Source organism: Vibrio sp. Isolate22, assembly GCF_022398115.1.
Lineage (GTDB): Bacteria > Pseudomonadota > Gammaproteobacteria > Enterobacterales > Vibrionaceae > Vibrio.
The window spans coordinates 1-47,904 of sequence record NZ_JAKEUW010000039.1; the positions used below are offsets into that span (position 1 = coordinate 1).

At 43.4% G+C, this 47,904-nt stretch carries 35 protein-coding genes and 3 pseudogenes; 23 read left to right on the plus strand and 15 right to left on the minus strand.

The window, feature by feature from the left end; translation table 11 throughout:
- The 3 genes and pseudogenes from L1D55_RS18765 to L1D55_RS18775 all read left to right on the plus strand — a co-directional run.
- Positions 1–129: pseudogene (locus L1D55_RS18765) on the plus strand (IS5/IS1182 family transposase); the annotation flags it as partial.
- Positions 110–298: pseudogene (locus tag L1D55_RS18770) on the plus strand (IS5/IS1182 family transposase); the annotation flags it as partial. The pseudogenes L1D55_RS18765 and L1D55_RS18770, both read left to right, overlap by 20 nt.
- A 177-nt stretch (positions 299–475) precedes the next feature.
- Positions 476–1,537 carry a sensor domain-containing diguanylate cyclase gene (locus L1D55_RS18775; RefSeq protein ID WP_239918430.1) on the plus strand — a complete coding sequence of 354 codons (1,062 nt, stop codon included), beginning with the start codon at positions 476–478 and terminating at the stop codon, positions 1,535–1,537.
- Between the two features lie 60 nt (positions 1,538–1,597).
- Here the strand turns inward: L1D55_RS18775 and L1D55_RS18780 are convergent, their stop codons facing one another.
- Positions 1,598–2,593 carry a helix-turn-helix domain-containing protein gene (locus L1D55_RS18780; RefSeq protein WP_239918431.1) on the minus strand — a complete coding sequence of 332 codons (996 nt, stop codon included), beginning with the start codon at positions 2,591–2,593 and terminating at the stop codon, positions 1,598–1,600.
- 158 nt (positions 2,594–2,751) lie between these two features.
- Here L1D55_RS18780 and L1D55_RS18785 point away from each other — a divergent pair, with 158 nt between their 5' ends.
- Genes L1D55_RS18785 through L1D55_RS18800 form a run of 4 tightly spaced genes read left to right on the plus strand, consistent with a single transcriptional unit; the run spans position 2,752 to position 6,634 of the window.
- Positions 2,752–3,873, plus strand: coding sequence for an HlyD family secretion protein (locus L1D55_RS18785; RefSeq protein WP_239918432.1), 1,122 nt, complete (start codon positions 2,752–2,754; stop codon positions 3,871–3,873).
- A complete protein-coding gene (locus L1D55_RS18790; protein ID WP_239918433.1) occupies positions 3,863–4,882 on the plus strand; it encodes a DUF2955 domain-containing protein in 1,020 nt (339 codons plus the stop codon). Before L1D55_RS18785 ends, L1D55_RS18790 begins: the two co-directional genes overlap by 11 nt.
- A 24-nt stretch (positions 4,883–4,906) precedes the next feature.
- Positions 4,907–5,974: an AI-2E family transporter gene (locus L1D55_RS18795; protein WP_239918434.1), complete on the plus strand. Its 1,068-nt coding sequence runs from the start codon at positions 4,907–4,909 to the stop codon at positions 5,972–5,974.
- Positions 5,975–6,634 carry a potassium channel family protein gene (locus L1D55_RS18800; RefSeq protein WP_102423266.1) on the plus strand — a complete coding sequence of 220 codons (660 nt, stop codon included), beginning with the start codon at positions 5,975–5,977 and terminating at the stop codon, positions 6,632–6,634.
- A gap of 59 nt (positions 6,635–6,693) precedes the next feature.
- Here the strand turns inward: L1D55_RS18800 and L1D55_RS18805 are convergent, their stop codons facing one another.
- On the minus strand, positions 6,694–7,233 hold the full coding sequence (locus L1D55_RS18805) for a DUF3332 domain-containing protein (protein ID WP_008216319.1): 540 nt from the start codon (positions 7,231–7,233) through the stop codon (positions 6,694–6,696).
- Positions 7,234–7,934: 701 nt separating this feature from the next.
- Here L1D55_RS18805 and L1D55_RS18810 point away from each other — a divergent pair.
- Positions 7,935–8,528, plus strand: a complete 594-nt coding sequence (locus L1D55_RS18810) for a hypothetical protein (protein ID WP_239918435.1) — start codon at positions 7,935–7,937, stop codon at positions 8,526–8,528.
- 304 nt (positions 8,529–8,832) lie between these two features.
- Here the strand turns inward: L1D55_RS18810 and L1D55_RS18815 are convergent, their stop codons facing one another.
- Positions 8,833–9,042, minus strand: a complete 210-nt coding sequence (locus L1D55_RS18815) for a hypothetical protein (protein ID WP_004738883.1) — start codon at positions 9,040–9,042, stop codon at positions 8,833–8,835.
- 926 nt (positions 9,043–9,968) lie between these two features.
- Between L1D55_RS18815 and L1D55_RS18820 the strand changes: the two genes are divergently transcribed.
- The 6 genes from L1D55_RS18820 (at position 9,969) to L1D55_RS18845 (ending at position 19,897) form a co-directional block, all read left to right on the plus strand.
- Positions 9,969–10,901: an ABC transporter substrate-binding protein gene (locus L1D55_RS18820; RefSeq protein ID WP_239918436.1), complete on the plus strand. Its 933-nt coding sequence runs from the start codon at positions 9,969–9,971 to the stop codon at positions 10,899–10,901.
- Positions 10,902–10,998: 97 nt separating this feature from the next.
- Positions 10,999–11,952, plus strand: coding sequence for an iron chelate uptake ABC transporter family permease subunit (locus L1D55_RS18825; RefSeq protein ID WP_239918437.1), 954 nt, complete (start codon positions 10,999–11,001; stop codon positions 11,950–11,952).
- On the plus strand, positions 11,945–12,895 hold the full coding sequence (locus L1D55_RS18830) for an iron chelate uptake ABC transporter family permease subunit (protein WP_004738887.1): 951 nt from the start codon (positions 11,945–11,947) through the stop codon (positions 12,893–12,895). The genes L1D55_RS18825 and L1D55_RS18830 overlap by 8 nt, the downstream gene beginning before the upstream one ends.
- A 12-nt stretch (positions 12,896–12,907) precedes the next feature.
- Positions 12,908–13,672 carry an ATP-binding cassette domain-containing protein gene (locus L1D55_RS18835; protein WP_239918438.1) on the plus strand — a complete coding sequence of 255 codons (765 nt, stop codon included), beginning with the start codon at positions 12,908–12,910 and terminating at the stop codon, positions 13,670–13,672.
- 272 nt (positions 13,673–13,944) lie between these two features.
- Complete coding sequence (locus L1D55_RS18840; RefSeq protein WP_239918439.1) at positions 13,945–14,970, plus strand: two-component system response regulator; 1,026 nt, start codon at positions 13,945–13,947, stop codon at positions 14,968–14,970.
- Between the two features lie 25 nt (positions 14,971–14,995).
- On the plus strand, positions 14,996–19,897 hold the full coding sequence (locus tag L1D55_RS18845) for a transporter substrate-binding domain-containing protein (RefSeq protein ID WP_239918440.1): 4,902 nt from the start codon (positions 14,996–14,998) through the stop codon (positions 19,895–19,897).
- A gap of 71 nt (positions 19,898–19,968) precedes the next feature.
- On the opposite strand, the gene L1D55_RS18850 is transcribed toward L1D55_RS18845, so the two are convergent.
- Positions 19,969–20,859 carry a LysR family transcriptional regulator gene (locus L1D55_RS18850; RefSeq protein WP_239918441.1) on the minus strand — a complete coding sequence of 297 codons (891 nt, stop codon included), beginning with the start codon at positions 20,857–20,859 and terminating at the stop codon, positions 19,969–19,971.
- Between the two features lie 264 nt (positions 20,860–21,123).
- Here L1D55_RS18850 and L1D55_RS18855 point away from each other — a divergent pair, with 264 nt between their 5' ends.
- On the plus strand, positions 21,124–22,299 hold the full coding sequence (locus L1D55_RS18855; protein ID WP_239918442.1) for an MFS transporter: 1,176 nt from the start codon (positions 21,124–21,126) through the stop codon (positions 22,297–22,299).
- A gap of 248 nt (positions 22,300–22,547) precedes the next feature.
- On the opposite strand, the gene L1D55_RS18860 is transcribed toward L1D55_RS18855, so the two are convergent.
- The 3 genes from L1D55_RS18860 to L1D55_RS18870 form a co-directional block, all read right to left on the minus strand.
- A complete protein-coding gene (locus L1D55_RS18860) occupies positions 22,548–25,304 on the minus strand; it encodes an immune inhibitor A domain-containing protein (RefSeq protein WP_239918443.1) in 2,757 nt (918 codons plus the stop codon).
- 37 nt (positions 25,305–25,341) lie between these two features.
- Positions 25,342–25,641 carry a hypothetical protein gene (locus L1D55_RS18865; RefSeq protein ID WP_345772787.1) on the minus strand — a complete coding sequence of 100 codons (300 nt, stop codon included), beginning with the start codon at positions 25,639–25,641 and terminating at the stop codon, positions 25,342–25,344.
- A 505-nt stretch (positions 25,642–26,146) separates the two neighbouring features.
- The gene (locus tag L1D55_RS18870; protein ID WP_239918444.1) at positions 26,147–27,112 is read right to left on the minus strand and encodes a hypothetical protein; all 966 of its coding nucleotides are present in this window, start codon (positions 27,110–27,112) and stop codon (positions 26,147–26,149) included.
- 153 nt (positions 27,113–27,265) lie between these two features.
- On the opposite strand from L1D55_RS18870, the gene L1D55_RS18875 reads away from it, so the two are divergent.
- From L1D55_RS18875 to L1D55_RS18885, 3 genes are all read left to right on the plus strand, one after another.
- Positions 27,266–27,733 (plus strand): Lrp/AsnC family transcriptional regulator, encoded by a 468-nt coding sequence (locus L1D55_RS18875; RefSeq protein ID WP_102479705.1) that lies wholly within the window; start codon positions 27,266–27,268, stop codon positions 27,731–27,733.
- Between the two features lie 165 nt (positions 27,734–27,898).
- Entirely contained in the window at positions 27,899–29,461 is a 1,563-nt protein-coding gene (locus L1D55_RS18880) for a PAS domain-containing methyl-accepting chemotaxis protein (protein ID WP_239918445.1), read from the plus strand.
- Between the two features lie 272 nt (positions 29,462–29,733).
- A complete protein-coding gene (locus L1D55_RS18885; protein WP_345772788.1) occupies positions 29,734–30,282 on the plus strand; it encodes a hypothetical protein in 549 nt (182 codons plus the stop codon).
- Positions 30,283–30,375: 93 nt separating this feature from the next.
- Here L1D55_RS18885 and tkt read toward each other — a convergent pair whose 3' ends face one another.
- Positions 30,376–32,367, minus strand: a complete 1,992-nt coding sequence (gene tkt, locus L1D55_RS18890; protein ID WP_239918447.1) for a transketolase — start codon at positions 32,365–32,367, stop codon at positions 30,376–30,378.
- Positions 32,368–32,445: 78 nt separating this feature from the next.
- A complete protein-coding gene (tal, locus tag L1D55_RS18895; protein ID WP_239918448.1) occupies positions 32,446–33,396 on the minus strand; it encodes a transaldolase in 951 nt (316 codons plus the stop codon).
- A gap of 458 nt (positions 33,397–33,854) precedes the next feature.
- On the opposite strand from tal, the gene L1D55_RS18900 reads away from it, so the two are divergent.
- Complete coding sequence (locus L1D55_RS18900) at positions 33,855–34,859, plus strand: sugar-binding transcriptional regulator (protein WP_239918449.1); 1,005 nt, start codon at positions 33,855–33,857, stop codon at positions 34,857–34,859.
- 80 nt (positions 34,860–34,939) lie between these two features.
- Here the strand turns inward: L1D55_RS18900 and L1D55_RS18905 are convergent, their stop codons facing one another.
- The 5 genes and pseudogenes from L1D55_RS18905 to L1D55_RS18925 form a co-directional block, all read right to left on the minus strand.
- Positions 34,940–37,240, minus strand: coding sequence for an EAL domain-containing protein (locus tag L1D55_RS18905; protein ID WP_239918450.1), 2,301 nt, complete (start codon positions 37,238–37,240; stop codon positions 34,940–34,942).
- Between the two features lie 327 nt (positions 37,241–37,567).
- On the minus strand, positions 37,568–38,416 hold the full coding sequence (locus tag L1D55_RS18910; protein ID WP_239918451.1) for a sulfurtransferase: 849 nt from the start codon (positions 38,414–38,416) through the stop codon (positions 37,568–37,570).
- A 50-nt stretch (positions 38,417–38,466) separates the two neighbouring features.
- The gene (locus L1D55_RS18915) at positions 38,467–38,781 is read right to left on the minus strand and encodes a hypothetical protein (protein ID WP_239918452.1); all 315 of its coding nucleotides are present in this window, start codon (positions 38,779–38,781) and stop codon (positions 38,467–38,469) included.
- A gap of 176 nt (positions 38,782–38,957) precedes the next feature.
- Entirely contained in the window at positions 38,958–39,566 is a 609-nt protein-coding gene (locus L1D55_RS18920; protein WP_239918453.1) for a hypothetical protein, read from the minus strand.
- An 11-nt stretch (positions 39,567–39,577) separates the two neighbouring features.
- Positions 39,578–40,140, minus strand: a pseudogene (locus L1D55_RS18925) (LruC domain-containing protein); the annotation flags it as partial.
- Positions 40,141–41,072: 932 nt separating this feature from the next.
- Here L1D55_RS18925 and L1D55_RS18930 point away from each other — a divergent pair.
- Together L1D55_RS18930 and L1D55_RS18935 are read left to right on the plus strand one after the other, a co-directional pair.
- On the plus strand, positions 41,073–43,961 hold the full coding sequence (locus tag L1D55_RS18930; protein WP_239918454.1) for an Ig-like domain-containing protein: 2,889 nt from the start codon (positions 41,073–41,075) through the stop codon (positions 43,959–43,961).
- Positions 43,962–44,568: 607 nt separating this feature from the next.
- Positions 44,569–45,156, plus strand: coding sequence for a CheR family methyltransferase (locus tag L1D55_RS18935; RefSeq protein ID WP_239918455.1), 588 nt, complete (start codon positions 44,569–44,571; stop codon positions 45,154–45,156).
- Between the two features lie 125 nt (positions 45,157–45,281).
- On the opposite strand, the gene L1D55_RS18940 is transcribed toward L1D55_RS18935, so the two are convergent.
- The gene (locus tag L1D55_RS18940) at positions 45,282–46,919 is read right to left on the minus strand and encodes a methyl-accepting chemotaxis protein (protein ID WP_239918456.1); all 1,638 of its coding nucleotides are present in this window, start codon (positions 46,917–46,919) and stop codon (positions 45,282–45,284) included.
- Between the two features lie 581 nt (positions 46,920–47,500).
- Between L1D55_RS18940 and L1D55_RS18945 the strand changes: the two genes are divergently transcribed.
- Positions 47,501–47,683, plus strand: coding sequence for a hypothetical protein (locus L1D55_RS18945; protein WP_239918457.1), 183 nt, complete (start codon positions 47,501–47,503; stop codon positions 47,681–47,683).
- Positions 47,684–47,750: 67 nt separating this feature from the next.
- Positions 47,751–47,904, plus strand: a 154-nt coding sequence (locus L1D55_RS18950; protein ID WP_345772789.1) for a transposase, incomplete at its 3' end; no start/stop codon positions are given.

The window sequence follows — 47,904 nt, forward strand, 5'->3', positions numbered from 1 at the left end:
TCGCTAACTCAATGGAAAACTGACTCTGGCTACCACGACCGTTCAATCTCTGAGACGGCAATGTCCCGATATAAAGGACTGACTAGCGGCACATTGAGCTTGAGATGCGCTAACTCAATGGAAAACTGACTCTGGCTACCACGACCGTTCAATCTCTGAGACGGCAATGTCCCGATATAAAGGACTGACTAGCGGCACATTGAGCTTGAGATGTTATAACGCTCAAGTTGGTGAGGCGTTAGCAAACGTCAAAGCAATGAACAAAGTTCTAGGACTAGGTATGCCTATTAGAAACTAACAGGTAAGTTCCGTAGGATAGATACGTCCTTTAGCTGATTTGATCAACAACGCCGTTGGCATATGTCGGTGAAAGCACGCTTCAAGATTCAATTTGAATTTGTATGTGTCGTAAAATGGTAAATATCGAGTGTAAAAGTTAGACATGATAGTGCTCTGTCCATCACCCGAGCACATTATGAACAAGTTAAGTTTTGATCGCAGAGCACCGCTTTACGTAGTCTCTGCACTTGTCCTCAATACACTATTCAGTTTGTGGTTGCTGAGCATTGCTTCTACAGCTGCGATGGTTTTCTCTGTGTGTGCGCTCTTTCTTCTTAGCACACTGATAACCGCACGGCTTTATCGACATGAGATGAATCAAAGTCAAAATAGCCTATCTGAAGCGATCATTGATGGTGTTGCTGGCTTTATCGTCCTCGATAGCCAATTGAGGATCATTCAGGTGAATCAGCAATTTTCTAGAATATCCGGTTATGCGTTTGACCAAGTTGAATCTCGCCCTATTTCAGACCTTTGTTTCATGAACAATAACGGCCTGATATCAAGTATTGCAGATTCGCTTAAACAGAATTGTCGTTGGAAAGGGGAGCTGAGTGGAGTCAGTCGCTTGGGTGAGCATTTCACGGTCAATGTGGTGGTAGAGAAACTCAAAGATTTACTGCCGCAAAGTGAAAAGTATGTCGTTACTTTTACCGATATTAGTCGTCGTAAAATCTTAGAACGTCGCCTAAGAATGCTGGTGGAAACAGACTCGCTGACAGGGTGCTGGAACCGACGCCGCTTCGATAAAGATCTCAACCATTATTCAAATCTGGCAGAGCGCTATGGTTACACACATTCTTGCTTAGCGTTAGTCGACTTAGATAACTTTAAAACTATCAATGATACGCATGGTCATGACCAAGGTGACAACGCACTCAAAGAAGTGGCTGAACTACTGCGAAACAACAGTCGTGATACTGATATTGTGGCTCGTATTGGCGGTGAAGAGTTCGCTATTTTGATGCCAGAAACGAACCTCGAAGATGCCTTTGAAGCTATGTATCGATTAAAGGAAGTGATTGCTAAAGGCACAAGCTTGAACTTAACGGTGAGCAGCGGAGTGTGTGAAATACATACGCAGGCCGAAGCAACCTATCGAAGTGCAGACAGGGCGCTTTACCGCGCTAAAGAAAATGGTCGTAATAGGGTATGTAGCTCCAGTTCGGGTTATCTATCACCTATCGTGATTGGGTAGCCTAGATCATAGTGAGAGCCCTCTATACCTTGAGCTGCGGCCCAAGGCACAGAAAAGTTTTTAACCCGATATTGAACGCTGATAAATTTTTGGTGTTAACCCTGAAACACGTTTAAAGGCTCTAGAGAAGTGGGAGATGTTGGTGTAACCCAACTGACTAGAGATGTAAGTCAGAGTGTGCCCTTCTTCCATGAGTTCACAGGCTACAGAGAACATCAGGTTCTCTTTAATTTTTCGGTAGGTTGTGTTTTCATTTTTAAGTTTGCGTTGAAAGGTTCTAACCGAGAAATTAAGCAGCTCCGCCGCCTCTTCAAGCGAAAGGTCTTGCTCTTTCATATAGGGTTGGAGCAGTTCATAAACGCTGTCGGTAAAGCTGGTGTGCCATTCAACGATAGCGGGCTTATTACTTAAGTCTTTAGCTGTGAGGCGAATTGGCAGCTGCAGAATCTCATCTGGGATCATCACGGCGGTTGAACTGTGGTCGATGAACAACTGGCAATTGCTTGGAACCAAGGTTTTGACGATGTCGGTATCATGGCCTTGCAAGCGAATCTTGGTTGGTTGCCAAGGTGACTGAGACAAAATCGTGATTAACTCAATGATGTAGGTGATGGCAAACACTTCCCCCCACTGGAACATGGATGAAGGCTCGTCTCGTGATCTTCGGCAAAACCAGCTCTGTCCATGTTCCACAACGAAGTCGACACTACTACCGGGTGAGTCGTGAGAGAAAATGGTATTGATGTGCTTTAACGCGTCACCAATGGTTTCGAAATCGGTAAATTGATGCAAGACGTATGGGATGATTCTTCGCCTAAAAGCAAGCCCCAGAACATCCGTGAACCGAGATACGCCAAGTTGTGAAGAGGTTAGGTAAATGAGTCGTTTGATAGATTCTGACGGTACAAAATCGCTTTCTGACTCAATAAGGTCCGGCGGTAGACCAGAGTCTTCGAGCAGCCTGTGAAGATCCAATCCATAGTCAGTAAACATCTGCACGAGGATCTTTGCGTAGCTGGTTTGTATTACTGGTACTTGATAGGGGCTATTGGCCATGATCAATCAATCCTTGTGTATTGATACATAATTGGACGTGCATATCGTTTACGACACTTTGTTTAGTAAATCTAACTCTAATTACTTGAGTTTTCCATGGTCGTGTTTATTTTTAAGATATTAATTTTGTTGATTTTAGTTATTGAGAAGGGAGTCCCATGTCAGAAGTCGAAGGGAACAAGCAAGACGTAAAAGAAGAAAGCGCTCAACCGGAACAGGGCAAAGATAAAGTGAGAAAGGTCACCAATTATCTACTCGCTTTCGTCGGATTCACACTGTTGTTCAGCATCATTGCCGATCGAATTATTCCAATTACCGATAACGCTCGTGTTAAAGGTTACATTGTTCCTGTTAAGCCTGAGGTGTCAGGCAAAGTATTGGACATTTTGGTTCAGCCCAATCAACTGGTTAATCAAGGCGACACCTTAGCCATCCTCGATGACTCTGATTACCGAATCGCGGTACAGCAAGCCGAGCAGAATCTCGAAATTGCAGGGCAAAATGTTGGGGCTCAAACCGCAAGTATCGCTTCTGCCCAAGCTAAGCTCACTTCTGCTTTGGTTGAGAAGCAAAATACTCAGCTGCAGGCGAAGCGTATCTTGGAGATGGCAGACAAAGGTGTGGTTTCCAAGTCGGATGCAGACGAAGCTCGAGCGGCTTTGGCAACAGCGCGAGCTAACGTGACGAATGCTGAAGCAGATTTGGAACGTGCTAAGCAACAAATGGGTAAAGAGGGTGAAGAGAATAGCCAAGTGAAAGCAGCATTGCTGGCGTTGGAACAAGCTCAACTTAACCTTGAACGCACTGTTATCAAAGCACCAACACAAGGTGGTGTGTCTAACTTCAGCTTATCGGAAGGCTTTTATGCTTCAGCCGGCCAAGCGATCATGACGTTTGTTTCGACGGAAGATATCTGGATCGAAGCTTACTACCGTGAAAATAGCTTAGGTAACGTCACGGTTGGCGATGAAGTGGAAGTGGCTCTAGATTTTGCTCCGGGTCGAATCGTGAAAGGCCGTGTGAGCAGCATTGATTGGGGTGTCGATTGGGGACAAAACGATCAAGCAGGTAAACTTGCTCAGGCGAGTCAACAAACTGGCTGGTTGCGCCAAACTCAAATGCTGCCAATTACTATCGAATTTGAACGTGATGCGATGCAAGGCATGCTGCGTGTTGGTGGTCAGGCGGATGTGATTGTTTACAGCGGCGATAACTTTGTTTTCAACGCAATAGGCAAACTTTGGATTCGATTTATAAGTGTATTGTCTTATGTCCGATAAGCCCGTACTCGATCAACAAACACAGCAACGGATCCTGCGGTATACCGTCGGGGTCACGTTAGCTGTCTTTTTAGCTGCATGGATTAACTGGCCGCTTGCATTTGTAGCGCCAGTGTTCACGGCTAAGTTTTTAATCGATAAACCAAACCTGCATAAAGAAACTGTCTACGAACTGTTGTTGGCGGTGGTTGCTACTATGGCGTTGGGTTTATTGCTGTCTCGTGGGATAACCCATTATCCAATCCCTCTGTTAATTTTGGTGGGATTAATGATGTTGTGGGGTTACTACCTATTTGTAGACCCTAAATGGAACCTGTTTGCTACCGTGTTATTGATTGCCGTGTTGATGTTGCCTTTTATGGCGATTGATAACCCTGGTGTCTCAGTATTACTGGCATCTGGCCTGGCGACATCAGGTGTGGTTTCAGTGATGATCTTTGCGTTAGTCCACGTGTTTTTCCCTGAGCCCAAATCCGAATTCTCAGGGTTTGCGGCGGCGCCACTTGAAAAGAGACAGCGCTGGTATGCGGCATTTCGGGCTATGATCATCTCTTATCCAGTGGTGTGCTTTTTCTTTATTTTTCAAATCTCTGAAGCGTTACTGACAATGATGTTTATTGCGCTGCTATCGTTAATGATTACGTCAGAGAAATCGATAAAGTTAAGTGCCTTTTTGGTGATCAGTAACGGTATTGGAGGCTTGTTGGCGATTGCGGCATTTTCGATTCTTTCGATTGTTCCTAACATTGTCTTCTATTCTTTGTTTATCGGTCTTGTTGCTATTCTTATGGCGACCAAGATCTATACCGTTCCAGAAAAAGCGCCGATCTTTGCCACTGCATTCAGCACCTTATTGGTACTTGTTGGGAGCACATTGATGAGCTCTGGCGATATTGATAGCAACACTTTTATTCGCATATTCCAGTTAGTGTTAATTGGAATTTATATGATTTTGGCTTCGCTTTTCCTCGAGACTAGGAATTGGAAGTTCTTACAAAATCAGCCTTAATTTTTGCCTCTACAAGGACGTGTCATGAAGTTAACCGATGATTTTTCTAAACAGGCGATTGACGCCGCAATCAAAATTGCCGCCATCGCCATACTGGTTTATTGGTGTTTTTCAATTTTACGCCCATTCATATTGCTGGTGGTGTGGGGTGCGATTATCGCGACTGCGTTGTATCCAGTAGCTGTTGCCATCTCAAACAAAACTGGGCTGTCGAAAGGTAAAGCCAGTGCATTATTGAGCTTCATTGGCGTGTTGTTGCTGCTTATCCCATTAGTGGCATTGTCTTCTGGCATCTACACGAGTGCATCCGACTTAATGACTGGGCTTCAGGACGGAACCTTGTCTCTACCTAAACCAAAAGAGTCGCTACAAGAGATCCCATTCATCGGTGAAAAAGTGTATGCCACTTTAGTTCATGCCTCTTCAAATATCGAAGGCGTGTTCATCAAGTACGCGGAAGAGCTTAAGGCATTTGCTACTAAAGCGGCTTCAATTTTAGGGTCTCTTGGTGGTGGTTTTATTCAATTCATTATCTCGACCATTATTGCTGGTGCGTTTATGAGTAATGCAGACAAATGCCAGACGGGCGTAACGCATTTAATCGCGCGTCTGACTGATGGAAAAGGTGTTGAATTAGTCCAGCTATCGAAATCAACGGTGCGAAGTGTTGTGCAAGGTGTGATTGGTGTTGCTGTCATTCAATCCATTATGTCAGCAATCGGATTGGTGATCGCGGGTGTTCCTGCAGCGGCAATGTGGGCATTGGCCGTGTTACTTATTGCGATTATCCAGTTACCTCCGATTCTTGCGCTATTGCCTGCAATTATCTACATGTTCAGTGTTGAATCGACTCTTGCGGCAAGCTTGTTCTTGGTTTGGTGTATTTTGGTCAGCGGCAGTGACGCTATCTTAAAACCTATGCTGTTAAGCCGTGGTTCTCATATTCCAATGTTGGTGATTCTGCTCGGTGCGTTAGGTGGAATGGCGATGTCCGGCATCGTAGGTTTGTTTGTCGGTGCAGTTATCTTGAGTTTGTCTTACGAGCTAATGGTCTCTTGGTTAGGCTTGGAGCCAAGAGAAGAGGACAAATAGATGAAGGCAGTCTCGAAAGACGACAACTTCTATTTCCTGTTTTACGCACTGTTAGTGTTGTTTTTTGGTTGCGCGGTGATGCAGCAGTTTTATCCGCAAGGCCAAAAAACGATTCTGTTCTTGATCATTATTACCCTGGCGGTTTCGATTGTCGGCATTCATAAAGAGCGGTCTTTGTATCGCTCTTGGTATGGGCTGTTATTGATCACGGCATCGGTGTCGGGTGTCTTCTCCTTCCTAGAAGGTTACAACTTATCTATAGTGACGCTAACGGCATTAACCATGTTCCTGTTTTCGCATATTTACTCTGCTTTAAGGCAAGTGATGCAAGCGAAAACGGTCACACCTAATCACATCATAGGTTCTATCTGTATTTATTTGCTGCTAGGCTTTGCGTGGTCGACTATCTACTTGTTGATTCTCGAGATCTTTCCTAACGCATTTAATGGCTTAGAAGAGCAAATTTGGCTAACCAATTTGTTTAATGCGATGTATTTCAGCTTTATCACTCTGACAACGGTAGGCTATGGAGATATTTCTCCAGCCTTGCCAGTTGCTCAGTTCTTTGTATTTATGGAATCTATCATTGGCAGCTTCTATTTAGCGATTATGGTGGCGAGTTTAGTCAGTATTCGGTTGGCACAGTCTCAGTCCGATTAGCGCATATACAAAAAAGCCCGGCGATTACCGGGCTTTTTATTGTTTAGCAGAGCTGTGTCTTAAGATGCAGTTGCTTGTATTTTTTCTAGTTCCGCAATCGTTGTTTGCGATACGAGTTGGCCATCCATGTAGTAAGTCACGTTTTGGCCTTCTTTGATACCAGTAAGTGTTGCGGTTTCACCACTGTTGTAAACGATGTCCATTTGGATGGTGTTTTCATCGATCTTAATCATTTCACCGGTTTCAATAGTACGGTTGTTCGAAATTGGGCCAACAGGCGCTTCTTTTAGGCTTGGGTCCAGGTCATCGTTCACTTTGAAGTGAGTGTCTGTTTTTGTATCAAATACGTGTGGTGCGCCGCTGATAGGGTTTTTGCCCGTCCAGAATTCAAGTGAGTTGAATACCACGTAGTCGGCAGCGGTTGTAATACCGTATACAGGCGCTAATAGGAAGTTTACACCTGCACGAGCATAGCGGTTATCGACAACTTCAACGTTAAATTTCATCACTTTCCCTGTTACGGCGTTACTGCCGATACAACCAGTTAGCGCAGAAGCCAAAACCGTTAGTCCTACAATTTTAAGTGCAATCTTTTTCATTTTAGTACCTGTATAAGTTAGAAGTCTGTTTCGTTGGAACAGGTGTAGTATGGTTTTTATTTGAACGATAGTTTTACCATTTAACGCCATCGATGATAGAAAGTGCTTATAAACTATGCATATAAAAACGAGTTGAAAAATCTAGGCATAAAAAAACGCGACCTAGGAGGCCGCGCTTTTTATTGGTGAGGGGGCGTAATGAAAGTAATGACTTAACCATTTAGCTTGGTTAGTAATCACGACTGTGCAAAATAGCTATTTCGTTATGTCGCTATCTTATTATGCAGCTACTTCATTACATAGTTATATGCCTTGGTGACTAACCAACGAGCGCCTCGAAACAAAAGGGAAGTAACTTTAAAAATAAATTTGGCTATCGAGACTGTCGCTTCGCCAGCTATGCTCATGCATTTATGCAGGTCGGATTCTTTGAATTCTGAATAGGTCATGTGTTATCTCACTTCTTGCCGTTATGTTTCATATATAAGTAATGACTCCTGTCTGGTTGAATACCCTGTGCGCGTAATGTACGAATATTCATCAACTCATTCTTACCATTTGATGCCATTTGGTTTGAAAAGTAGTCGAATGAGAAAGGATTGGGAGAAATGCGGTGTTAACGTTTGAACTAGCCGAAAAATAGCGACTAATAATGTTATGATCTTGAGCCTGCACCGAAGTTATACAGAAAAGGAAAGAGAATGACCCACCTTACAGAACAGCAAGAAGCTGCAATGGCGACGTTTAAGGAAAACTTACACCTTCCAAATGGTGGTTTTCACAAACTGATCATCGAGCTAAGTAAGGAGTTTCAGCTACCTTTTCAAAAAGTACGCACTGTTTTAAAAAACGCTCAGAAAGACATTGAACGCCAAATCCGAGAAGACTTTTCAAATGTTGATGAGGGCGTGATTAGCCAAGCTAATTGGCTGAATATCATTCGCTTAAAGTTGGTTGAGTTAGCTGAAAACAATCAAAGCGTGATGGACAAGCTGAAGTTAAATCCAAAATATCAAAAGGTATTGGAAGCGACCAATACTTCTATCGCAAGTGAAGATGAGCGGGAAGAGTTGATTGAAGAGTTGATTCAGGCTTATGAGAAAGAGGTATTCAAACCTTTATTGGCTATGCTGCACACCACAAAGCTGTATTGGAAGCTAATGCTAGTAGACGAAACATGTAAGATGACTGAGGAAAATCGCGATAAGTTCAGCGATTACCCTCAACACATGCAAGCTGCAGAACATCTATATACGCTTGATCAAAAGTTAAGGTCTATGCCGTTAACGCAATGATAATGTGTCATTGGTGATTCAAGGTTCAATCTTAATTGATTTCAAGAAGAGCTAGTTGAAATAGAAACTGGCTTTCATCAGAAGCGATAATTCAAGATAACGCATTCAAATTTTCTACGCTTTTCGTACAAGCGTCAATTCAATGAAAACACGATAACCTAGCTAGCGTAAGCCGCGAGTGAAATGCAAAAAGGGCTAGGTTTCTATTCTGTTCCAGTCCTACTCTATTTTATTCTGCTAGAGCGAGTTGAGGGTGACATCTGTGGGACTAATGGTGTTTCTTTCTGTTGCCTTAGGGGAAAAGCTATAGGAGTGTGAAATGTCCTAGGGTGTTTCCGTTGCGCGAAACGATAGTTCCGGTGCTGTCTCTTTCGTTAAATTCAAAGTCTATGAGATAACTATTGTGTTGTAGCTTTGGCAATATGTGGCGGTGAAGTATATCGCTATTGAGCTGTCGAATCTCGGCGACCCATGAAAGTTGTTCTTTGTGTAAGTCTATTTTGATCTTGAGCATTTACTACCTTTTAGTTTGTTGACTGATTTCTCGCGTGAGAGTTGGTACCAATGGATTTGTCGTGTTGTTCTTCGTGACATAACTTTGCCTTGTGTTTATTACATTTGTATTTAAGTGAACGATCTAATCTGAGTTCGCACATAAGAAAGCGAATAACGATAGATCGGTAGTTAGGATCGAATTTAAAAGCTATTGAATGACTATCTAGGTGAAAGCTGACGCAGAGATGGTGTAACGAGGTATCGAGAACTGTCTTTGTGGAACTTGGACTTACTTTAGCATTAACAGCTCTATAGATTAGAGCCAGATGGCGAACTATACGCCTAGTTTTTTAAAATACAACCCCATTTTTTATGAAATCTAAAAATAATTTTGATTGAAATATCATCGTTATTTAGCTGCAAAGGGAAGAGTCATCGGGAAGTTACTCTTTTTAGTGCGGTGGCACTGGGCATGTTTTCTGAACAAAAGTTCTCTTGTTATGCTTTTTAGTGTTTTTATACAATAGATAATAACTAAGTAGTTGTTGTATAGAAGTTTTACATTGTAAATTCTAAGGCGCTCATGCTGCGAGTTCTTGGTATATAGCTTATTTAAATCTCCGTTCCTCCAAATCCTGCTTCATTTTTCTTAATTTAGATCCTTCCTGTTTTCCAATGCTGTTTCGATATGCGTGTTTTGGATAGCGATCTAGCAAAATATGAATAATCACTTTAACGTTTCTGAATAAGAAAGTTGTTGTGCAACTAAATTACTGCAAATATTATTAATAATAATTCTCACTTGCGTTGCAAGTTTGTTGTCAAATCAATGACAAACTTTAAATTATCGTTATTTAGCAGTTGTGTACGACCCATACTCACCTATGAGTATTCTGACTTTCATTGTCATGAGTGGTGGTTTGTCTCAATGGCAAAGGAAGAAAAATGAAGAAAACAATCAAATCAGTTCGCCAGTTAGTGAGCGGGCTTGCTATCGTTCTTGCATCGTCGCTGATGACCGCTCATGCGGAAACCGTCACGATTGAACACGTAAAGGGCACTGCGCAGTTTACTGAAGTACCACAACGAGTTGTTGTTCTTGGTTTTGGTAGCTTGGATGTACTTGATAAAATTGGTGTAAAGCCAGTTGGTGCACCTCACAGCCTAATGCCTGACTACCTTGAGTCATACAAAGAAACAACGAAAAACACAGGCTCGTTAAGCGAACCTGATTTCGAAGCTATCTACATGTTGAAGCCAGACGTAATCATTGCGGAAAACCGCATGCTTAAGGTTTACGACAAGTTAGCTCAAATTGCACCAACGATCATGTTCTCTATTGAAGGTGATAAGTACTGGGCTGATGCACAGCAAAATTGGCGTTCACTGGGTGAGTTATTTGGTAAGCAGGCTGAAGTTGAAGCGATCATCAAAGAGACTCAAGGCTCAATCACTGCGGTAAATGACAAAGTAACCTCGGGTGAAACGACGGCGATGATGCTAATGAACAACGGCAACAATATAGCGATGTTCAACAAAGGCAGCCGCTTCTCAATTATCTTTGATGATTTTGGTTACGTTGAGTCAAAGAGTGCGACAGTCGCACCAATCAAAGGCACGCACGGTAACCTTATCTCTTTTGAATACATTGCAGACGCAAAACCTGAAGTGCTTTACATCCTAGATCGTGAAAAAGCGATTGGCCGCTCTGAAGGTCGTGCACCTCAACTGTTTGACAACTCATTGGTAGCAGCAACTCCAGCAGCACAACAAGGCAACATCGTTTACCTTGATTCAAGTGCATGGTACCTAGCTGGTGGTGGTGTAACTGCAATCCACAGAATGTTGGGTGACATTGAACGTACCATTCAACAGTAATTTTTAACGAGTTTTTCGGGCTTATAAGAAACGTTCTTATAAGCCCTTTTTCACTTTTTATACGGGCTACCCGAGACCTACCTTTAGTATTATTTCTATGTTGAAACCCATTGCAGCTGCTGTATTTCTTGTCGTGTTATGCGTTGCGTCATTGATGATAGGGGTCGCTGAAATCAGTTTTAGTGATTTCTTTAACGGCAATCAACACGCCAACTCTATTTATATCGTGAGTCGAATCCCTCGTTTGCTAGCCATTGTGCTCGCTGGAGCCGGTCTAAGTGTTTCTGGCTTGATCATGCAGCAGATTGTGCAGAACAAGTTCGCAGCACCTTCTACGATGGGTACAATTGACTGTGCCATGTTGGGTTACATCGTTGGTATTCTGGTGTTAGGTAGTGCAGCTCAATGGAGCTACCTCGGCTTCATCTTCGCATTTGCTGTTTTTGGCACCATGTTGTTAGTGCGCTTCTTGCAACATCTTAAGTTCAAGAATGCGGTACTAGTGCCCTTGATTGGCATCATGTATGGCAACGTGGTTTCAGCACTGACCACGTTTATTGCTTACAAGTACGATTTAGTACAAACCATGTCAGCTTGGACCATGGCGAACTTCGCGAGCGTATTACAAGGAAGCTATGAAATTCTATACCTTGCCGTTCCAGCTTGTATGTTGGCTTACTATTTCGCGAGTCAGTTCAGCGCAGCGAGTATTGGTGAGAGCTTTGCAAAGAACATCGGCTTGAACTACCAGAAGATCGTTTTTATTGGTGTTGCACTGGTAGCAACATGCGCGTCTTCAGTAGTAATGATCGTTGGCGTCATTCCATTCCTTGGTCTTATTGTTCCAAACATTGTCTCGCTGATGATGGGTGACAACATGAAGCGCATCCTGCCTTGGACAGCTTACTGGGGTGTGATCTTGGTGCTGGCTTGTGACTTGTTAGCTCGAGTTGTCATTTTCCCTTATGAGATTCCAATCTCGATGGTGATCAGCATCTTCGGTGGCTTGATTTTTATTTACCTAATCATGAGAGACAAGTCGAATGCGTGATTCAGTAAAAATCGCGATTCTGGCTATCGCGTCTTTGTGTATGACGGCCGTTTTTGTAGGGCAGGGGCTAACCTGGGATAACTACGAATTTTTCTTGTCGCTAAGAATGCCTAAGCTGTTATCCATCGTACTGGCGGCTGTGGCGATTTCTGCGTCGTCACTGGTCTTCCAAACCATTACCAACAACCGCATTCTCACCCCTTCAATATTGGGCTTTGATAGTCTGTACATGTTGGTTCAAACGTCGCTGTTATTTGTATTTGGTGGCACGAGCTTTTGGGTGATTGATTCTATTGCAAACTTCGGCTTGTCTGTATCTGTGATGATCTTATTCTCGTTTGCTCTGTTCCATTTTTACTTTAAGAGCAAGCGTAACAACGTATTTACCCTGCTGCTGATTGGTATTGTGTGTGGCAGCGTGTTCTCTAGCTTATCGAATTTCTTAGCGATGTTGATTGACCCGAACGAGTTCGCGGTACTGCAGAACGTTATGTTTGCGAGTTTCAACAATGTGAAAAGCGAGTTGGTTTACCTGAGTATTCTTCCTTTAGGTTTGTGTTTGCTTGGGCTCTGGGTGTTGGCTCCAAAGTTGGATGTTCTATGGCTGGGCGTCGATAACGCGACAAGTTTAGGTGTGAATACCAAGCGATTAACCCAGATGATTCTGGTAATTGTGTCAGTAATGGTTGCGGTATCAACTGCTCTAGTTGGCCCTGTGCTTTTCTTCGGCTTAATCACGGTCAGCTTAGCGCGCCAGATATTCAGCTCGTATCAACACCGAGTACTTATTCTTGCAAGTAGCTTATTAGCGGTGGTTCTGCTCGTGTCTGGCCAATGGTTCATTGAAAAAGTGATGGCTTTTGAAACCACAGTCAGTGTGATCATTAACTTGGTCGGCGGTTTGTATTTTATGTTCTTGTTGTTACGCACCAGAATTCAGTAAAGGTAGTAAGTAGTGATTAAATTAACAGGTTTAAGTAAGAAGTATGGCAAATCACTGGTTGTTGATGATGCCAGCGCTATGTTCCCAAAAGGGGAAGTGACTTCTATTATTGGCCCAAACGGTGCGGGTAAAAGTACACTGCTTTCAATGGCTAGTCGCCTAACAGAAAGTGATGCTGGTGAAGTGCTTATTGGCGACAAACTGCTTGCTGAGTGGGATACCAAAGAGCTAGCAAAGCACCTGGCGGTACTCAGACAATCAAACAACATCAACATGCGATTTACGATTCGTGAATTGGTTTGCTTCGGTCGTTTTCCCCATTCGCAAGGTCGCTTGAAAGACGAGGACAACAAGATTGTTGATACAGCGCTAGAGCATTTAGGTATTACTGATATTCAAAACAAATACCTTGATGAGCTGAGTGGTGGTCAGCGTCAAATGGCGTTCATTGCAATGGTTGTTGCACAAGATACGGACTACGTTTTCTTGGACGAGCCGCTTAATAATCTAGATATCAAGCACTCTGTTGAGATCATGCAGACGCTTCGTCGCTTGGCACATGAGTTCAATAAAGCGATCGTTATTGTGATTCACGACATCAACTTTGCATCTTGCTATTCCAACAACATCGTAGCGATGAAAAAAGGCCAGGTAGTGAAGTCAGGTAAAGTTTCTGAGGTAGTAGAAAAGTCTGTGATGGAGTCGATTTACGAGATTCCATTTGAGATTCGTGAGTTCGATGGCGTCCGAGTTTGTATGTACTACTCAGGTCGTTAGTCAGTCTATAGCAAGTGAAAAGAGCTCCCATATGAGGAGCTCTTTTTTTAGGTAAATAACCTAAGTTGCAAGGTCATATTTATGGTTTCTCTTTGATTTATAACCACTTAATCGACGTAATATTGACGTGTTGTTTTACCTAGAGTGATAGTTTGATGTCACTCGAAGATCTGCTCTTCACTTTTTAAAATCATTTGCCATTTTTTGTGCCTTGCATTCCAAAAACGTTCTACACTAGGGTTATAACTGTTTGATTTTTATACGAGGTATCAATGAGTCGTAAACCAATAGTGTTAGTAGTAGATGACACCCCAAGCAATTTGGATGTGTTAACGGCGATACTCAAAGATACCTATCAAGTTAAGGTCGCGATCAACGGCACTATCGGTATCAAAATAGCTAAGATGGTTCCTCAGCCGGACCTCATTCTCCTCGATATCATGATGCCCGATATTGACGGGTATGAAGTGTGTCGACAACTAAAAGCACAGCCGAATACCGCGCATATTCCCACTATCTTTGTGACCGCCAAAATAGACCCTGAAGCCGAGGTAAAAGGGCTATCTTTGGGGGCTGTTGATTACCTGACCAAGCCGATCACTCCTGAAATCGCACTGCAACGTGTGAAGACTCACATCGCTTTGTATGACCAACAGCGAGCGTTGTTTAGTCAGGTGAAAGAGAAGACCAAAGAGATTAATTTAGGCAAGTTGGAAACTCTTAATATCCTTGGGCGAGCTGCGGAGTTTAAAGATAACGAAACGGGTATGCACGTTATGCGCATGAGCCACTATTGTGAAATATTGGCGAAAGCATTGGGCATGACAGACGAAGATGCCGAGACCCTAAGAGACGCAGCGCCGATGCACGACATTGGTAAGATTGGTATCCCTGACAGCGTGCTGCTCAAGCCAGGTAAGTTGGATGCTGACGAATGGGCAACCATGCAAAAGCACGTCGAATACGGTGTTGAGATACTCGGCAGGCAAAGTGACTCTAAATTGATGCGAATGGCTATTCAAGTCGCGCAGTATCACCATGAAAAGTGGGATGGAAGCGGCTACCCAAATCAAATAGCAGGCGAGGAGATCCCTCTGGTAGGGCGCATCGCAGCGGTAGCGGATGTGTTTGATGCCCTGACAGCAGAGAGACCGTATAAAAAAGCTTGGAGCGTAGATGAAGCGCTGGCCTTGTTTGAAGAGCAAAAAGGCAAACATTTCGATCCTAGAATCGTTGAATTGCTGTTTGAAAATCTACCTAAGATCTTAGCGATTAAAGAAAAATTCAAAGATGAGTAATCGATCTAATAGATGTCGTGTTTTTATGTCGAGGCTGAAAAGTTCAGTGATTTCATTCGCGGTATGGTTGCTGTCCGTGCTTATGTTTGTTGGCCGTGCTTATGCCTCTGAAGTGACTGATGCCGAGCTAGACCTATGGTTAGACAACAAACCAACGGTGACTTTCATTGCTCTTGCTAATCATTATCCATATTCCTTCCTTGATGATGACGGAAAAGTCTCTGGTATTGTTAAAGACTGGACACAGGATCTTGAAGAGCGGTTTGGTGTTCATGTGAGGTTTATAAGCGTCAGCTCTCGAAGTGAAGCCAAAGCTGCACTGCTTGATGGACGAGGTGATGTTTTCCCATTCCAACAGTTTGATCCAAGTGATGGAGGGCGTTTTCTCTCGAGTGACCCGTATATCCCTTATCAGGTTGCTGTGATTGCTCCCATCGACAATAAAATCGACACCAACTTAGACCAAAATCATAAACGACGCATTGCTATGGTTAATGAAAACATAGACTTAAAAAAAGCAGGCGTTCAACTTAGCTCTATTGAACGAGTTGATTTTGACAACGTGATTGATGCGGTGAGAGCTCTAAGGGAAGGTGAGGTAGAAGGCATTGTCGCAGAGCCTATCACGACGATGGACCTTGCCAGAAAAGTCGGTGTTCATGATTTAACGATTAATTATGTATTAGAGCACTGGAAGAGAATTCAGGCGACGATGGTAGTACGAACTGGTGATGTGGAGCTGCTGACGTTAATCAACAAACAGATCAAAACCTTTGATGTTCGCAAAGAGAACCAGATTTTATCTAAATGGCTAGATGCGTCTCCTTATCGAGTTCCACTTAAAGGGGTATTTGGCTTTGGTAACCCGCCTTATATGTATCCGGATAGCACTTCTGTTGGCTTAGAGCATGACATCATACAACGTGCTTTAAATGATATGGGTTATAAGTTGGGTGACGTTGTCACTTTGCCACCAAGTGCTGCGCGAAAGGCTATCGATAATAATAACTCGATCGCTTTTGTTTCCGGTGTTCAGGCTGACGACCCCGATGCTCATTTTCTAAGTGATTCTGTCATTAATGTTGAATTTGTCCCGGTGTCACTAGCGAGGCGCCAACTCAACCTCAAATCACAAAAAGGCTTATCTCTGGGCGCACTGTTGTTTGATGACACCTCACCAATCAAAAACTCCATAGAGATGCTTTCTCAAGAGATTGATATCGAGCGAGTTGAAGACATCGGCAGTTTAGAGGCAGCTTTTGCGCAGCTAAGAGCACAAACCGTCGATATATTGATGGTGGAGAGGCGAGTACTGGAGTGGTTTATTACTAATACTCGCTTTATTGAAATGTCAGAGCTTCGATTGCACGACGAACAGCAAGTTGAGTATCCAATCTATGTCGATTTTAAGAGTGAAGAGCTGAGAGATCGCTTTAACGCGGCAGTAGCCAATCTCAAACAAGTCGATGATGGCTTGAGTCAAATCATTGAGACCCATATCCAGAGCGACTTAAGCCAGGTTCTGAAGAAAGCGAGTATCATTGCTCAAATTTCCGCTTATTTTATCGTAAATGACCGTTTTGATGACTTGTCTGAACTCTTTAAAGTGTTTGACACGGATAGTTCTTTTCAGGTGATCACTGCCCAAGCTGATAACAACAATCGTCCAATTAAGGCTTGGTATATCGGTAATCTTGTCGATGAGCATGGGGAGAAAAGAAACACCTCTCATTTTGCATCAGTAACTAAAGTGGCCAGCTACCGCACTAAAGGCGGCATTATTAACTCCGGCTCAATGACCTTTTACTTTGATACAAAAACGTTAGAGCGAAATCATGTCTACTTCCCAGATATAGAGCAGTTTAATTCGTTTGGTGAACCCGCTAAGCGATACATTGCCGATATATATCAAGCCAATAACTTAACGGGTGAGATCTTAAATTTAAGCGAAGAGGAGAGGGAGTGGCTTAAAAACAACCCAACGGTGCGAATCGGTATCGATCCTAATTCACTTCCGTATGAGGCAGTCTCTAGTACGGGTGAGTACATAGGTATGATTGATGATTACCTGAAACTCATCGAGCAGAAAACCGGCTTAAATATTGAGCATGTTGACGTAGCGAATTGGTCTGAAACTCGAAGCTTGGTTGATCATCAAGAAGTAGAACTTGTCTCTGCGGCGCAAGAAAATCGCTCCTTGGGAGAGAATGTCAAAGCGGCAAATAGCCTATTCTCGAGCCGCTTAGCACTTGCATCAAGACGCGAGGTGAGCAGCTTAGTACTTGAAGAAGCGACTGGGTGGAAAATAGGTATCCTAAAAAATGCGGCGAATACTGAGGCAATAGTAGAGAAGTATCCAAACGTCGAGTGGGTTTTTGTTGACTCAACCGCTGAAGGTTTGAATCTCCTTGATGATCAGAGCCTAGATGGAATGATCGATACGGTTGATGTCTTGAACTATCTCATTGATTCATATGGTCACCGAGACATTGGGATTATCGGGCGGCTGGACTTTTACCTATCACCAACCTTTCATGTGACTAAATCTGAGCCGCTACTTTATTCTATTTTGAATAAAGCGATTGATAAGCTCTCCGCTGAAGAGCATCAAAAGATCTCAGCGAAGTGGGCTGCACCTAAAGCGATAGAAAGGGTCGATTACGAATTGGTTTACACCATCTCTGCCTTTTCATTAGTGATTGTTTTACTGATTGTTTTCTGGAACCGAAAACTCGCTAAGCAGATTAGTATTGCCAACGAAGCGACAGAGGCACTAAAAAAGGCCCAAGACCAACTCTATAGCATGCTCAATAGCTCTCCAATTGCAGCAGCAGTCGTTTTTGAGGAACAGGTTCGTTATGCCAATGACACAGCAAAACGCTTATTTGGTGTTGAAAATAAGGAACTCTCGTCTATCGATGTGATTGCTATTCATGATTCTCTCGAGGTTCGTGATGACATTCATAAAGAGCTCAAGCTGAACGGAAAAGTCGTGAACAAAGAGTTAGTGCTTAGGAAGTCAGATGGCACTCGTTTTGTCGCACTTGTTAGCTACTACTTGTTTGAGCTTGACGGTGAAATTGCAACGCTATTTTGGGCATTCGATATTTCTGAAATGAAACGTCTAAATGAGCAATTGGCAGAGGAGAAAGAGAGAGCAAACCTTGCAAGTCAGGCGAAATCAGAGTTTTTGGCAAACATGAGCCACGAAATTAGAACGCCAATGAACGCGATTATTGGGCTGTCTTATTTAGCGATTGGGGAAATTACTAACCCTACAGCCCGCAACTATATCGAAAAAGTGCACCGCTCTGGGCACTCTCTGTTAAGCATCATCAACGATATTTTAGACTTGTCTAAGATAGAAGCGGGTCAGTTGTTTATCGATAATATTCCATTTAATGCCTTGGTAACTTTTAAAGATGTGATCGAGTTGATGGAGTCAAAAGCGGATGAAAAACAGCTTAACTTATCGATGTCGATTGACCCAGAACTCGATACTCCTTTACTCGGAGATCCACTCAGATTGTTCCAAGTGATACTTAACCTTATTGGCAACGCGATTAAGTTTACGGAAAAAGGCAGTGTTTCTTTGACGGTCGATATTGTTGACTCAAACGAGCGTGAATTGACGATGAAGGTTTGCGTTGCGGATACTGGAATAGGCATTTCTGATGACAACCTTCACAAGCTATTTCAAGCATTTAGCCAAGCAGATACCACAACAACACGTCGATTCGGTGGTACAGGCTTAGGGCTCAATATTAGCCAGAAGCTCGTGAATGCAATGGGCAGCCAAATTACGGTTGAGAGTGAGTTTGGGCAAGGCAGTGAGTTTTCTTTTGTTGTAACCTTTGCTCGAACGACCAATGAAGAGTTAGCTCAATTCAAAGCTCAAGAGTTACAACTGGATTATCAGATAGAGTTCAAAGGCCAGAAGATACTGCTGGTGGAGGATAATGAACTTAACCAAGATCTTGCGTTAGCCTTCTTTAGTCGCTCTAAGTTAGACGCCGACCTTGCTGAAAACGGCAAAGAGGCACTGGCATTAGCCAAGAACAACGACTACGACATGATCTTTATGGATCTACAGATGCCAATCATGGATGGTTTTGAGGCTACAAGGTTGATCCGTGAATTTAATACCACTGTGCCTATCATTGCGATGTCGGCCAACGTGTTTGCGGATGCGAAACAAAGAGCAAGAGACGCAGGCGTAACGGACTTTTTGGACAAGCCGATCATCATTGATAAAGCGACGTCTTTGATCTCTAAATACATCGTGCCAGAGGTGTTGATTGAAGGTAAAGCGCCTGAACCTGATTTGGTTGATGCATCGCATTCTGATAACTCTGACTTACCTATTTTCTCAAAAGCTCGATTTGAGCAGCTCACCAATAACGATACAGCCTTGCAAAATAAGGTCTTAGATAGGTTCTGCCAAGGGGCGCCATCGATGCTATCTGAAGTGTTCGATAACCTAGCGCAAGAAGAGTGGGTAACGTTAGAGCGGAATCTACACACCCTAAAAAGTATGGCGGCTTCAATTGGCGGGCAGAGGCTCGCTGAATTACTCAGTGACTTAGAAAGCAGAGCTCACAATAGGACTTGTGTGGAGCAAGATCTTGAGCAAAGTGAAGTTGGCTTAAGGGAGTTGATTGAAGCGGTCGAGCGTGATTTTGGTATACCATGCGCAGCCACGGCAGATAAAGGTGCAGATGATACATCGGACTCTTCTGAGTTAGATCCCAAGCAAATCTCTAAGCTGTTGTCTCTTCTCGAAGCTTACGATAACGATGCGACGCAATACGTTTCGGAGTTACTCATTGAACACCCTGATTCGAGTGTCCTAAAAGAGGTACTGGGATTACTAGAGAATTACGATTTTGAAGGTGCGAGCGAGGTGTTCAGCGCTTCACAACCATAGAATTAAAACTGTTTCTTGTCGTTAAAGCCTTTAACTATCGTGGTTAAAGGCTTTTTTATCTGAGTACTAACTTAATTGCTGACATTCTGTTTGATTAAATCAATCACGGTATTGTATCGATGAGGGAGCTTGCGGTTTCTCTTTTGGACTAAGTACAGCGTTTCCTCAACTTCTACTTTTGGCGGCACGACGTGCAACTTATCTCTTTCAGCAAAATTTTCAACGGCACCAGCTGGTAGCACGGTAAACCCTAATCCTTTTGATACAGGCAGCAGTATCTGATGAAGTTGGTTGATATAGCCTGATTTCGGTATCTCATTAATGTTGATGTTCGCGAGTTCTTTATCACCACACAGGTCAAAGTATAAAGAGAGGTAATGCGCAGAATCTGGGTGAGCAATCAACCCAATTTCGTGCAACGTTTGCGGCGTTATATCAATATCGGCATGGCTGTGGTGCACGATAAGGCACAAGGCTTCTTTGCCGATAACTTGGCTTTGGTAGTAGCTGTCGTTTGGTGAGTGTCTCACGATGCCGACATCGGTCGTGCCTTGTAGCAAGTCATTCAATATCTTTCTATTCGGAGCAGCCTCTAGATTAATGCTTAGGTCAGGGTGTTGTTGCTGCAGTTCAAGAAGCTTGGGATATAAGCGCAAAGAGAGTGAGCCTGAACAAGATAGGTGACACTGCCCAGAGTAAGGGTTATCAAAACTGAGTGATTCGAAAAGGTCTTCTTGGTCTTTCTCTAGTTTGAGCGCATAGCGATACATAATCCGACCTTGCTCCGTCAGCTCGAAGCTCTTGTTTTCTCGAGAGAGCAGTTCACACTCACATGCTTGCTCAAGCTTTTTTATGTGTTGGCTTACACCTGGTTGAGTCATGTACAACTTTTCAGCCGTTTGGGTGAAATGGCCGACTTCTACCAGAGTTTTAAATGTGTTGAGCCAAAGTGGATTAATCATACTCGCCTCTTAATACCGAAGTGTTTTTGAAACAGTGCTATTGAATAACAGAAAATTATTATTATCTCCGTTAATGATAATTGCAAATCCAGAAGGAATTGAAAATATAGGCAGAGACGTATTCGATATCGTTGAAGATCCAAAAGGAGATGGTTTTAAAGCAAAACATTGGTAGCAGGTGAGTTTCATTTTTTGTAACAAAGTGTTGAGACTTTGTTGGTAATTTGGTCTAGTGATCAGCCGCGCTCATATTTAGGAACGAAGATGAATAGAAATGTTTGGCTACTGTCACTGTGTCAGGCCTTATTAATGACAGGGAATATCTTACTGATTTCCGTGATTGGCTTGATAGGAAAACAGATTGCGCCCAGTGCCAGTATGATTACGTTACCAGTCGCGTTGCAGTTTTTGGGCTTGATGGCTGCCACCATTCCCGCTTCTTTGATTTCAGGTAAGTTAGGCCGAAAGCGAGGCTTTAGTATCGGTAATCTCGTCGGTATAACGGGGGCGAGCCTAGCCACTTACGCGTTATTGCAACAAAACTTCTATCTGTTTTGTTTTGCGACCTTCTTGTTGGGTATCGGTATTGGCTTCGGAACGCTTTATCGTTTCGCAGCTATTGAAGTGTGTGATGAAAATGCGCGACACCGCGCAATCTCGATTTCAATGGCTGGTGGTGTTCTGGCGGCGGTACTCGGGCCAAACTTAGCGATTATGTCTCAGCAATGGTCGCAAGATGGCCTATATATTGGTGCATTCGCTTCATTGATTGGCTTAAACATTTTAGCACTCGTTATCTTACAGACCATTCAATTCCCCAAAGTGTCGTTTAGCAACCAGACACCAAAATCTGATCCTTTGAGTGCAATCGTCAAGGCTCCGAATTTTGTCGGAGCCGTCTTTGCAGCAATGGTCGCCTATGCGGTGATGAACATTCTGATGACGGCTACACCATTGGCAATGATTGGCTGTGGTTTCGACTTTACCAAAGCGGCGGATGTGATTGAGTGGCACGTATTGGGCATGTTTGTCCCTGCATTCTTTACTGGGTCGCTCATCGAGAAATTTGGTTCGAGAATGATGATCTTGGCTGGCGGGGTACTGTTTGTTTTTTGTATCGCTATTAACATCCATGGTGAGTCGATTTGGCACTTTAGAGCAGCTCTGGTTTTACTAGGGGTCGGCTGGAACTTTATGTTTATCGCGGCAACTGGTTTGTTCAGTCAATCTTATCAGCTCCAGAACAAAGCGAAGGCGCAAGCTTTCAATGAGTTTGTTGTCTTTGGCTGTGTGACAGTGACTGCATTGCTTTCTGGTTGGTTGGAATCGACAGCGGGTTGGCAAAACCTCAATATCTACGTACTACCTTTTGTGCTAGCAGTTATCTTGTTATTTGCGTTTAGCGCACGTAAATCACGTATTCAAAATCAGCCGGTCTGACGAGTTGCCACCTGTTTGGGTGAGATAGCCTCCTTCATTAGAACAGTTTCTCTGCATAGCTTGTTCGATGTCGAGACAAATAAAAAGCCCTACCAATGACGGTAGGGCTTTTGCTTACGGCTTAAATAATAACGTTTTCTTAAAACTGCTGCCCTGACTGATGCCGCAGACAACAGTACTTAAGTTGGTTTATCAGTACGCACGTTATTGTCTACGCACTTATTTCAATGATTTGAGCTAGAGCCGACTTATAGGTCGACCATAATGGTCTTAGTCGTGATCCCGCCTTGGTCATCGATGATTCTTAGCTTCACTTCATGCTTTCCGTATGAAGGGAAGATAGAAGTGAATGTACGACCTCGTTTCACTTTTCCATTTGGTAATGTCCACTCTGTATCGACAATTCGACCATCACTGTCTGAGCTTGTTGACCACATTGTGACCCAACGACCTAAGTGAATGTACTTCGCATTTGCTTCAGGAAGCGCGTTTGGAACCTCAACATCAACGATTGAGCTAAACGATGCGTTAGCACCTTTGTCGTCGACTACCGTTAGGCTGACTGTGTATTCGCCGGCTTCTTGGTATGTCCACGTTGGCGCGATTTCACTGCTTGTTACGCCGTTGCCGAAGTCCCATAGGTAGCTGATGATTTCGCCATCTTGATCCGAACTGAAGTTACGAGCTGAGACGTTCAACCCATCTGTAGTGAGTTCGAAGTTCGCTGTTGGCGCAATGTTGTGTTGGCTTACTTTCGATAGACGTATCACACCATATTCGTTGTCAGCGCTCTGGTTAATAATGTCTACTACCAAACCAAATTTAGTCAAAATACGACCTGAATCAGGAGCTTGCGGTGATGTGTAATCTTGATCATCAGAGAAGCTTGCTGTACCCACTAGGCTCGTGTCTTGAAGCACATCATTGTCACTGTTCACAAGACGCATTGGAGTATGGTCTTTCAGTGAGAAGGCTGCATCACGAACTTGGTAACGTGTCTGAGCGACTTTTCCTGAGTTTTGCCAAATCATGGCATTTTGGTCTGCATCGACCACTCCCAACCAACCTTCACCAGGGTGTTTGCCTACCCAGTTATCGGTGAGTGACTCATCGACATACCAAATGATCAAGCCTGGATCGAACGACATGAGTTGACCCATGCGCTTGATATTCGCCAAGCCTTCATCCACGTCCATATGACTACGCCATTGCAGTAGGTAGTAGTGTTGAGCTTGATGGAAGCCATTACTCAATTTGAAGCCATTAAGTGCAAAACTAGAGTTATCTTCGCCGTCATCTACCGCAACCGTGTCACCGTCAACTACAAGGCTCAGGTTGTCTAAGTAGAAACCTTCCATGGCTAAGCCGCCATCGGTGATGTACTCGAACGACAGTTCTACTTCTTGGCCTGCCCATTGAGAAACATCAAACTCAGCATCAATCCAACCGTCAGACTCGCCACCAACCGCTGGAACTAGACCGGTATTGTATGGGTCATCCATAGAGGTGATGTTGCCTGCGATGGCTTGTCCGTTCACAAGGACACGAGCAAAGTCATAGTCTTTCTCGATTTGGTACCAAGTTTTGAAGGAAAGCATTGCAGAGTCGCCAGCCGGGATTTCCAACTTACGAGTCATGCTATTTTTCAGGTCGTCGCCTTTTTGAGAGTGGAACGAGTACTCACCCTCGAACGGTTTCAAACCTTCGATTTGTTTCTCTGGAAGGTCGACCTTAATCATGTTCGGACGGTCGTTATCTGTCGTTTGGAACAAGGTGTAAATTTGTGGCTTGTCTTCTAGGTCATCAATTGATATTTGATCATCGTTAATCCAGCGACCACCAATCGATTTTTGTAAGAAGTGTTTTGCCCACGAGCTGAATGCAGTCGGTTGTGTCCCGCCGATTTGACCAGCCCAACTGCCTGAAGACATGATTGACCAATAAGAGACAGGTTCACCTTTGCCTGTGTATTGCGTGTCGTACTCGTCTGGCAGACCTAAGTCATGGCCATATTCGTGCGCACAAACACCGGCAGCGGCATCGATCGGCTGAATCGTGTAATCAAACGCTGCGTACTGGCCATTAAAACGGTCTGGAAGCGAGCTTGAGGTGCCTTCTAGTACATGTGTGCGACCAAGGTTGAATCGGTGAGACCAAATTGCATTAGGACCTAACACACCGCCACCTGCTTCTTCACCTACAGAGGCATGGAACACCATTAGGTGATCAATCACGCCATCTGGCTCACGGAAATTTCCGTCGCCATCGTAATCGTAGCGGTCTTCAATGTCGTAATCAGCAAGGTTGATGCTAGGATCTTGAGCTAACTGGTTAAGGGCTTCACGCACCAGCTCTTGGGCGTTCAGATCATTATCTGTAGTCGGGGAGTTACCACCATAGAAAGCGGCAGGTTTAGAAGCACGATACCAACCTGCTGCCTGACCCGCCACACTGTAACTGTCGCCCGATTCACTTTGATAATACTGGCGCATCGAGATTAAGTTTTCACCATTTGGCCCGGTATAGCCTGAATCAGAAAACAATAACTCTTGGTAGTGTTCTGGGTTGTAGCTCTCGTAGAGCATTTGGGTGTGCTCTTTGGTCAGTCTGTTGTCATCCCAGTTTAAGTCGGGAAAGTCGACAAGCAGCGCGAGCACTTTGTCTGTACGTTTAGTACCAACTTCCAGAGCAAAAACACTCGCTTTTTTAACGCCAGACTCTTTTTCGATGGCTTTGAGTATTTTCGCTCGCTGCTCTAGTGCTTTTTTGCCGAACTGAGCATCACCTTTAAAACCAGAGTTAAGCTTATTTTTTAGGTAACGGTCCAGTGCATCGTGCTTTACCGTGTCGGTTGCATCTTGGTCAACTAAGCCCTGTCTTACTAACATTTCTATTAGCTTATCTTCATTAACAACACCAAGATCTATCGGTGTTTTGGCATAGCTACTGACGCTAAATAGAGTAAGCATTGCTGAAGCGAGCAATGTTTTTCTCATTATTTTCATTGTATTTCCTTTTTATATTTCCATGTCGATGTTTGTATCAACTAGCCTTTTTCGGAACGATTGTCCGATTTGGTTTTATACACTCTGTTGGTGTTTTATTTTTCTGACGTATGTTTTCTATCTCGTTATATTTTTTTGAATCAAACTGGTGGCTCTTTTGGGCTTTTGCATTGAGATAGATACGCAAAGCCTCTTGGTTGTCCTCATAACTTAAGCCAGGACAAATAACGCCTCTTTCTATCAATGAATTAAGTAGTGGTTCATCATTCTCAATAGTGGAAGCCTGTGACAGTGAGGTAAATAAAAGAACCATTAAGGTCATTGTTTTCAGAGGCATAGATAGTAGAGCCATTAGTTTTGATTATGTAACAAAATATATTTATAAAATTAACCAATCAAATGGATATTTTTTACAAGTCATTGTCCGTTCCGTTTTCAACATTAAGAGTTAATATTGAAAAGGCTTTTCTATTTATTTAATTATCAGTTGTCTAGTCGTTTTTTGTGAATTTATAACTGATGATTTTAATATTAAACAACAGCGGAGGAATAAGAGATAATCGATGTATGCCAAGTGATATAAGGGGCGGGGAAATAATAATATAGTTACGGGCGTTATTGCGGTTTAATAAAGAATGAATTTAATAATTGACCATTTGGTTAATTTGGCAATGTGAAATATTTTTACCAAAAATATCAGTATTTAGGTGAATTATCAGGAATTGGTGAGTTTAAAAAGGGGGAGTGTTAAGGAAATGCTATTGAAAATTATTATCTTCGACGGTTAAAAGAGCCTTTCAGTCGGCTCTTTTGTCATGTGTATTAAGATGAAAGTTCTACTCTCATGATTGCGAGACATCCCGGTAAAAGTAACGCTCACAAATAGTCGGATTCATGCGTTTAATGGCGTTTGATATCAAAGCAACGATGAGAATAGAGAACACGATCCTTCCCCAAAATATGGTGTAGAAATCGGCGCCAATCAGTAAGATCAGCAAGGTATCTTCAATTAAGCTGTGAAGTAGGTTAAGCAACATGATTGCGGTAAATACATCTCTTGCGGAGATATGCCCTTTCTTTGCTTCATTGATCAATAGACCGCCACCAAATGAAAGACCTAGTGTGATACCAATGATGGTTAGGTTCGTAGCATCTTTGCTAATGCCTAGTAGTCTCAAAAACGGTCGCAATAACATGGCCATGAGCTTCTCTATACCAAGAACCTTCAGCGTTTTAAGTAACAGCAATAGGGCAGAGATGACCATGAATATCACTGCAAAGTTTTTCAGCTGTTCGATAGCCCAACCGATATAACTGCTATCTGAGGATACTTCTGGCTGCCATAAAACGGTTGCTGGATAGTTGAGTAAGTCTCCGTATTGATAGCCGATATTCAGTAGCCATGCCAGTACTAAGCTGCCACCGAATCTCACCGACAAAGTGGCAAGCCAACTTACCCCAGCTTTTTTCGCGATAGCGCCTTCGATTGGTAGAGAATGAGCGAGAAGCATCATGCTCCCCAATACAGACGCTTGGGCGACAGTGAGGGGAACATCAGAATTAATCAATATAATTAATCCAGCGTAAATATTGGTGAGTATTGTGGTAGCCCACACCAAGCCCATTTCTTTGGGTAAACCTACACTTTCCATTATTGGGCTTAACCACTCGCTGAGAATCACTATGCCACCGAGTTCTTCGACGACTTTGATGACGATGATGATGGGAATCATGATCCGAAAAAGCGTTGAGGTAACATCGAAAATCTCTTTTAAGAGTTCTTTAAAAAATTGATAAACGGATTTCATTGATACGTCCATGTTGCGACTGTTTGATTTAGGAAGATCTTATCGTGATTGCTGTGATCGTGATTTCTAAATCTCGTTATAAATTTAGTTATAATTTTTTAATTGCTTTGATATTGGAAATTATTAGTAACAAATTGATGGGTTTAAGAAATTATGGAAATTGACCGTATAGATAGAAGCATACTGATCCAGCTTCAAAAGAATAACCGTATTCCCAATTTAGCATTGGCTGAGCTTGTGGGTTTGTCACCACCTGCGTGTTTAAAGCGTGTAAAGCGTTTGAGAGAGGAGGGAGTGATCGTAGGCGATGTATCTATTATTAACCCTGAGCTTGCTGGTCATAAGATGACATTGGTCGTGTCTGTCGAAATGGAGCGAGATAGAGGCGATATTTATCAAATTTTTCGCCATTCTATCTCGAAGGCTGCAGAAGTTACGCAGTGTTATCAGATCTCAGGCAGTTATGACTTTATGCTTATTGTGACTGTTAAAGACATCCAAGCTTATGAAGATTTTGTAGAGCGAGTGCTACGCAAAGATCTTAACATTCGTAAGTTCCACACTTCAGTCTCTATGAGAACGGTGAAATTTAGCACTGAAGTGAAGTTAGAAGAGTCATGATAAGAGAAGGAGAATCAACAGTAACTGACTGCGATGTGAGCCAACTAGCTTAAATTCGTATAAATAGCAGGCATTTACACAAAATGTGACGTTCACATTTTGTCATAACTTTAATAATTGTATATATTCCTCGCCTAAAATAATAATTAACAAAAGTTAATAACAATGATTGTCAGTTCATCTTCTCCATCTCGTGAAACGTTACTCAGCGAGCACGAACAACTCGTATCAACGACGGACCTTAAAGGCGTGATTACTTACAGTAATGATGCTTTTTGCCGTATCGCAGAGTACAGCCAACAAGAATTGCTTGGACAACACCACAATATTGTGAGGCATGGTGATATGCCTAAGGCTGCTTTTGCCGATATGTGGTTGAACCTTAAGCAAGGTAAAGCGTGGCGCGGTATCGTAAAAAACAAAACTAAATCCGGTGGTTTTTACTGGGTAGATGCTTATGTGACGCCAATTTACGATAATGGAAAGGTGAGCGGTTACCAATCCGTACGTGTAAAGCCTAAAAACGAATGGGTACAAGTTGCCGATAAAGCATACCAAGGTCTATTGAAGGCTGAGAAATCTGGTCGTCAATGGTCACTGCAGATCAGTGATAGTGTTCGTTATGCTGTGTTGCTGGGCTCGCTAGCTGCACCTCTGATTTCAAACCTTGTTGAAGTAGGGCAAGTGTCCCAATGGCTTCTGAGTTTATTGCCTGTTTCTGCTCTTGCGCTCTTGTTTCGCCAAGAACTCATCGACACACCGTTGCAGTTGAAAAAATTACAATCGAAGTTCGATAGTGTGAGTCGTCTTGTTTATTCAGGGAACAGCAAGTTTTCTGTGGCTGATTTCCACTTAAAACTGTTGTCTGCTCGCATACGTACCGTACTAGGTCGAATGACGGACTCAGCGAAACCATTACAAGATTTGGCCGACAATCTTAATGCGACGTCGTTTGAAGTGTCTGAAGCGCTAGACCAGCAAACAAAAGACATTCTGCAAGTACGAGAGGCTACTGAAGAGGTTGAATTAACCGCGAATGAAGTTTCATCTCGTACAGAAGAAGCGCATCAGATTGTCGATGTGACTCTAGAGACTTGTGCTGGTGCTAAAGAGAGCATTAACCAAACTCACCGAAATCTTGAGAATCTAGCCTCACAAGCTGAGAAAGCGACACAAACGACTTACCAACTGAGCGACCAAGCCCAAAGTGTCAGTAAGATAATGGAAGAGATTGGTGGCATTGCAGAGCAAACCAACCTGCTGGCGCTCAACGCAGCAATAGAAGCGGCGAGAGCGGGGGAGCAAGGTCGAGGCTTTGCCGTAGTGGCTGATGAAGTACGTGCGCTGTCTGGGCGTACTTCGAACGCGACAGTACAGATAAAAGAGAGCATAGAAACCATGCTCACAACCATTGAAGGTTGGCAGAAAGATATTCTGGCGAACAGAGAGCAGACCGATGCGTGCGGTGATGTGGCGAAGGTGAGCGCAGAACGTTTATCTGAAGTTGAAAACTTGATGCAATCTATGAACGAGTTGATGCAGTCGGTAGAAAACTCAGCCCATAAGCAACGCACACTGTCGAGCGAGGTTAATCTTCACATGCAATCTATCGCGTCGACTGCAGAACAGAATTTGGTCGCTACACACTCGGTGAAGGATCATTCGACAGAGCTTAAAGAACAAGTGAACGAGTTCTATCAGTTAGCTAAACGTTTTGAAGAAAAGTAGCGACCTTAGATAACTCCATGAAAAAATAAAAGAAAGCCTTGCATGATGTGCAGGGCTTTTTTGTAGGTGAAGTGGAGGTTAGAAAAGCTTTGAAACAAAAATAAAACATCGTTCAATTGAGGTTAAGGTACACTTCTCATATTCCAATCAAAAGACAGAGCATCAGCATGCGCCCCCTTATTGTTACCACCATTTGCTTAAGTTTTATTAGTGCTCCTTGCATAGCCTCAAAAGGATCGAATTACCTCTATACGGGGTATCAAAATACGAGGGTGAGTGACGATGGCTTTCAAGATTACTTTGATGGTGCCTACAATAACTCAGGGAGCAAGCAGCTTTACGGTGGCTACGTCGGCGGTAACTATGCCTTAAACGATACTTTCTTCGTTGGTTTCGACTCTTCTGTGACCACACGCTCTTCGACGACGTTATCTGATCTTTCGATGCAGTTGGGTTGGTATCAGCCCATCACTTCACAGGTTGAGCTTTACGCTTCTGGCGGGGTGAATTGGGTTAGGCCGCAGAGACGTTCTTCGTGCCGAAATGACACTATCCTTGGACCGTGTGATAGAGAGACCACCAAAAACTACGATGAGGGCTTTATCGGTGAGGCAGGGGCGATTGTTTCTATTAACGAGCGTTGGTCGTTGCAACCATTTTATAGCTATTCTGACACGCATAAGCATGGTTTAAACAACTTCGGGGTTGTGAGCTCGGTTGACGTTCTTTCTTGGCTCGCGGTCGATGCTGGGTATGAACACACTTATAGTAAAAATCTAAACCAGAATACGCTTCGTTTGGGGGCAAGGTTTACGTTTTAACGGTGAAAGGCGAGATACAAAAAAGCCCTACATGAAAATGTAGGGCTTTTGGTATGCATCAACCTATTTCAAGGTGAGACAAGTGAATCAAGATTAAGCTAGAAGCTCTTTTGCTGTGCTTACTACGTTTTCAGTAGTGAAACCGAACATCTTGAATAGCTCACCTGCTGGTGCAGATTCGCCGAACGTTGTCATACCGATGATCTTGCCGCCGAAGCCAACATACTTGTACCAGAAGTCAGCGATGCCAGCTTCTACTGCGATACGCGCTGTTACGTCAGAAGGAAGTACAGATTCACGGTACTCAGCGTCTTGCTTGTCGAATGCGTCAGTTGCAGGCATAGATACAACGCGTACCTTCTTACCTTCAGCTGTCAGTTCTGCCGCAGCGTTAACCGCTAGCTCAACTTCAGAACCTGTAGCGATAAGGATTAGCTCTGGCTTGCCTTCACAATCTTTCAGGATGTAACCACCCTTCGCGATGTTCGCTACTTGCTCTTCGCTACGCTCTTGCTGTGCAAGGTTTTGACGAGAGAAGATTAGAGACGTTGGGCCGTCTTTGCGTTCGATAGCTAGTTTCCAAGCCACTGCAGACTCAACTTGGTCACATGGGCGCCATGTGCTCATGTTTGGAGTTAGACGTAGAGAAGCGATTTGCTCAACTGGTTGGTGAGTTGGGCCATCTTCGCCAAGACCGATAGAGTCGTGCGTGTAAACTTGGATGTTCTGAACTTTCATCAGAGCAGCCATACGCATTGCGTTACGAGCGTATTCCATGAACATTAGGAACGTTGCGCCGTATGGTACGAAACCACCGTGCAGAGCGATACCGTTCATGATCGCCGTCATACCGAATTCACGTACACCGTAGTGGATGTAGTTACCCGCTGGATCTTCAGCAGAAACAGACTTAGAACCAGACCACATAGTTAGGTTAGAAGGTGCAAGGTCAGCAGAGCCGCCTAGGAATTCAGGTAGCATAGCACCGAACGCTTCTAGTGCGTTTTGAGACGCTTTACGTGATGCAATGTTTGCTGGGTTAGCTTGAAGGTCAGCAATGATTTGGTTTGCTTTCTCTTCCCACTGTGCAGGAAGTTCACCGTTTACGCGGCGTTTGAATTCAGCTGCCAGCTCAGGGTGTGCTGCTTCATAAGCTGCAAGTTTCTCGTTCCACGCTGCTTCCTTAGCTGCGCCTGCTTCTTTCGCATCCCATTCTGCGTAAACTTCCGACGGAATTTCAAAAGGACCGTGCTCCCAACCAAGTTCTTTACGTGTAGCTGCAATTTCTTCAGCGCCTAGTGGTGCACCGTGACAGTCGTGTGAACCAGATTTGTTTGGAGAACCAAAACCGATGATAGTCTTAGTACAAATTAGAGTAGGGCGTGGGTCCGCTTTAGCAGCTTCAATTGCTGCGTTGATTGCTTCAGCGTTGTGACCATCTACTGCTGGAATTACGTGCCAGCCGTAAGCTTCAAAACGCTTAGGCGTATCATCAGAGAACCAACCTTCCACTTCACCATCGATAGAGATGCCGTTGTCATCCCAGAAAGCGATAAGCTTACCAAGACCTAGCGTACCTGCTAGAGAACATGCTTCGTGAGAGATACCTTCCATCAGACAGCCGTCACCCATGAATGCATAAGTGAAGTGGTCAACGATGTTGTGGCCTTCTTTGTTGAATTGTGCTGCTAGAGTTTTCTCAGCCAGCGCCATACCAACAGCGTTCGTGATACCTTGGCCTAGTGGACCCGTTGTTGTTTCGATACCCGGTGCGTAACCGTACTCTGGGTGACCTGGAGTCTTAGAGTGCAGTTGACGGAAGTTCTTAAGGTCTTCGATTGATAGCTCGTAGCCTGCTAGGTGAAGCAGAGAGTAAATCAGCATTGAGCCGTGGCCGTTTGAAAGAACAAAACGGTCGCGGTCAGCCCACTCTGGGTTTGACGGGTTGTGGTTTAGGTGATCACGCCAAAGAACTTCAGCGATGTCAGCCATGCCCATAGGTGCGCCTGGGTGGCCAGAGTTTGCTTGTTGTACGCCGTCCATGCTTAGGGCACGAATAGCATTAGCTAGATTTTTACGGTCCATAATAACTACCAGTGTTTAAATATTGGATTGGAAATTGAAAGGGGAACGCAAACGTTCCCCTTTTTTAATTCTGTGTGATTACAGCTTAGCTGCGATCATGTCTTCTAGTTTGCCTTGGTCAACTGCGAAGTTGCGGATACCTTCTGCAACTTTCTCAACTGCCATTGCGTCTAGGTTGTGCTCCCATAGGAACTCAGCGTGAGTCATTGGAGCAGGGCGTTCTTTAGAGCCTTTAGAGTCAATTAGTTTCTCCACAACTTCACCTTCAGCAGCTTCTAGTTCAGCTAGAAGAGCAGGAGCGATAGTTAGACGGTCACAACCAGCAAGTTCTAGGATCTCGCCGATGTTACGGAAGCTTGCGCCCATAACAACCGTGTTGTAGCCGTGCTCTTTGTAGTAGTTGTAGATGTCAGTTACTGAGATTACGCCTGGATCTTCAGATGCTCCGAAGTCGCGACCTTCTTTCGCTTTGTACCAGTCCATGATACGACCAACGAATGGAGAGATTAGGAATACGCCAGCTTCAGCACATGCACGAGCTTGTGCGAAAGAGAATAGAAGCGTTAGGTTACAGTTGATGCCTTCTTTCTCTAGGATTTCAGCAGCGCGGATACCTTCCCAAGTAGAAGCCAGTTTGATTAGGATGCGATCGTTAGTGATGCCAGCATCGTTGTACATTTTTACTAGCTGACGAGCTTTAGCTACGCTGCCTTCAGTGTCGTAAGAAAGACGAGCATCAACTTCTGTAGAGATACGGCCTGGGATTGTTTTCAGGATTTCTTTACCGATGTTTACTGCAAGCATGTCACAAGTGTCTTGTACTTGTTGTGCTTTATCAGCGCTTTGTGCTTTAGCGTATTCGATTGAAGCATCGATAAGTGGCGCATACTCTTCGATTTGAGCCGCTTTAAGAATCAGAGAAGGGTTAGTTGTTGCATCTTCTGGCTGGTACTTTTTGATTGCATCGATTTCACCAGTGTCTGCTACTACTGTCGTTAGTTTACGAAGTTGCTCTAATTTGTTGCTCATTTTGATCATCCTATCTATCGCATTACATCTCGTGAGAAGAGAGATGTGGGCATTTGCAAGCTAACTAATGAAGTTCTCAGTGGAGTTTCCAGTGAGCCAAACTTACATTAATTTAAATTTTTCTTCGAACGAACATTTGCACAGAACATTTGATCGCTCGATGAGTAAATGATGTAGCCATATTTATCCGATCTAGCACCAAAGTCAACGACAAATAGTGCGGTATGGTGACTTCAGTCAAATATATTTCGCTCTAGTAATCATGGGCGATACAAGCAAACGTTTAATACGCTGAGTGAGGCGAATTAATCAACAATAGAACCATGGCTATCACCTTGAATAAATGTTCCTTGTTGTTACATATGTTCAAGGTGTAAACTTGTGTATCACTTGTTTAGTCATCGAACATTTGTTCTTCAAGCAGGTAAAATAATTGTTAAATATAGGTTGAGTGGTATATGAGTAAGAATATCCAAGATGTTTCCGAAGAAAACACTGATCTCCTGACTGAAGTCGCGGTTGCTTATTATCAGGACGGTGCCACCCAAGAAGAGATCTCGAAAAAGTTCTCTATCTCTCGTGCAAAGGTTGGTCGTATGCTCAAGCAAGCCCGTGATGAAGGTATTGTTGAGATTACGGTGAAATACCACCCTGTATTCAGCGCCAAAATAGAACAACGCTTAATTGAGCGCTTTGGTGTTAAGCGTGCTCTTGTCGCTCTGGATCAACCGAATGAAGAACAGCAACGTCTTCAAGTTGCCGGCTTAGTGTCTAACTATCTAACCAGCACATTAAAAAACGGCATGGTCGTAACAGTCGGTCAAGGGCGGAACGTATCGTCTGTTGCGCACCACACCGGTGTAATTACCCCACGTGATTGTAAGTTCGTGTGTGGTATCGGAGGCATTCACCCAAGAGGCGGTATGTTCAATGCCGACCACATTTGTCGTCAGCTGGCGAAAAAGTACGGTGGCTCATCGGAAACTCTGTATGCTCCAGCTTATGCAGAGAACAAGGCTCAAAAAACCGCATTCATGGAAAACAGCACAGTTAAGCAAACACTCGATCTCGCTCGAAAGGCAGACGTTGCTCTAGTAGGTATCGGTGATATGAGTGAAAACAGCTACATGGTTGACCTAGGTTGGTTTACCGCTGGCGAGGTGGTTCAATCGCGTCTATTACAAGGTGTGGTAGGTGACTTCGCTGGCTATGACTTCTTCGACGTACACGGTAAAGCGGCAAACACTGTTATGAGCGATCGAGTGATCGGTTTGGGGTTAGAAGAGTTTCGCCCAATAGCGGAGGTGATTGCGATAGCAGCGGAGAACAGTAAACCGCTCGCGTTGTTAGGTGCACTAAGAACCGGCGTGGTTGATGTTATAGCAACCAGCGTAAGTAATGCACTAACCGTGCTGAACTTAGATGAGCAGATGAAGTATGCTGAATTAAGTGAAACCCGTTAGAACCAGTCTGTCGTCAAAACAAAAGGGAGCCAATGTAGGTTCCCTTTTTCGTCTTGTTAAACCTCGGAATCATTGCACCACTAAACCAATGGTTCGAGTTGTTTCTGATCCGACTTTGTGGGAGCGAGATATTCGCATAGCTCTTCGTATGGGATAGGGCGTGAGAAGTAATAGCCTTGCATCAAATCACAGCCACAAGCCTTTAAGATTGCGAAGTGTTCGCTTGATTCTACACCTTCCGCTAACACCACCATTCCGAAGTTCTTACCGATAGCAATGATGTTTTGCACCATGGTTAGCGATTGCTGGTCTACTGCTATGTTCTCAATGAAGCTTTTATCGATTTTAAGCTCGTCGATAGGCAGTGCTTTCAACATACTCAATGATGAATAGCCAGTACCGAAATCATCCAGAGAGATCTTAATGTGGTTCTCTTTGAGGCCTTCGAAAATTGGTTTCACTAAGGTGACATCTTCAATGAACAAGCTTTCAGTGATCTCTAGCGTCAAACAGCTTGGTGAAAACTGGTACTTCTCAAGTGTGGCTAACAGGTGTTCAGAGAACGATTTATGCGAGAACTGGCGCACCGAGATGTTGATCGATAACCCGATCTCTTGCTCGGTAGTTCTATGCAAATGAGCGATTTGCATAATACTGGACTCGATAATGAACGTGCCGAGTTTATGCATTAAGCCAGTGCTCTCCGCTACGGGGATAAACACATCGGGTGGAACAAAGCCTAGCTCGTCATCAACCCAGCGAACAAGAGCCTCAACACCGTCAATACTCTCATCTGTTCGTACTAAAAGTTGGAAAGCCATGAATAGTGTTTGCTTCTCGATAGCGATACGCAACCTCTGTTCTACTTTCATCTTGTAGAGGTGAGCGTCTTGCATTGCCGTAGTGAAAATGCTGTATGAGTTTTGCTGCTGTTTGGCTTTGTACATTGAGATATCGGCAGAGCGAAGCAGGCTATCAAGATCTTTACCATGTTCAGGGAAACGTGCGATACCGATGCTACAGCCTAATAGGAACTGAGAGTTTTGTACTTCATAGGGTTGAGAAAGCACCTCGATGATACGCTCTGCGAGTCGTTTGATTTCAGACTCACTGGTTATTGGAGTTAAAAACAGAAACTCATCGCTTGATTCACGTACCAATAGGCTCAATCGAGAGCGGAATCGCATTAAACGCAACGCTATTTGTTTAAGAACCTTGTCACCAAAATCATGCCCGTGCGTATCGTTGACGCATTTAAAGTTATCGATATCGATGAACAGCAGTGAGAATTGCTCTGACTCACTTGCCACCCACTTATCGATGTTCTTACGCATGTATAAACGGTTTGGCAGAGTAGTGAGAGGGTCGTGATTCGCTTGGTAGATCAGTTGGCTACGAGTACGCTGCTCATTCTTGGCGATAGACTTAACCAAAATGTAGAAGCCACACTGGAGCAAAATAAAAATAATGAAAAGAATGCCAAATTCTTCGATAAACACGGTGTCGACGTGTGCAAGGTCGGTGCGACCAACGACCCAAAGCTTATAATCTGGTAGGTACTTAGCGCTCAGTAGAGAGTGGAATTTATTATCGCTGACAACAAATGAGTAGGTCTCTTTTCCTGTTTTTGCTTCATTTACAGTAGCGCTGACTTGCTCTGAAAAGTTTTTGCTCACGCGCTGTAGCAGGTCACTGTCTACTGGTTTTAAGTAGGCATCAAGAGACTCGATGTCACTAGAAAAGAACTGACGGTAGTGGTCTTGTCTGAGCAAAGTGAGTGTATTGAAACTTCCAGCATGTGCGTTGTTTTCAAATACTATGGTGCTATCTAAGCGCAGCCCGGCAGTCATCACGGCATCAATGGTTTTACCGTCCACTGAAATCGACTTTCTTAATGGGATGACTAGGCTATCCAGGGACTTTTGAAAATAGGTACGCCCTAGAACCATCTTGTCACTTGAAAGCGCTTCTAGAAAGGAGTCTCGAGTTTGTGGTAGCTCAAGTAAGTTGTCTTGGTCTGCCAGTTTAAGGTTAGAGCTAACAGACAAGTAGTCGCCCTGTGTGTTAAGCAGGCCGAATGCAGCAATCGCTGGATGAGTTTCAAGCAGTTTATCCAATATGGGACGGATTTGAATAGCGGCAGTACGAGTGAAGTCGGACTGCTGGGCCAATTGGTGTCCAACGACTTCTAAGAGTGCCTCTTGGCTTGTGAGTAATGAACTGACCGAGCTAGAAAACAGCTCCACTTGAATATGCTGCTGCTCAATGAAGTCTTCTCTATTTGCTTGCCATTTTGTTACACCTAGCACAGTGAAAAGTATCAAGGTGAGCAGTACGACAAGAGCGTACAGCGACCAGATATTTTTCTTAAATCGAGCCATGGAATGCCTTTTTAGTTACGACTTTGAACAGAGTGCACGAGACAAACTATTGAGCGCCAATATGATGTATTAAGTTTGTAAGACACATCGATAATGACTAATGATTAAATAGTGTAACGACTATGTATCGGGATTCTTGAGTAAAAAATTAACATTCATATCAACAATAATGGTTAGTGTTTGATTAATCGAAGTTTATTGTTGGTTCATTACTGGGAGGTTAGCCGAGAGTCGTTACGATATAATAACAAAGAGCTTACTCATGTTAGGAGTAAGCTCATTATGCATGCGGAGTATATTCTAATAGTGGCAGTAAGCGAAGTTGAATTACTGGTTTGTTACGGCGATAGGCAGGCTTTCGTTAGCGCCCCATTCTGTCCATGAGCCATCGTAAACTCCCATTTCACCCGAGTATCCTGCCAATTTTGCGGCTAATAAAATGATGCAGGCAGTCACACCTGAACCACAGCTAAAGAACATCGGTTGAGTTGGCGTTAAGTCCAACGTAGAAAAGATTTCTACAAGCTCGCTCTGTGGTTTCAACTTACCGTTGTTCAGCACTTGCGCGAATGGTAGACAAACTGAGTTTGGAATATGTCCGCTGCGTAATCCAGCTCTTGGTTCAGGCACTTCTGAATCAAAACGAGCTTGAGATCGTGCATCCAGAATATTGGCACTCTTGTTTTCTGAATAGCTTAGGACTTGCTTGGCATCCACAAAGTAGTTGTCTTGAATGTTGCCTTCGAAATTGCCCGGCGTGACTTCAGCTCCGTACGATGTGTCTGTTGCGTAACCCGCATCAATCCATGCAGGTAGACCACCATCTAAGATGTAAACGTTTTTGTGCCCCATTGCCATAAACATCCACCACGCACGAGGCGAAGCAAAGGTTCCAGAGTTATCGTAAACGACAACCGTACTGTCTTGATTGATACCAATTTCGCGAGCACGAGTGTTGAAGTGTTTTTCAGAAGGGAACATATGAGGAAGCAAGGTATGCTTGTTGCAAAAATCTTTGTCGTAATCAAAACGAATAGCACCAGGAATCATTTGTCCTTTGATCTTTTCCGACTCACTTGGGATCTGAAATTCGATACTGGCGTCTAGGATTACAATGTTGTTTTCTTCTAGCAAACGTTGTTGAAGTTGTTCCGGTGAAATGAGTGGCTGATTCATTATTGTTATATCCATTCTTGTTGTAGTTATTACTGTTGTTGTATCGATGACTAAGGCGCAGTTCTACAGTGTATGAACTGATAACTGCTTTGCCCGGTTATTTGATTGTTTAATGTATCAAGCGCGACCACAGAATCAATAGGGCAGTCTGTGGTGGGTGCAATGGAAACGCGAAATACTTGATCATCTTCCGTCTGAACGGTGAGGTAACGTCGGTGCCCGTCCAGTGATTGAGTGAGGGTATTGGAAATAACTTTGGCTTGAATGCGTTGTCCTGTTTCTGAGGTCAAAGGGAAATAGGTAAGAGCCAACAGAACGCCCACACCACACATTAAGATAAATAGACCTATTTTTAACTGTTTCATGAGAGTAAGTCTTTGAAGGTTATCTTGAAAATATAAGTGAGATCGGCGTTAAAGTGAATCAAGTCAATCAGAAACAATGAACTCACTCTAGATTCGAACCCAAACAAAAAGTGAGCATTTCAGCTCACTTTAAAGTTATCAGGAATGAGTTATGAAAAACTCTTAACTAAGGTTTCTTACCAAACGATTTGAGAATCAGTGCTTGATACCACTTGTTGTAATGGTGGTTGACCATCGTAAAACCAAATTTCGACCAAGAGAGAGTCGTGGTTCACAGGCGCAGTAAAGTTAGAGGCAAATACACCATTGTCTAACGAGCCTGCAATCACTTTACTTGAGTAGTCCGGTTTCAAGGTAGAGTCATCTCGTGTGCTAAAACGGCTATAAACGGTGACAAAAGAGCGAGCGGTTGAAATGCTACTGATGTCGATGTCGAGATCAAATTGCTCAATTGAGCTGTAATCAAAGCCATCGGGTACAACCACATCACTCATCGTATAGGTTGGTGTTGCTGCCGCACTTGTCACTGTAGAAGGCGTTCCCGTCACTGACGTTGAAGGTGCAGCGGGAGTCGACGGTGTTGCTGGTGATGGCGTCGATGCACTGCCGCCACCTCCACCGCCGCCTCCACAACCAACCAATACCAGTGGAGTGACAGCTAAAATAACAGCTAACGATTTCTTCATATTCCAAGTGCTTTGTGCAGACATACGATTTTCCTCAGATAGATTGCGACTTGAGTCAACGCAATGAGCTTTTCGATATTGTTTATTGTGAATAGTCATAGCGTTTCTCCTTATGGCACGTAGCATTGGTTGTCTGCTGGTGATGCGAACCAAGTTTGGTTATTTTCACCGCTTGATTCTGCCCACTGCTTAAACTCTGGGTAAGCAGTTACGATATCCACGTATTCTTGCGGCCATTCCCACTCTTCTGTTGATGTGATAATGAGAGCCCAAGGGTGGTTTTCTGCTGTCTTGAAATATTTCCCTGTTGCTGGGTCGCTATCGTCAACACCGATCCCAGAATCAAATAGGTTAACAGTGTCAAAGGCCTCGGTTGGTGCTTGGTCTGGTAGATGAACTTCCCAACTGCGTCCTGGGTGCAGAGGTAGATTTTCACCGTGATAGTAGCCAGGTGTTGCAAAGATAAACGGGTCGTAAGGCATATCTGTCCATGTATCAGTACTGATACATGGACAGATAAGCTGATTCCTATTTGGAAAGAAAATTGCTCGTCGTCTTTACATGAGTTACTGGTTCGATAGAAGGTACATGATGTCTCTGTTTTAGACGTTAAATCTTCGGCGGCAATAAATATCGCCTCACTACGTCCGTCCTCCATGTCTAGGTCAGTGAACCTGATGCTTAACGCTTGGCGCTCCATCACTTGGCACTTAACACTTAGCACTTAACATCAGTGCCAAGTGGTGTTTTCATGAAAGTCATTTTAAAGGGCGCCAGTAACGGCGCCCTTTGTGTTAGTTGGCAACGCTGTAAGTGTCGTAGTCGCGTAGTAAGAAGAGTGCAGTACGCTGTGAGAGGCGGGTTCGGGCCTTTTTAACCGTTGGGCAAAATAAATACAGAACAAGCATAAAAAACACAGGCGTGACGTTCGCTTTTAAAGGAAGGCATTGAAGTCATAGAAAGATAATTAAATGTTTAATTGAATGATTCAGTTGGAAATGGAATTAATACTCTAAATAATTCCGTTTTATACATGACTCTTTCCCATGAATAAATTGTGACTTTAATTCAAAATAAAAATAAAACCCAACTTGGAGTTGTTACTGTTATTTTAATTTAAACGTCATATTAAAAGTTGGTAGTTAGATGGGAGTTAATGATCCATGAACCTTTTTTAGCGAAATAGGCTTCATGGTTCGTATGAGAGTTATTTTTTCTATAGGTGCTTTTAGATGAGTGGTTTTCATTTAAGTTATTGTTATATATTGATTTGTGTGTGGTTTTCTTTGTCTGTTAGTTATGCCGCCAAGACCCTTTCTTATCCAGGTTAATTTAATTATTTTTATCTTTTCTAAATTAGCTCAACCTAATTTAGTTCATTCTAAGTGGGTGGTTTAAATGGGCCTTACATAATTGTATTTTCCGAAATTTTGGGCTTTATCTCATAATTAAATAAATTTTGATATTTATTCAATAAGTAAAAGTTTAATTCCTTGTTGGTTAATTTCTTGTGTAAATTAAGTGTGCTTGCAAGGGGGGGATGAATTTCCAATTGCAGGTTTATTGCAGAAATAAAATAATTAATATAAAGCTAAGGAATCAAGTATGTATCTAAGAAAGAGCAGTGCTAAACAGATTCACTCTTTTGGATATCGCGCGGTAGGGCTAACAATGCTTTGCTCTGGCTTATTGTTGAATCCAATTTCGCAAGCCATGGCTAGTGAGTTCAGTACTGATGCGGTAGCTCAGTCAGAAAGTGAATACTGGAGCACCTATAAGCTAGATATCACAAACACGGGCTCAGATAGCGCAGACATGCGTGAAGCCGTGATCGAATTTTTATTGCCGGTAGCGATTAACGAGATCAACTGGGCGTCGAACCATCTTTCTTACCCATCATGGGAAATCTCTCATACGACGCAAGCTGATGGGGTATTGAACGCCGTGACGTTGACGTTCCCGGAAGGCTCTTGGGTTGATAGTGAGCTGGCCTCAGGTGAATCTGCGGCATTGACTATCTCTTTCGGTGGTGAACTGACTGATCTGAATGTGTTTGAGAATTCTGTTGTGGTTAAAGTGGATGGCGAAGTGGTTCCTCCACCAGAGTTTTCACTGGATATTTTAGCGCCTGCTCAAAACTCAGTGGTTTACACAGGTACGAATGTTGACATCATTACGGGTGTCGAAGGTGAGGGTGCAAGCAAACTCGAGTTCTGGGCAAACAGTACCAAATTGGGTGAGCAAAACGTTGTAGAAGGTACAACAGAATACCAACAAGCTTGGCTTCCAAGCGAAGTTGGTGCAGCATCGATCACTGTGATGGCTTTCAATGACAGTGGCGATAAACTCACAGAAAAAGTAGTTCAAGTGACGGTAGAGTCTGAATCGACAGCGCCAAACCCACCTGTGATTGAGTTTATCTCGCCAGACGCAGGCTCTTCTCACCAAAAAGGTGACAGCATCACAATTTCAGCGCATGTAACAGATGCAGATGATGACTTAGCGACGGTTAAGTTCTTCGCTAACGATTCAGAAGTGTGTTCTCTTGATGCGAAAACGACCCAAGATTTCTCTTGTGACTGGACAACGCAAACGGCAGGCTCTACTACGCTTCGTGCGGAAGCAAAAGATGACGAGCAACATGTCGCTAGTAAGAACTTAACCATCACGGTGACAGATACAAGCACAAGCTGTGGTGACATACCTCAGTACCAAAATGGTGTGGCCTACAACGTCGGTGATGAAGTCACTAACATTGGCAATATTTACTCATGTACGGTAGCGGGTTGGTGTGGTAACCCTGTATGGACACCAGGAACCGGTCATCCAAGTTATCCTGATGCCTGGAAAGATGCATGGGATGAAGCGGGTGAGTGTGATCCGAACCCAGTGCCAGTGGTGGACGTTCAATCACCGCAAGATGGACAGAAAATCGCACCTAACCAAGCATTCGACGTAGTTGTCGATGCATCGGATGATACTGAAGTTGCTCGTGTTGATGTTCAATTGAATGGTCAAGTGGTTGCGTCATCAAACACGCCTTCACAAGGCGATACTTACACCATCACGGTGCCTGCCCAAGTTGAAGGCCAATACACATTGACGGTTGTTGCCTACGATGACCAAGGTGCGAGTGCGGAGGCGGCGCCAATTTCTTTAGCGATTACCGATAAAGACTTGGTTGTTTCTTTAGCATCTCCTGTGGATGGTTCAAGCTACTTCGAAGGTCGTGCGATTTCGATCAAAGCAGACGCGAAGAGTTACGAAGGCGATATTTCCTCGGTAAGCTTCATCGCGAATGGTAACGAGCTGTTTAAAGACACGGAAGCACCTTATGAATATGAGTGGCTAGGTGCTCAGCAGGGTACATATGCTGTCACGGCGAAAGCGGTAAATACGGCCAACCAAGAGCAAACCTCTGCAACGTCTAACATTACGGTCAAAGAAAGCACAGGCGGTGGCGGCTTAGTCGATAACCCTGATCGCTCCATCAGTTACCTAACGTCTTGGGGGTTGAATGACTACCAAGAGCTGTTCAACTCAGAAGGTGATGGCTATTTATTGTCATTTGGTAAGTGGGACGCAAGCGGTAACATCACGATCTCTGATGGCATGCTAACACCACCGAATTACAATCCGGACTGGATGCCAACACAGTATCTAGCATGGTCAACGCTCAAGCATGACAACGAAAATGCGACCATGATGGTTGCGTTTGGTGGTCAAACTTACGAGAGCATTTGGTCGGCGATCAGTACGCCTGAAAGCCGTGAATCGGTTGCGAACGGGTTAGTTGATTTGGTGCATACGCCATTCCCTGTGTACAAAAAGAACCTAAAACCTGAAGAGGTGGAAGGCGAGTGTCTTGCAACAAACTCAGACGGTAGCTGTGATTACAGCAAGTACCAATTAGCGGGTTACGTGCACATTGATGGTCTGGACTTTGACTTTGAGAAAGCGGCACGAATCTCAGACAAAGAGAACCAAGACTTAACGGCTTTGATCAAACTTATCCGTGAGAAAGTGGGTAATACGAAGGTTCTGTCTCTGACGACTTACCACGTAGGTGCGGATCCAGTTGAATGTATGGATGCGAGCGTGTTTGAAAACTGCTCTTACATTGCAGAGTCTGGTCGTTCATCTCACCACGGTGAAGTGATTGATCTGTTGAAAGCGACCAAGAACGACTTCGATTTCTTCAACGTGATGACATACGACGCGGGTCGAAACTTCTTATACGAAGTCGCGATGGCAAACTACGCTGAGTACATTGGAGACAAGTCGAAGATTGTTCTAGGTAATACGATCAACAGTCAGTGGGCACCCGGTGGTAACTTTGTTGAAACACGTCAGAACAACCTAGACCGTGCTAAATGGCAGAAAGATAACGGTTACGGTGGCTTCTTTATGTGGACGTTAGGTTCAAACAGCCAAAGTTTGAGCATGGCAGAGCAAGTGGATTACTTTAACGAGATGATTAGCGTAAGTAAGTAGTACTTACCTTATCACCTACTTGAACGACGGAAGGCGCTTATGCCTTCCGTTATTTGCTCCTCAATCATTCATAGCCCTAGGTTCATCTGGTGATAAAGGTGGTTCAGCCAAAAGCGGGTGAATAGCGCACCATAAACCTCACATCGCATGCCCCCAAGTGCGTTAGCACGATTTGCCTCCTCAATTTGGATACACGCTTTCCATTACTAGGATTCATAGCAGGAAAAAGTAAAGGGCGTGGATAAATTTAAAAATAAATTAATATAGTTGAAAACCATTGCCTTACATCGCATTTAATACGGAAGTTATATATTCAGGTTTGATCATTGATGGGATTTATACTTATATAATAATTCAGTTCTAACTCTAAGGGGTTATCGATGGATATGTTGGGTAAAGATTGCTTATTGCAATTAGTGCTTGAACACTTTCAAGAAGATATTGCAAAGTCCGTAAACTTTGTGACTGGTGAAGTTGGAGTCGCATATTCAGATTTGCCACATAACCTTAATTTTTGTGTGAATTTATCACTTGTGGAGAAAATTTACCCCACTAGCTAACTCGCTTCTGTTTTAAATCGAGTAAAACGCAACCTCAAGGTTTAAATATGGTAACTGACAACTTTTTCTATAACGCTGAATTATATAGAGACTACAGTGAGCTTGTTATCGAAAGGCAGTTAAGAGGGAGTGATTTACTTATTTGTTGCTTAGATACAGGTCAATACTATGATAGTTTTTCATTGGCGATGTTACATTCTTATTACGAACAAAAGACAGAGATGCTCTCATCTGGTTTTTGTCGGATTATGTCTTTGGTTGACAACAATAGTTTTAGAAAAATCAACTGTAAAGGGAACTTCAAAGAAAGGTTATTTAGTAACACCCGAGGTGAATTAGCTGAATATCTAGAGTCTAACAAAGTTAAAATGAAGAATAGCCATTTTTCCATCAATCGAAAAATAGAAAATAAAATCACATTTAATAACTACGACCACGTTAATTTTAATCAGTACAATAGTAGGTTAGATGCGATTGTTATCGCATCACTAACCAATGAGTATCACGATATTGTCCGTAAGTATGCTCATCACATCCTCATACCTGGAGGGCATGTTTTTATCTGTGATAACTCCTATGCTCTAGAACTTAAAGGAATGCGGTGTTTGAAAAAAGGGGTGTATGTTCGTGTTTAGACGGATTTTCCTGTTGAGGCTCTCTTTGCCATTAATGGAATAAATCAGTTATAGCAGTAGCTGCGTGAGCTACTGCTATTCGTTTTACGCGTAGGAAGCTTCCGCTTTCAAAGCAGATTCTTGCATCATGCAAGTTTGAATCGGTTAATTGTACACATGAGATTTTCTGAGATACCTCTGAGTTCCCGGCTCGAATTAGCCATTTCGGTAGATTCACTCGACACTAAAGTCGCCATATCACTCAAGCTGGCTACGTTACGGTTTATTTCGTTCACGGTGAGTGTTTGCTCTTCAGCAGCAGTTGCAATATGTTGCGCCATACCTTCGATCTTATTAACTTGCTTGTTACTCTCGTCAATCTTGCATCCTGCCTGCGCGGATAGCTTTGAGGCTTTATTCGCTTTATCAACCCCTTGATGCATTACTGTAACGACATTTTCAGCGCCAACTTGCAACTTTTCTATAATATTTTGAATCTCCAGTGTGGACTCCTGAGTGCGTTGAGACAAGGTTCTTACTTCATCTGCTACCACAGCAAAGCCCCGACCATGATCACCAGCCCTAGCGGCTTCAATGGCGGCGTTGAGTGCTAAGAGGTTTGTCTGTTCTGCGACTCCTCGAATAACTTCTAGAACCGTATCCACATTTTTTGCATCAAGCGCCAGCTTCTGGACTGCTTGTCCTGCAGAGGTAATGACTTCCGCCATTTCGTTGGCTTCTATCACGTTATTTTGAATAATTGAGGAACTCTTCTGTGTCTCCTGCGCTGCAAACCGACTTGCTTCATTTGCATCAACAGTGCGCCCAGCAACTTCCTCAACGGTAGCCAGCATTTCTGTCATGGCTGTTGCAAGCATATCCACGTCGTTTCTTTGCTGGTTAAGGCTATTATCTATTTGGTGAACCGAATCAGTGAGTTGCGTTGCCGACGCTGATACTTGAGTCCCAATTCCCTGAATCCCGAGCATCATTGATTGAATAGACTCTACAAACTGATTGAAATAACGAGCCAAGAAAATCAGTTCTTTGCTCCCTTCTTCGGGAATACGTTGCGTTAGATCGCCTTCGCCTTTTGATAATGCTTTCATCGCAGCCAAAGTACGATTTATTGGGAGAGTGATGGTTTTGATGAAGTAAGCAACGATCAGTGAGAGAACCGCTAAAATGCCTATCGCATAACCTATCGATGTCATCTCAGCTCGGTGAGTCGTCACTTGTAAGGCCACCATATTTACACCAGAACCAACCATCCATCCCCAGGGCTCTAACATTATTGCATAACTGGTTTTTGGCTCTAGCGTCTGTTTGTTCGGATTTTTCCAGTGATAATCAATGAATCCACCACCACTTTTCGAAATGCTGTACATCTCTCTGACAAAATATTTACCCTTACTATCTTGAAGGTCCATTATATTTTTTCCTAAAAGAGAGGGGACGCCTGTAGCTATTTGTTTTCCTTCTCGATCACCTATAAAGATATAATTTCCATCATCAAATCGCATATTTGAGATGGTTTCCAATGCGCGACCTCGTGCTTCCTCTTCGCTTAAATTTCCTATTTCACTCTGACTTTGATAATACCGAATAACGCTAACGGCGCTTTGAACTAGCGTTTTCACCCCTTTTTGATAACTATCACGCACATGTTTGCGTGAGCCGTCTATGTTTAAAATGGTATTTGCGAGTAAAGCGATTGCAAATAAAGCAAGAATCGCCCAAACTCTAATAGCAATCGATACGTTTTTCACTTCTTTAATTACCATGGATTTATCCCCTAACCAAAAATTTCTCAACTTACAACAAAGCTGTTACATCAAAGCAGAACCAGTGGATATTAATTTTTATATTATAAAATTAGCATATAAAAACCATTTATCTTGGTGCATGATGTAAATTAAAAAATATTTTCAGTTAGTGATAAAATGGATAATAAAACTTACTGATTATTAAGTTGATAAAATTAATTTCAAAAGAAATATTCTTTAAAGTGAAATATATGATTAGCATTTTCAACATAGTCGAATATAATTTGGTGGTTTGATATTAAACCCACACTTTTCAGTAATTTAAACTTGGCTTACTTAATAAAACTCGCTTTTCAAGCCTCATACGCCTACCCCGCTAATTCTCCTAACAAAATCTCCCTTAGCACCCAATCCAACAAACACCTTTCTCATACATGTCATTGTCGCCTTCAAGATCGCCCTGATCTGTCGCAGCTTTAGAGCGGGCCAATTAATGCATTTTTCAATATGTGTGATGTTGCATTTGCGCATGTAACTCACAGACAAATTTCAAAGAAAAGGTACTCTAGTGAGTCTATGTGTTTGGCGAGTATTTTTGTATGCGTAAACTAATAATCGACACTTATTGCTTTGAAACTGGCGAACTAGAAGACTGCTTGGTGGTTCCTTTGGGTTTGGCAAAGCTGGCTGTGACACTCTTACCCAAGAACATATCGTCTAGATTTGACGAAAACGGGGAGCAATTAGAAGCATTAATTAACGCATTAAAAGGGCGTTGTTGACTAAATCCGTTGGAACCTTTTCTCAGTCCTGCGATCTGATCCCATGTAGTAGAAGCATGGTGTTGTTATGGGTAAGTCGAAGAAGAAGAAGATAGCGAACTGGAGTGAGTATAATGAAGCCTTGTGCAAGCGAGGCTCAGTAACGTTTTGGATTGACGACTCAGCCGTTGAAGCATGGCAATGTAAAAGTCACCATGGTAAACGAGGTAGAGGCTTTCAAT

What these genes read in the sequence shown, in the direction of transcription:
- L1D55_RS18795 (WP_239918434.1), top strand. Translation starts at nt 4,907, where the DNA reads ATGAAGTTAACCGATGATTTTTCTAAACAGGCGATTGACGCCGCAATC.
- L1D55_RS18855 (WP_239918442.1), top strand. Translation starts at nt 21,124, where the DNA reads ATGAATAGAAATGTTTGGCTACTGTCACTGTGTCAGGCCTTATTAATG.
- L1D55_RS18910 (WP_239918451.1), bottom strand. Translation starts at nt 38,416, where the DNA reads ATGAATCAGCCACTCATTTCACCGGAACAACTTCAACAACGTTTGCTA.
- L1D55_RS18785 (WP_239918432.1), top strand. Translation starts at nt 2,752, where the DNA reads ATGTCAGAAGTCGAAGGGAACAAGCAAGACGTAAAAGAAGAAAGCGCT.
- L1D55_RS18805 (WP_008216319.1), bottom strand. Translation starts at nt 7,233, where the DNA reads ATGAAAAAGATTGCACTTAAAATTGTAGGACTAACGGTTTTGGCTTCT.
- L1D55_RS18815 (WP_004738883.1), bottom strand. Translation starts at nt 9,042, where the DNA reads ATGCTCAAGATCAAAATAGACTTACACAAAGAACAACTTTCATGGGTC.
- L1D55_RS18845 (WP_239918440.1), top strand. Translation starts at nt 14,996, where the DNA reads ATGTCGAGGCTGAAAAGTTCAGTGATTTCATTCGCGGTATGGTTGCTG.
- L1D55_RS18865 (WP_345772787.1), bottom strand. Translation starts at nt 25,641, where the DNA reads ATGCCTCTGAAAACAATGACCTTAATGGTTCTTTTATTTACCTCACTG.
- tal (WP_239918448.1), bottom strand. Translation starts at nt 33,396, where the DNA reads ATGAGCAACAAATTAGAGCAACTTCGTAAACTAACGACAGTAGTAGCA.
- L1D55_RS18930 (WP_239918454.1), top strand. Translation starts at nt 41,073, where the DNA reads ATGTATCTAAGAAAGAGCAGTGCTAAACAGATTCACTCTTTTGGATAT.
- L1D55_RS18905 (WP_239918450.1), bottom strand. Translation starts at nt 37,240, where the DNA reads ATGGCTCGATTTAAGAAAAATATCTGGTCGCTGTACGCTCTTGTCGTA.
- L1D55_RS18880 (WP_239918445.1), top strand. Translation starts at nt 27,899, where the DNA reads ATGATTGTCAGTTCATCTTCTCCATCTCGTGAAACGTTACTCAGCGAG.
- L1D55_RS18825 (WP_239918437.1), top strand. Translation starts at nt 10,999, where the DNA reads ATGTTGAAACCCATTGCAGCTGCTGTATTTCTTGTCGTGTTATGCGTT.
- L1D55_RS18870 (WP_239918444.1), bottom strand. Translation starts at nt 27,112, where the DNA reads ATGAAATCCGTTTATCAATTTTTTAAAGAACTCTTAAAAGAGATTTTC.
- L1D55_RS18830 (WP_004738887.1), top strand. Translation starts at nt 11,945, where the DNA reads ATGCGTGATTCAGTAAAAATCGCGATTCTGGCTATCGCGTCTTTGTGT.
- L1D55_RS18775 (WP_239918430.1), top strand. Translation starts at nt 476, where the DNA reads ATGAACAAGTTAAGTTTTGATCGCAGAGCACCGCTTTACGTAGTCTCT.
- L1D55_RS18800 (WP_102423266.1), top strand. Translation starts at nt 5,975, where the DNA reads ATGAAGGCAGTCTCGAAAGACGACAACTTCTATTTCCTGTTTTACGCA.
- L1D55_RS18935 (WP_239918455.1), top strand. Translation starts at nt 44,569, where the DNA reads ATGGTAACTGACAACTTTTTCTATAACGCTGAATTATATAGAGACTAC.
- L1D55_RS18860 (WP_239918443.1), bottom strand. Translation starts at nt 25,304, where the DNA reads ATGAAAATAATGAGAAAAACATTGCTCGCTTCAGCAATGCTTACTCTA.
- L1D55_RS18915 (WP_239918452.1), bottom strand. Translation starts at nt 38,781, where the DNA reads ATGAAACAGTTAAAAATAGGTCTATTTATCTTAATGTGTGGTGTGGGC.
- L1D55_RS18850 (WP_239918441.1), bottom strand. Translation starts at nt 20,859, where the DNA reads ATGATTAATCCACTTTGGCTCAACACATTTAAAACTCTGGTAGAAGTC.
- L1D55_RS18940 (WP_239918456.1), bottom strand. Translation starts at nt 46,919, where the DNA reads ATGGTAATTAAAGAAGTGAAAAACGTATCGATTGCTATTAGAGTTTGG.
- L1D55_RS18780 (WP_239918431.1), bottom strand. Translation starts at nt 2,593, where the DNA reads ATGGCCAATAGCCCCTATCAAGTACCAGTAATACAAACCAGCTACGCA.
- L1D55_RS18900 (WP_239918449.1), top strand. Translation starts at nt 33,855, where the DNA reads ATGAGTAAGAATATCCAAGATGTTTCCGAAGAAAACACTGATCTCCTG.
- L1D55_RS18945 (WP_239918457.1), top strand. Translation starts at nt 47,501, where the DNA reads ATGCGTAAACTAATAATCGACACTTATTGCTTTGAAACTGGCGAACTA.
- L1D55_RS18790 (WP_239918433.1), top strand. Translation starts at nt 3,863, where the DNA reads ATGTCCGATAAGCCCGTACTCGATCAACAAACACAGCAACGGATCCTG.
- L1D55_RS18840 (WP_239918439.1), top strand. Translation starts at nt 13,945, where the DNA reads ATGAGTCGTAAACCAATAGTGTTAGTAGTAGATGACACCCCAAGCAAT.
- L1D55_RS18875 (WP_102479705.1), top strand. Translation starts at nt 27,266, where the DNA reads ATGGAAATTGACCGTATAGATAGAAGCATACTGATCCAGCTTCAAAAG.
- L1D55_RS18820 (WP_239918436.1), top strand. Translation starts at nt 9,969, where the DNA reads ATGAAGAAAACAATCAAATCAGTTCGCCAGTTAGTGAGCGGGCTTGCT.
- tkt (WP_239918447.1), bottom strand. Translation starts at nt 32,367, where the DNA reads ATGGACCGTAAAAATCTAGCTAATGCTATTCGTGCCCTAAGCATGGAC.
- L1D55_RS18920 (WP_239918453.1), bottom strand. Translation starts at nt 39,566, where the DNA reads ATGACTATTCACAATAAACAATATCGAAAAGCTCATTGCGTTGACTCA.
- L1D55_RS18810 (WP_239918435.1), top strand. Translation starts at nt 7,935, where the DNA reads ATGACCCACCTTACAGAACAGCAAGAAGCTGCAATGGCGACGTTTAAG.